The 57060-nt window shown below is 70.0% G+C and carries 50 protein-coding genes, 1 tRNA gene and 2 pseudogenes (2 of these 53 running past the window's edge); 23 read left to right on the forward strand and 30 right to left on the reverse strand.

Annotated elements, in window-relative coordinates; genetic code table 11:
* The 6 genes from M6I34_RS09395 to M6I34_RS09420 all read right to left on the reverse strand — a co-directional run.
* Window positions 1-248 carry the 5' end (the start) of a fumarylacetoacetate hydrolase family protein gene (locus M6I34_RS09395; RefSeq protein ID WP_272485430.1) on the reverse strand. Its footprint begins 601 nt before the window's first position, so 248 of the gene's 849 nt are visible here — the first part of the coding sequence; the start codon lies at window positions 246-248; its stop codon lies off the left edge, out of view.
* 88 nt (window positions 249-336) lie between these two features.
* Entirely contained in the window at window positions 337-1059 is a 723-nt protein-coding gene (locus M6I34_RS09400; RefSeq protein WP_272485431.1) for an SDR family oxidoreductase, read from the reverse strand.
* A gap of 92 nt (window positions 1060-1151) precedes the next feature.
* Window positions 1152-3110, reverse strand: a complete 1959-nt coding sequence (locus M6I34_RS09405) for an ABC transporter transmembrane domain-containing protein (RefSeq protein WP_418953506.1) — start codon at window positions 3108-3110, stop codon at window positions 1152-1154.
* A complete protein-coding gene (locus M6I34_RS09410; RefSeq protein WP_272485432.1) occupies window positions 3107-4528 on the reverse strand; it encodes a mannitol dehydrogenase family protein in 1422 nt (473 codons plus the stop codon). Before M6I34_RS09410 ends, M6I34_RS09405 begins: the two co-directional genes overlap by 4 nt.
* Complete coding sequence (locus tag M6I34_RS09415) at window positions 4525-5781, reverse strand: enolase C-terminal domain-like protein (protein ID WP_272485433.1); 1257 nt, start codon at window positions 5779-5781, stop codon at window positions 4525-4527. The genes M6I34_RS09410 and M6I34_RS09415 overlap by 4 nt, the downstream gene beginning before the upstream one ends.
* Complete coding sequence (locus M6I34_RS09420; protein WP_272485434.1) at window positions 5778-6536, reverse strand: GntR family transcriptional regulator; 759 nt, start codon at window positions 6534-6536, stop codon at window positions 5778-5780. Before M6I34_RS09420 ends, M6I34_RS09415 begins: the two co-directional genes overlap by 4 nt.
* Before the next feature lie 69 nt (window positions 6537-6605).
* Here M6I34_RS09420 and M6I34_RS09425 point away from each other — a divergent pair, with 69 nt between their 5' ends.
* The 8 genes from M6I34_RS09425 (at window position 6606) to M6I34_RS09460 (ending at window position 15480) form a co-directional block, all read left to right on the forward strand.
* On the forward strand, window positions 6606-7649 hold the full coding sequence (locus tag M6I34_RS09425; RefSeq protein ID WP_272485435.1) for an L-idonate 5-dehydrogenase: 1044 nt from the start codon (window positions 6606-6608) through the stop codon (window positions 7647-7649).
* An 83-nt stretch (window positions 7650-7732) separates the two neighbouring features.
* Window positions 7733-8701 (forward strand): sialic acid TRAP transporter substrate-binding protein SiaP, encoded by a 969-nt coding sequence (locus M6I34_RS09430; protein WP_272485436.1) that lies wholly within the window; start codon window positions 7733-7735, stop codon window positions 8699-8701.
* Window positions 8702-8775: 74 nt separating this feature from the next.
* Window positions 8776-9336, forward strand: a complete 561-nt coding sequence (locus tag M6I34_RS09435; protein ID WP_272485437.1) for a TRAP transporter small permease — start codon at window positions 8776-8778, stop codon at window positions 9334-9336.
* Between the two features lie 22 nt (window positions 9337-9358).
* On the forward strand, window positions 9359-10768 hold the full coding sequence (locus tag M6I34_RS09440; protein WP_272485438.1) for a TRAP transporter large permease: 1410 nt from the start codon (window positions 9359-9361) through the stop codon (window positions 10766-10768).
* Between the two features lie 22 nt (window positions 10769-10790).
* Entirely contained in the window at window positions 10791-11897 is a 1107-nt protein-coding gene (locus M6I34_RS09445) for a mandelate racemase/muconate lactonizing enzyme family protein (protein WP_272485439.1), read from the forward strand.
* Window positions 11898-11901: 4 nt separating this feature from the next.
* A complete protein-coding gene (locus tag M6I34_RS09450) occupies window positions 11902-12885 on the forward strand; it encodes a dihydrodipicolinate synthase family protein (RefSeq protein ID WP_272485440.1) in 984 nt (327 codons plus the stop codon).
* Between the two features lie 17 nt (window positions 12886-12902).
* Window positions 12903-14438 (forward strand): UxaA family hydrolase, encoded by a 1536-nt coding sequence (locus tag M6I34_RS09455; protein WP_272485441.1) that lies wholly within the window; start codon window positions 12903-12905, stop codon window positions 14436-14438.
* 1 nt (window position 14439) lies between these two features.
* Window positions 14440-15480 (forward strand): threonine aldolase family protein, encoded by a 1041-nt coding sequence (locus M6I34_RS09460; RefSeq protein ID WP_272485442.1) that lies wholly within the window; start codon window positions 14440-14442, stop codon window positions 15478-15480.
* 363 nt (window positions 15481-15843) lie between these two features.
* Here the strand turns inward: M6I34_RS09460 and fumC are convergent, their stop codons facing one another.
* Entirely contained in the window at window positions 15844-17241 is a 1398-nt protein-coding gene (gene fumC / locus M6I34_RS09465; RefSeq protein WP_272485443.1) for a class II fumarate hydratase, read from the reverse strand.
* A 217-nt stretch (window positions 17242-17458) separates the two neighbouring features.
* Here fumC and M6I34_RS09470 point away from each other — a divergent pair, with 217 nt between their 5' ends.
* Window positions 17459-18427 (forward strand): MBL fold metallo-hydrolase, encoded by a 969-nt coding sequence (locus M6I34_RS09470; protein WP_272485444.1) that lies wholly within the window; start codon window positions 17459-17461, stop codon window positions 18425-18427.
* 36 nt (window positions 18428-18463) lie between these two features.
* Window positions 18464-18850, forward strand: coding sequence for a DUF2784 domain-containing protein (locus M6I34_RS09475; RefSeq protein ID WP_272485445.1), 387 nt, complete (start codon window positions 18464-18466; stop codon window positions 18848-18850).
* A gap of 9 nt (window positions 18851-18859) precedes the next feature.
* On the opposite strand, the gene M6I34_RS09480 is transcribed toward M6I34_RS09475, so the two are convergent.
* From M6I34_RS09480 to rplU, 10 genes and pseudogenes are all read right to left on the reverse strand, one after another.
* Window positions 18860-19540, reverse strand: coding sequence for a DUF2848 domain-containing protein (locus M6I34_RS09480; RefSeq protein ID WP_272485446.1), 681 nt, complete (start codon window positions 19538-19540; stop codon window positions 18860-18862).
* A 61-nt stretch (window positions 19541-19601) separates the two neighbouring features.
* Window positions 19602-20885, reverse strand: coding sequence for a TRAP transporter large permease (locus M6I34_RS09485; protein ID WP_272485447.1), 1284 nt, complete (start codon window positions 20883-20885; stop codon window positions 19602-19604).
* 3 nt (window positions 20886-20888) lie between these two features.
* Window positions 20889-21506 (reverse strand): TRAP transporter small permease subunit, encoded by a 618-nt coding sequence (locus M6I34_RS09490; protein WP_272485448.1) that lies wholly within the window; start codon window positions 21504-21506, stop codon window positions 20889-20891.
* Between the two features lie 117 nt (window positions 21507-21623).
* Entirely contained in the window at window positions 21624-22688 is a 1065-nt protein-coding gene (locus M6I34_RS09495) for a TRAP transporter substrate-binding protein (protein WP_272485449.1), read from the reverse strand.
* Between the two features lie 38 nt (window positions 22689-22726).
* Window positions 22727-23539, reverse strand: a complete 813-nt coding sequence (locus M6I34_RS09500) for a putative hydro-lyase (protein WP_272485450.1) — start codon at window positions 23537-23539, stop codon at window positions 22727-22729.
* Window positions 23540-23754: 215 nt separating this feature from the next.
* Entirely contained in the window at window positions 23755-24723 is a 969-nt protein-coding gene (locus tag M6I34_RS09505; RefSeq protein ID WP_272485451.1) for a LysR family transcriptional regulator, read from the reverse strand.
* Window positions 24724-24861: 138 nt separating this feature from the next.
* Window positions 24862-25968 (reverse strand): glutamate 5-kinase, encoded by a 1107-nt coding sequence (proB, locus tag M6I34_RS09510; RefSeq protein WP_418953548.1) that lies wholly within the window; start codon window positions 25966-25968, stop codon window positions 24862-24864.
* 319 nt (window positions 25969-26287) lie between these two features.
* A pseudogene (gene obgE / locus M6I34_RS09515) lies at window positions 26288-27334 on the reverse strand (GTPase ObgE); the annotation flags it as partial.
* 61 nt (window positions 27335-27395) lie between these two features.
* Entirely contained in the window at window positions 27396-27659 is a 264-nt protein-coding gene (gene rpmA / locus M6I34_RS09520) for a 50S ribosomal protein L27 (protein ID WP_272485452.1), read from the reverse strand.
* Window positions 27660-27757: 98 nt separating this feature from the next.
* A pseudogene (gene rplU, locus M6I34_RS09525) lies at window positions 27758-28066 on the reverse strand (50S ribosomal protein L21); the annotation flags it as partial.
* A 169-nt stretch (window positions 28067-28235) separates the two neighbouring features.
* On the opposite strand from rplU, the gene M6I34_RS09530 reads away from it, so the two are divergent.
* The gene (locus M6I34_RS09530) at window positions 28236-29231 is read left to right on the forward strand and encodes a polyprenyl synthetase family protein (protein WP_272485453.1); all 996 of its coding nucleotides are present in this window, start codon (window positions 28236-28238) and stop codon (window positions 29229-29231) included.
* Between the two features lie 91 nt (window positions 29232-29322).
* Window positions 29323-29399, forward strand: a tRNA-Pro gene (locus M6I34_RS09535).
* A gap of 99 nt (window positions 29400-29498) precedes the next feature.
* On the opposite strand, the gene M6I34_RS09540 is transcribed toward M6I34_RS09535, so the two are convergent.
* Together M6I34_RS09540 and M6I34_RS09545 are read right to left on the reverse strand one after the other, a co-directional pair.
* On the reverse strand, window positions 29499-30527 hold the full coding sequence (locus tag M6I34_RS09540; protein ID WP_272485454.1) for a TerC family protein: 1029 nt from the start codon (window positions 30525-30527) through the stop codon (window positions 29499-29501).
* Between the two features lie 292 nt (window positions 30528-30819).
* Window positions 30820-31389 carry an NADPH-dependent FMN reductase gene (locus M6I34_RS09545; protein WP_272485455.1) on the reverse strand — a complete coding sequence of 190 codons (570 nt, stop codon included), beginning with the start codon at window positions 31387-31389 and terminating at the stop codon, window positions 30820-30822.
* A 257-nt stretch (window positions 31390-31646) separates the two neighbouring features.
* Here M6I34_RS09545 and M6I34_RS09550 point away from each other — a divergent pair, with 257 nt between their 5' ends.
* From M6I34_RS09550 to M6I34_RS09560, 3 genes are all read left to right on the forward strand, one after another.
* Window positions 31647-32822 (forward strand): LLM class flavin-dependent oxidoreductase, encoded by a 1176-nt coding sequence (locus tag M6I34_RS09550; protein ID WP_272485456.1) that lies wholly within the window; start codon window positions 31647-31649, stop codon window positions 32820-32822.
* Window positions 32823-32974: 152 nt separating this feature from the next.
* Window positions 32975-33922: a TAXI family TRAP transporter solute-binding subunit gene (locus M6I34_RS09555; RefSeq protein ID WP_272485457.1), complete on the forward strand. Its 948-nt coding sequence runs from the start codon at window positions 32975-32977 to the stop codon at window positions 33920-33922.
* 101 nt (window positions 33923-34023) lie between these two features.
* Window positions 34024-35895: a TRAP transporter permease gene (locus M6I34_RS09560; RefSeq protein WP_272485458.1), complete on the forward strand. Its 1872-nt coding sequence runs from the start codon at window positions 34024-34026 to the stop codon at window positions 35893-35895.
* Window positions 35896-35908: 13 nt separating this feature from the next.
* Here M6I34_RS09560 and M6I34_RS09565 read toward each other — a convergent pair whose 3' ends face one another.
* Complete coding sequence (locus tag M6I34_RS09565; protein ID WP_272485459.1) at window positions 35909-37378, reverse strand: TrkH family potassium uptake protein; 1470 nt, start codon at window positions 37376-37378, stop codon at window positions 35909-35911.
* Between the two features lie 147 nt (window positions 37379-37525).
* Window positions 37526-38614: a mandelate racemase/muconate lactonizing enzyme family protein gene (locus tag M6I34_RS09570; protein WP_272485460.1), complete on the reverse strand. Its 1089-nt coding sequence runs from the start codon at window positions 38612-38614 to the stop codon at window positions 37526-37528.
* A 115-nt stretch (window positions 38615-38729) separates the two neighbouring features.
* Between M6I34_RS09570 and M6I34_RS09575 the strand changes: the two genes are divergently transcribed.
* Complete coding sequence (locus tag M6I34_RS09575; RefSeq protein ID WP_272485461.1) at window positions 38730-40328, forward strand: aldehyde dehydrogenase family protein; 1599 nt, start codon at window positions 38730-38732, stop codon at window positions 40326-40328.
* 652 nt (window positions 40329-40980) lie between these two features.
* On the opposite strand, the gene M6I34_RS09580 is transcribed toward M6I34_RS09575, so the two are convergent.
* From M6I34_RS09580 to M6I34_RS09605, 6 genes are all read right to left on the reverse strand, one after another.
* Window positions 40981-41871: a branched-chain amino acid ABC transporter permease gene (locus M6I34_RS09580; RefSeq protein ID WP_272486647.1), complete on the reverse strand. Its 891-nt coding sequence runs from the start codon at window positions 41869-41871 to the stop codon at window positions 40981-40983.
* A gap of 79 nt (window positions 41872-41950) precedes the next feature.
* Window positions 41951-42835, reverse strand: a complete 885-nt coding sequence (locus tag M6I34_RS09585) for a branched-chain amino acid ABC transporter permease (protein WP_272485462.1) — start codon at window positions 42833-42835, stop codon at window positions 41951-41953.
* Window positions 42836-42926: 91 nt separating this feature from the next.
* Window positions 42927-44141, reverse strand: a complete 1215-nt coding sequence (locus M6I34_RS09590) for an ABC transporter substrate-binding protein (RefSeq protein WP_272485463.1) — start codon at window positions 44139-44141, stop codon at window positions 42927-42929.
* An 80-nt stretch (window positions 44142-44221) separates the two neighbouring features.
* Complete coding sequence (locus tag M6I34_RS09595; RefSeq protein WP_272485464.1) at window positions 44222-44935, reverse strand: ABC transporter ATP-binding protein; 714 nt, start codon at window positions 44933-44935, stop codon at window positions 44222-44224.
* Window positions 44928-45713 (reverse strand): ABC transporter ATP-binding protein, encoded by a 786-nt coding sequence (locus tag M6I34_RS09600; RefSeq protein ID WP_272485465.1) that lies wholly within the window; start codon window positions 45711-45713, stop codon window positions 44928-44930. Before M6I34_RS09600 ends, M6I34_RS09595 begins: the two co-directional genes overlap by 8 nt.
* 150 nt (window positions 45714-45863) lie before the next feature.
* Window positions 45864-47654 carry an IlvD/Edd family dehydratase gene (locus tag M6I34_RS09605; protein WP_272485466.1) on the reverse strand — a complete coding sequence of 597 codons (1791 nt, stop codon included), beginning with the start codon at window positions 47652-47654 and terminating at the stop codon, window positions 45864-45866.
* A 193-nt stretch (window positions 47655-47847) separates the two neighbouring features.
* Here M6I34_RS09605 and M6I34_RS09610 point away from each other — a divergent pair, with 193 nt between their 5' ends.
* The 7 genes from M6I34_RS09610 to M6I34_RS09640 all read left to right on the forward strand — a co-directional run bounded on the left by M6I34_RS09610 (window position 47848) and on the right by M6I34_RS09640 (window position 54982).
* Window positions 47848-49110: an HlyC/CorC family transporter gene (locus M6I34_RS09610; RefSeq protein WP_272485467.1), complete on the forward strand. Its 1263-nt coding sequence runs from the start codon at window positions 47848-47850 to the stop codon at window positions 49108-49110.
* Between the two features lie 200 nt (window positions 49111-49310).
* Window positions 49311-51038, forward strand: coding sequence for a type IV-A pilus assembly ATPase PilB (gene pilB / locus M6I34_RS09615; protein ID WP_272485468.1), 1728 nt, complete (start codon window positions 49311-49313; stop codon window positions 51036-51038).
* A 23-nt stretch (window positions 51039-51061) separates the two neighbouring features.
* Window positions 51062-52297: a type II secretion system F family protein gene (locus M6I34_RS09620; RefSeq protein WP_272485469.1), complete on the forward strand. Its 1236-nt coding sequence runs from the start codon at window positions 51062-51064 to the stop codon at window positions 52295-52297.
* A 36-nt stretch (window positions 52298-52333) separates the two neighbouring features.
* Window positions 52334-53185, forward strand: coding sequence for a prepilin peptidase (locus tag M6I34_RS09625; protein WP_272485470.1), 852 nt, complete (start codon window positions 52334-52336; stop codon window positions 53183-53185).
* A gap of 107 nt (window positions 53186-53292) precedes the next feature.
* Entirely contained in the window at window positions 53293-53910 is a 618-nt protein-coding gene (gene coaE, locus M6I34_RS09630; RefSeq protein ID WP_272485471.1) for a dephospho-CoA kinase, read from the forward strand.
* Between the two features lie 99 nt (window positions 53911-54009).
* On the forward strand, window positions 54010-54765 hold the full coding sequence (zapD, locus tag M6I34_RS09635) for a cell division protein ZapD (RefSeq protein WP_272485472.1): 756 nt from the start codon (window positions 54010-54012) through the stop codon (window positions 54763-54765).
* Window positions 54766-54769: 4 nt separating this feature from the next.
* Window positions 54770-54982, forward strand: coding sequence for a DNA gyrase inhibitor YacG (locus M6I34_RS09640; RefSeq protein ID WP_272485473.1), 213 nt, complete (start codon window positions 54770-54772; stop codon window positions 54980-54982).
* Here the strand turns inward: M6I34_RS09640 and M6I34_RS09645 are convergent.
* The 3 genes in view from M6I34_RS09645 to argJ are tightly spaced (each overlapping or abutting the next) and all read right to left on the reverse strand, a layout consistent with a single transcriptional unit that may run on beyond the window.
* The gene (locus tag M6I34_RS09645; RefSeq protein WP_272485474.1) at window positions 54960-55904 is read right to left on the reverse strand and encodes a Nudix family hydrolase; all 945 of its coding nucleotides are present in this window, start codon (window positions 55902-55904) and stop codon (window positions 54960-54962) included. The genes M6I34_RS09640 and M6I34_RS09645 overlap by 23 nt on opposite strands.
* Window positions 55901-56830, reverse strand: a complete 930-nt coding sequence (locus M6I34_RS09650) for an ATP-binding protein (protein ID WP_272485475.1) — start codon at window positions 56828-56830, stop codon at window positions 55901-55903. Before M6I34_RS09650 ends, M6I34_RS09645 begins: the two co-directional genes overlap by 4 nt.
* Window positions 56830-57060: the end of a bifunctional glutamate N-acetyltransferase/amino-acid acetyltransferase ArgJ gene (gene argJ / locus M6I34_RS09655; protein WP_272485476.1), read on the reverse strand. Its footprint extends 999 nt past the window's final position; 231 of the gene's 1230 nt are visible here — the last part of the coding sequence; the start codon falls outside the window, past its right edge; it ends in the stop codon at window positions 56830-56832. The genes M6I34_RS09650 and argJ overlap by 1 nt, the downstream gene beginning before the upstream one ends.

Genomic DNA, 57060 nt, shown 5'->3' on the forward strand with positions numbered 1-57060 from the left:
TGGTCCGAGTAGTTCAGGCCGATGGCCACGAACTTGGTCGTGCCGGTCAGCGGCACGCCGTAGCGCGGCTTGCCGCGCACCAGCGGCAGCTTGTCGGCCTTGACCTTGGCGAGCTTCGCCAGGCCCTTGGGCGAGAGCTGCTCGGGGCCGATGTCGGCGACGATGCCGGACAGGTCGCGCAGCTTGCCATCGGCGTCGATCAGGCCGGGCTTCTCCTTGCCGGGTTTTCCGTAGCGGACGAGTTTCATGGGGTCTCCAGTGGGGTCGTGTGTTGATCGGGGGGTGAACGAAAAAATGGGGCGGAAGGCGTTCTCGAGAATCGCCGCGTGGCCGGGGTCAGATCGTCATGCCGCCGTCGACGGCGACGCACTGGCCGGTCATGAAGGCGCTCTCGTCGCTCGCCAGGTAGACGACGATCGGGATGATCTCCTCGGCGGTCGCGATCCGGCCCATCGGCTGGCGCGCCACGAACATCTTTCGCGCTTCGTCGACGTCGCCGAGCTGGCGCATCCGGTCGTGAAGGCTGGGCGTTTCGACCGTGCCCGGGGCGATGCAGTTGCAGCGAACGCCCTTCGCGACGAAGTCGGCAGCGACCTGCTTGGTCAGGCCGACCACAGCGGCCTTCGAGGCGCCGTAGGCGAAGCGGTTCGGGAGGCCGCGCAGCGACGAGCAGACCGAGGCCATGTTGACGATCGACCCGCCGCCGTTCTCGAGCATCTTCGGCAGCGCCGCCTTGATCGTCTTGTACATCGCGCGCACGTTGATCGCGAAGCTGCGGTCCCAGTCGGCGTCCTCGCACTCGAAGATCGTGCCCTGGTGCACGTAGCCGGCGCAGTTGAACAGCACGTCGAGCGGCGGCAGCTCGCCGATCATTCGCGCGACCGCCGCGTCGTCGGTCACGTCGAGCCGGGCCACCACGATCGACAGGCCCTCGGCGCGCGCCTCGTCGGCCAGCGCCTTGAGCAGGTCCTCGCGCAGGTCGGTGGCCACCACCCGCGCGCCCTCGCGCGCCATCGCCAGCGCCGACGCGCGGCCCATGCCCTGCGCCGCCGCGGTCACGAATACATGCTTTCCTTCCAGCCGTCCGGCCACTTGCTTTCTCCCGTGGTTGTGTTCGTCGATGCCGCGAGCCGGCTAGCGTAGCGCAGCGCTCATCTCACCTCAAACTGCATCGCGGCAAGCCGCGCGTAGAGCCCGCCCGCCGCGGCCAGCGCGTCGTGCGTGCCGGTCTCGACGATCCGGCCCCGATCCAGGACGACGATCCGGTCGGCGTCGACGATCGTGGCGAGCCGGTGCGCGATCACCAGCGTCGTGCGCCCCTGCATCGCCGCCTCGAGCGCGGCCTGTACCGCGCGCTCGCTCTCGGCGTCGAGCGCGCTGGTGGCTTCGTCGAGCAGCAGCAGCGGCGGGTTGCGCAGCAGCGCCCGCGCGATCGCGATCCGCTGGCGCTGGCCGCCCGAGAGCCTCACGCCGCGCTCGCCGAGGAAGGTGCGCCAGCCCTGCGGCAGCCGCTCGACGAATTCGTCGACGCGGGCCGCGCGCGCGGCGGCGATCACCTCGTCGTCGTTCGCGTCGAGCCGGCCGTAGCGGATGTTCTCCATCGCGTCGGCCGAGAACACGACGCTGTCCTGCGAGACCAGCCCGATCGCCGCGCGCAGGTCGGCCGGGTCGAGATCGCGCAGGTCGACGCCGTCGAAGCGGATCGATCCGGACTGCGGATCGTGGAAGCGCAGCATCAGCTGGAACAGCGTGGTTTTGCCCGAACCGGACGGGCCGACGATCGCCACCGTCTCGCCGGGCGCGACCGACAGGCTCACCTCGTCGAGCGCGCGCTCGGCCGGGCGCGACGGATAGCTGAAGGACACGCGGTCGAACTCGACCGAGGCCGCGGCCACCGGTGTCGAGCCGGCGGGCTGCTCGCCGGCGCCGCCCGCCGACGGCGAAGCCACGGGCGCCCCGGAGCCGGCCGGCGTCGCGTGCCGGGCCAGCCTCACCGGGCGCGCCGGCGCGGCGATCGACGGCTGCGCCTCGATCAGCTCGAGCAGCCGCTCGGTGGCGCCAGCCGCGCGCTGCACGTCGCCGAACACCTCGGCGATCGCGCCCGCGGCGCCGCCGACGATCACCGCGTACAGGATGAACTGCGTCAGCAGGCCGGCGGTCATCCGGCCCTCGAGCACCGCGTGCGCGCCCATCCACAGCACGAACACGATCGCGCCGAAGACCAGCACGATGGCCAGCGCGGTCAGCGCCGAGCGCGCGCGGATCCGCCGGATCGCGCTGCCGAACGCGGTCTCGGTGGATGCGGCGAAGCGCCCCCCCTCGAAGGCCTCGCGCGCGTAGGCCTGCACGATCTGGATCGCGTTCAGCGTTTCGCCGGCCAGCGCGCTGGCATCGGCGATCCGGTCCTGGCTGTCGCGCGACAGCCGCCGCACCCGCCGCCCGAACACCAGGATCGGCAGCACCACGACGACCAGCAGCCCGACGATCGCCGCGGCCAGCTTCGGGCTGGTGATCACCAGCATCGTCAGCGCGCCGGCGAACAGCAGCGCGTTGCGCAGGCCCAGCGACACGCTGGTGCCGACCAGCGTCTGGATCAGCGTGGTGTCGGCGGTGAGCCGCGACAGCACCTCGCCGGTCTTCAGCGTCTCGAAGAAGCGCGGGTCCTGCCTGAGCACCTGCCGGTAGACCGCATTGCGGATGTCGGCGGTCACGCGTTCGCCGAGCCAGGACACGCAGTAGAAACGCAGCGCGGTGCCGAGCGCCAGCACCACCGCCACCAGGAACAGGGCCAGGAAGGCCCGGTTGACGCCGGCGCCCGAGGCCGCCTCGCCCGAGAAGCCGAGGTCGATCAGCTGGCGGAAGGCCAGCGGCATCGCCAGCGTCGCGCCGGCCGCGACCAGCAGCGCTGCGGCGGCGAGCGCAACCCGCATCCGGTAAGGCGCGAGGAAGGGCCACAACGCGCGCAGCACGGCGAGCGAGCCGCGCGAAGCCTGCGCGACGCCGCCGGCGCTTGCCGAAGCGGCGTCGGCGGTAGCTGCCGCGCTCGCGGTCGCTGCCGCGCTCGCGGCCGCCGCTCGGTCCGCGGCCGTATCGGCTTCGCCCCCGCTCACCGCAACGCGCCCCGCGTGCCCTCGGCCAGCAGCCGGCGGTGCCAGTGGCGGACCCGCCCGGCGAGTCGCGCGTTGCCTGCCAGGTCGCCGAACACCGGCTCGAAGCCGAGCACCGCGTCGACGGCATCGGCCCGCGCCAGCCGCTGCGCGAGCGCCTGCGCGTGCGGATCGTCGACCTCCCAGCCCTCGCCATGCTCGCCCCGGCCGCCGAGGAAACGGACCCAGCCGGCGATCGCCGCCGCCAGCGCGTCGGGAACCTCGCCCGCCGCGAGCCGCTCGCGCGCAGACGGCAGCCAGCGCATCGGGATCTTCTGCGAACTGTCGATCGCGATCTGGCGAAGCCGGTGGCCGAGCGCCGGGTTCGCGAAGCGCCCGAGCAGCGCTGCGCAGTAGCCGGGCGCCGCGTCGCGCACCTCGGCCGGCAGCGTGGGAATAAGGTCCTCGCGCCACATCCGCTCGACGAAGGCGCGCAGCACCGGATCGGCGATCGCCTGGTCGACCGTGTCGAGCCCGGCCGGCACGCCGAGGCAGGCCATCGCGGAGTGCGCGGCGTTCAGCAGGCGCAGCTTCATCGCCTCGAAGGGCGCCACGTCGCGCACGAACTGCACGCCGTCGCGCGCCCAGTCGGGGCGTCCCGCCGCGAACCTGTCCTCGATCACCCACTGGCTGAAGGGCTCGGTGGCCACCGGGCAGGCGTCGTCGAGGCGGGTCAGCGCGCGCGCCTCGCGAAGCTCGGCTTCGCCGGTGGCCGGCACGATCCGGTCGACCATCGTGTTCGGGCATTCGATCCGCTGGTCGACGAAGCCTGCCAGCGCGGCATCGCCGCGCCGGGCGACGGCCTCGCGCAGCACGCGGCGAAGCGTGTCGCCGTTCATCGACAGGTTGTCGCACGAGAGCAGCGTGAGCCCACCGGCGCCGGCCGCCATGCGAGCGGCCAGCCCGTCGAGCAGCAGCGCGATCGCGCCGCCCTCACCGTCGGCATAGCCCTTCTCGGTGATCGTCAGCGACACGATCCGCACCGCCGGATCGGCCAGCCGGGCGGCCGCGCGCGCCGGATCGTCCGGATACGCGATCGCCTCGCGCAGCGAGCCGACGATGCGCGCCTGCGTGCCGAGGTCGCCGCCCTTGGCAGCTCCGTCCGCCTCGTTCGCTCCGTCCGCGGCGCCGCGCACCAGCAGCGTGTACAGGCCGTCCTGCGCGTTCAGCCGGTCGACGATGCCGCGGCTGCGCAGGTTGATGCCGCAGATCGCCCAGCCGCGCTCGCCGGCGGCCAGCGCGTCGTCTGCGTACACGGCCTGGTGCGCGCGATGGAAGTTGCCGATGCCCAGGTGCACGATGCCGACCCGCGCGTCGCGCGGATCGTGGCGCGGCCTTTGCGCCGCCGGCAGGCCGGCCAGCGCGGCGAGCGACAGTTTCAACGCGGCACCCCGAGCTCCGGCACGATGCGCTGGGTCGGGTCGGCCCAGCGCGCGTTCGGCACCAGCGGATACCAGCCGGGGCGGCCGGGGTCGCGGTCGTACGGATAGCCGCCGAGTTCCAGGAACAGCTCGTGGTAGCGGCGCACCTTGTCCCGGTCGAGCTTCACGCCGAGCCCCGGGCCGTCGGGCACTGCGATCGCGCCGTTGCGATAGGGCATCGGCCCGCCGGCGATCACGTCGTCGGTCAGGTGGTGGTAGTGGGCATCGGCCGCGTACGACAGGTTGGGCACCACCGCCCCCATGTGCAGCATCGTGGCCAGCTGCACGCCGAGCTCGCCCGACGAGTGCACCGCCACGCCCAGCCCGAAGGTCTCGCAGATGCCAGCGGCCTTGATGCAGGGCCGGATGCCGCCCCAGAAGGTGGTGTCGAGCAGGATCACGTCCACCGCGCGCTGCGCGACGTTGGCGGCGAGCTGCTCGAAGTTGATCACCACCGTGTTGGTCGCGGTCGGGATGCGCACGAACTCGCGCAGCCGCGACAACTGCGGCATGCCCCAGACCGGGTCCTCGTAGTAGTCGTTGTTCAGCGGCTCGATCGCGCGGCCGAACTCGATCGCGTCGCCGAGCGACAGCGCGCTGTTCGGGTCGTAGCGCACGCGGTCGCCGCCCACGGCATCGGCCAGCGCCAGGTAGCACTCGAGCTCGTGGCGCGGCGGATAGACGCCGCCCTTGAGCTTGTGCGACGCGAAGCCGTGGCTGGCCTTCAGCGCGCGCGCCTGCGCGGCCAGCTGCTCGGGCGTGCGGACCTCGTGGCGGCCGTCGGCGTCGCCGTAGCGGAAGAACAGGTAGCTCGCGAACGGAATCTCGTCGCGGATCCGGCCGCCGAGCAGCTCGGACACCGGCACCCCGAGCTTCTGGCCCATGATGTCCAGGCAGGCGAACTCGAGCGCCGCGTGGATCTGCGTGCGGTTGTTGTACAGGCTCGCGGTCGGGTTGCAGATCGCGAAGCGCATCGCCTCGAGCCGGAAAGGATCGTGCCCCTTCAGGTAGCCGATCAGGCCCTCGACGGCCGCGGTCGCGCTCTCGCCGCCGCCGCCGAACTCGCCGAGGCCGACCAGCCCGTCGTCGGTCTCGACCTCGACCAGCGTGCGCACGAAGCGGCCCCAGTGCGCGCCGTTGCTGTGCAGCAGCGGCGCCTCGAGCGGCACGGTGACCGGGGTGGCGCGGATCGCGACGATGCGGCTGGGCTTCAAGCGGGGTCTCCTGCGCCGACAGCTTCCCGGACGGCGGGATCGGCGGGGTGTTCGATGCCGGCTTCGGCGAAGTAGTCGGCGTGCTTCTCGGCGATGTCGCCGAGCACGTCCATCACGGTGCCCAGGTGGGCGCGCATCGCCTCGACCGCGCCCTTCGCGTCGCCGGCGATCACCCGGTCGGCGATCGCGCGGTGCTCCAGCACGGTCTCGCGGGGCCGGCCCGGGCGGGTCAGGCCAAGGTGGCGGATCCGGTCGAGCTGGGCCTTGGCCTCCTGGATCACGTCCCAGGCGTGCTGGTGGCCGGCGATGCGGGCGAGCATCGCGTGCATCGCTTCGTCGGCGCGGAAATGCGCGTCGCGGTCGCCGCCGCGCTGGGCGATCTCCAGATCCCGGATGTTGCGCCTGAGCTCGGCGCGCTGGGCGTCGTCGATGCGCTCGGCGGCGAGCTCCACGATGCGGCACTCCAGCGTCTCGCGCACGAAGTGCGCATCGCGCACCGACTGCATGTCGATCCGCGCGACGAAGGTCCCGACCTGGGGCACGACCTCGAGGAAGCCGTCCTCGGCCAGCCGCTTGAAGGCCTCGCGGACCGGCGTGCGGCTGACGCCGTACTGCTCGGCGATGCGGGCCTCGGAGAGCCAGGCGCCCGGCTCGAGAGCGAGCGACACGATCTGCCCGCGCAGGTCGGAATAGATCTGCGGCACCGCGACGCGGCTGCGGCGCGGCGAGCTGGCGGGGCCCGGGCGGGAGGACATGGCGAACTAGTATACTAGTTGACAAGCCACGTGCTACGATCGGCAGGATTCCAGGGGGAGAAGACCGCGATGCTCGAGTGCAAAGTCCACGGCGCGAACGACCTGCGCATCATCGACTCGCCGATGCCGGTCCCGGCCGCCGGCGAGGTGCTGGTGAAGCTCGGCGCCGCCGGCATCTGCGGCTCGGACCTGCACTACTACCTTCACGGCCGGGTCGGCAATTTCGTGATCCGCGAGCCGCTCACGCCCGGCCACGAGGCCTCGGGCATCGTGGCCGCGGTCGGCGCCGGCGTCACCCGCGTGAAGGAAGGCGACCGTATTGCGATCAATCCTTCGAGCCCCTGCGGCAAGTGCCCGGCCTGCCGCGAAGGCCGCGAGAACCTCTGCCACAACGTGCGTTTCCTGGGCAGCGCCAGCGTGTTCCCGCACATGCAGGGCATGTTCCGCGAGTACTTCACGATGCCCGAGTCGCAGTGCGTGAAGGTTTCGAACGACGAGGTCTCGCTCGGCGAGATCGCGATGTCCGAGCCGCTGTCGGTGGCGCTGCACTCGGCCAACCGCGCCGGCAACCTGCTCGGCAAGTCGGTGCTGATCACGGGCAGCGGCACGATCGGCTGCATGCAGGTGATCGCCTGCCGGCTGGCCGGAGCCTCGCGCATCGCGATCACCGACGTCGTCGACCATCCGCTGTCGGTCGCGCGCCAGGTCGGCGCCGACCAGACGATCCGGGTCGACCGGCTGCCCGCCGGCACCACGGTGGCCGCGGCCGCCGGCGGCGAGTTCGACGTGGCCTTCGAGGTCTCGGGCGCGCCGCAGGCGCTCGGCGCCTGCCTCGAGTCGGTGCGGCGCGGGGGCATCGTCGTGCAGGTGGGCACGCTGCCCGCGGACGGCATCCATCTTCACGCCAACCTGGTCATGTCGCGCGAGATCGACCTGCGCGGCTCGTTCCGCTTCGGCAACGTCTTCGAGCTCGCCGTGGGCGCGATCACCAGCCGCCGCGTGGACGTGCGGCCGGTGATCAGCGGCGCGTGGCCGCTGCAGAAGGCGGCCGAGGCCATCCAGATCGCGCGCGACAAGACTCGCAGCATGAAAGTGCAGCTGGTCGCTGCATGAGGCGGGCCGCCCCGGCGGCCCGTCCCGGTTTGGCGGCGACCCCGCCGCTTCGTACGCATCAACCCGTTCCAACAGGAGGAGTCATGAAACTCATCGCATCCGTCGTCGCCGTCGCTGCCGCCTTCGGCATTGCCGGCCCCGCCGCCGCCCAGACCAAGCTCAAGTGGGCCCACGTCTACGAGACTTCCGAGCCGTACCACACCGAGTCGGTGTGGGCCGCCGAGGAGATCAAGAAGCGCACCAACGGCAAGTTCGAGATCCAGGTCTTCCCGGCCTCTTCGCTGGGCAAGGAGACCGACATCAACCAGGGCCTGCAGCTCGGCACGGTCGACATGATCATCTCGGGCCTGTCCTTCGCGGCGCGCAGCTTCCCGCGCATCGGCGTGGGCTACTACCCGTTCACCTTCCAGGACGCCGACCACCAGCTCAAGTGGTCGCAGAGCCCCGCCTTCCGCGAGCTGGCCGACGGCTACAAGGCCAAGACCGGCGTGCAGATCACCTCGCTCACCTACTACGGCGCGCGCCACACCACGTCGAACCGCGCGTTCAAGGACTGCGCCGGCATGAAGGGCCTGAAGATCCGCGTGCCCGACGTGCCTGCCTACATGGCGATGCCGAGGGCCTGCGGCGCCAATCCGACCCCGATCGCCTTCGCCGAGGTCTACCTGGCCCTGCAGAACGGCACGGTCGAGGCGCAGGAGAACCCGCTGCCCACGATCGAGGCCAAGAAGTTCTACGAGGTGCAGAAGCACATCATGCTGACCGGCCACATCATCGACGCCGTGGCCACGCAGATCGCCCCGCACGTCTGGAACAAGCTGAGCGACGAGGAGAAGAAGATCTTCACCGAGGTCACGCAGGAAGCCGCCCGCCGCGGCAGCGAGATCGTCAAGCAGCGTGAAGCCAAGCTGGCCGACGAGTTCCGCAAGCGCGGCCTGACGGTCACCGAGGTCGACCGCGCGGGCTTCCAGAAGGCGGTGCTCGAGAAGGTCCCGATGGAATCGATGGGCTACAGCAAGAAGGACTGGGACGCGATCCAGGCCCTGAAGTAATCGCCCATGCGGGCCGCGCCGGCGCATCGCCGGGCGCGGCCCTTTCTTTTCCCGAGAGACCGCGGACTTTCCCGATGAGCCAGACAGCAGCAAGGCCCGAGGCCCAGCAGTTCGACGATGCGGGCCTGCATGCCGAAGACACGCCGATCGACCTGTCAGTCTACAAATGGGAAGACTGGCTGACGCTGATCGTCTTCTGGCTGCTTGCGTTCACCGTCTTCTACCAGTTCTTCACCCGCTACGTGCTCGACGACTCGGCCGCCTGGACCGAGGAGATCGCGCGCTACCTGCTGATCGTGGTCACCTTCCTGGGCGGCTCGATGGCCGTTCGCAGGAACACGCACATCCACGTGGAATTCCTTTACCGGTACCTGCCGGCGCCGGTCGGCCGAGCGATGTCGACGATGGTCGACCTGGTCCGCCTGGCCTTTCTCGCCTACGCGACCTGGCTGTCGATCGACCTGGTCCCGCGCATGCACAACCTGGGCATGACGGTGGTCGACCTGCCGATGAGCTACGTCTACGGCTTCGTCGCCGCCGGCTTCGCGATGATGACCTTCCGCGCGGCGCAGGTCACCGTTCGCCACTGGAAACGCGGCTGGAGCTCGCTCGAGCGTCCGGGCGAAGCAGACTGAGCCCAGCAGGGATACAACAACGATGAACGGACTCTTCTTCGGAACCTTCCTGGCGGCGATGACCACCGGCGTGCCGATCGCGATCGCGATGGCGCTGGCCTCGCTCGTCTACATCTGGCTGTCCGGCTCGATCCCGCCGATCACGGTGGTGCACCGGATGGTCGGCGGCGTCGACAGCTTCCCGCTGCTGGCGGTGCCCTTCTTCATCTTCGCCGGCAACCTGATGAACTCGGCCGGCATCACGAACCGGATCTTCGGCTTCGCGCTGAAGCTGGTCGGCTGGCTCAAGGGCGGCCTGGGGCACGTGAACGTGGTCGGCTCGGTCGTGTTCTCGGGCATGTCGGGCACCGCGGTGGCCGACGCCGGCGGCCTGGGCACGATCGAGATCAAGGCGATGAAGGACCACGGCTATCCGGTCGAGTTCGCGGTCGGCGTGACCGCGGCCTCGGCCACGCTGGGCCCGATCATCCCGCCGTCGCTGCCGATGGTGATCTACGGCGTGCAGGCCAATGCCTCGATCGGCAAGCTGTTCGCCGGCGGCTTCATCCCGGGCGCGCTGCTCGCGCTGACCATGATGCTGATGGTCGCGTACTACGCGCACGTCCGGAAGTACGGCGCCGACTACCCGTTCAGCTGGCGCGGCATGGCCAGCGGCGTCAGCGAGCTGCTCGTCGTGGCGATCACCGCGGTCGTGCTGCTGAAGCTGTGGGGCAACGAGGAGCTCGGCGGCTTCATGAAGTTCGGCCTGCCGCTGGCCGCGCTGCTGGTCGTCGACAAGCTGTTCAAGTTCGACGCGCTGATGGCGCTGATGACCCCGGTCATCCTGATCGGCGGCATGGCCTCGGGCCTGTTCACGCCAACCGAGGCCGCGGTGGCCGCGGTGTTCTGGGCACTGTTCCTGGGCTTCGTCTGGTACCGCACGCTGAACTGGCGGATGCTGCTGAAGATCTCGATGGACACGATCGAGACGACGGCCACCGTGCTGTTCATCGTGGCCGCGGCGTCGATCTTCGCGTGGGTGCTCACCACCACGCAGGTCACCGAGGCGGTCGCGCAATGGGTTCTGTCGATCAGTTCCGAACCGTGGGTCTTCCTGCTGCTGGCGAACCTGTTCCTGCTGTTCGTCGGCTGCTTCATGGAGACGATCGCCGCGATCACGATCCTGGTGCCGGTGTTCATGCCGATCCTGGCCCAGCTCGGCATCGACCCGATCCACTTCGGGCTGGTGATGGTGCTGAACCTGATGATCGGCCTGATCACGCCGCCGGTGGGCATCGTGATCTTCGTGCTGTCGAAGATCTCGGAGCTGTCATTCGAGAAGACCGTGGCCGCGATCATGCCGTGGATGATCCCGCTGCTCACAACGCTGCTGCTGATCACCTACGTGCCCGACCTGGTGCTGTGGCTGCCCGGCCTCCTCTATCCGGACTGACCCGCTGAACGGGAGCGATCGCATGAGCAGGATCAGCCGCGTCGAGATCTGGCAGGTCAACCTTCCGCCGAAGGTGCCCCGCTCGGACGCGATCCAGTCCTTCGTCACGCAGGAGACGCCGATGCTGCGCGTCACCTGCGACGACGGCGCGCAAGGCACCGGCTACACGTACACGATCGGCACCGGCGGCTCGTCGGTCGTGTCGCTGCTGGCCGACCACCTTGCGCCGCGGCTGCTGGGCCGCGATCCCGACGACATCGAGGCGATCTGGAAGGACCTGTTCTTCCACACCCACGCCACCGCGGTCGGCGCGATCACCGCGCTGGCGCTCGCAGCTGTCGACACCGCGCTGTGGGACCTGCGCTGCCGCCGGCTCGGCCTGCCGCTGTGGAAGCTGGCCGGCGGCGCGCAGCCGCGGGTGCCGGTCTACAGCACCGAGGGCGGCTGGCTGCAGCTGCCGGTCGACACGCTGGTGGCCGAATCGGTCGCGGCCAAGCAGGCCGGCTTCCGGGGCGTCAAGATCAAGGTCGGCAAGCCCCACGTCAGCGAAGACGTCGCGCGGCTGCGCGCGGTCCGCGACGCGGTCGGCGCCGACTTCGAGCTGATGGTCGACGCCAACCAGGCCTTCACCGTGGGCGAGGCGATCCGCCGCGCGCACCACTTCGAGCCGCTCGACCTGGCCTGGTTCGAGGAGCCGCTGCCCGCCGAGGACCTCGGCGGCCACGCTCGGCTGGCCGCGTCGACCACGCTGCCGGTCGCGGTCGGCGAGTCGATCTACTCGCTGCAGCACTTCCGCGAGTACCTGCAGCGCGAGGCCTGCTCGATCGTGCAGGCCGACGTCGCCCGCATCGGCGGCATCACGCCGTGGCTGAAGACGGCGCACCTGGCCGAGAGCTTCAACGTGCCGATCTGCCCGCACTTCCTGATGGAGCTGCACGTGTCGCTGTGCGCGGCGGTGCCGAACGCGGCCTGGGTCGAGTACATCCCCCAGCTCGACGATGTGACCACTTCCCGAATCGCGATCCAGGACGGCTTCGCGATCCCGCCCGACTCGCCCGGCATCGGCATCGACTGGGACTGGCCCGCGATCGAGCGCAGCGCGGTCGCCCGCCACGACCTGCGGATCTGACGCGATGCGCGGCATCTGGCCGATCCTGTTCGCCTACTTCGACGCGAGCGGACGCCTCGACCGCGACGCAATGCGCCGGCAGGTCGAGTCGGCGATCGCCTGGGGCGCCCCCGGCATCGCCGTGCTCGGCGTGGCCACCGAAGTCGGCAAGCTGTCGGTCGACGAGCGCCGCAGCGTGATCCGCTGGGCCGCCGAGGACATCGCGGGCCGGGTGCCGCTGGCGGTCACGATCGCCGGCGAGACCGTGGCCGCGCAGCGCGAGCTGGCCGACTACGCGGTGGCGCAGGGGGCGGGCTTCCTGATCCTGCAGCCGCCGCCGGCCGCGGCGCGCGGCGAGATCGACGCGGCCGGCTGCGAGGCCTTCTTTTCCGACGTGATGCGCGGCCAGCCGGTGCCGGTGGGCATCCAGAACGCGCCCGAGTACCTCGGGTTCGGCCTTTCGCCCGAGGCGATCGTCCGCCTGGCCGATCGTCGCCCCGAGTTCCGCATCCTGAAGGGCGAGGCCTCGAGCGTGATCATCGAGCGAACGATCGCCGCCGTCGGCGACCGGCTCGCGGTGCTCAACGGCCGCGGCGGACTCGAGCTGCTCGAGAACCTCGAGGCCGGCTGTGCCGGGATGATCGTCGCGCCCGACAACGCCGACCACCAGCACGCGATCCACGCGGCGCTGGCGGCGGGCCGCGCCGACGAGGCGCTCGAGCGCTACCGGCAGGTCCTGCCTGCGATCGTGTTCGCGATGCAGTCGCTCGACACGCTGATCTGCTACGGCAAGCGGATCGCCGCCTGGCGCATGGGTTTCGAGGTCGAGCACGACCGCGCCCCGGCACTTGGCCCGACCGAATTCGGCCTTCGCATGGCCCGGGAGCACGCGCGCCGGCTCGGCCCGCTGCCCCCGACCGAGGCGACGCCGGCGACCCGCATGGCCGAGAGAGCCTCGGGAGCCGAAGGCGCCGCCCACGACCAATCCGGCGCGGATCGCGCCAGCTGAGTGTCCAGGAGTCAACCATGTCCAACGTCGTTTCCCTCGTTCGCCGGCCGACGCTTCGCCTGAGCCCCGCCGACGACGTCGTCATCGCCGCCAAGCCGCTGTCGGCCGGCACAGTCGTCGACGCCGAGGGTGTCGCCTGTACCGACGCGATCCCGGCCGGCCACAAGCTCGCGGTGCGCGCGGTCGCCAAGGGCCAGCCGGTGCGCCGCTACGGCCAGATCATCGGCTTCGCCACGCAGGACATCGCGCCCGGCCAGCACGTGCACTCGCACAACCTGGCCTTCGAGACCTTCGAGCGCGACTACGCGGTCGGCGTCGACGTGAAGCCGGTCGAGAAGCCGGCCGAGCAGGCGAGCTTCATGGGCATCGTGCGGCCCGACGGGCGCGTGGCCACCCGCAACTACATCGGCGTGATCTCCACGGTGAACTGCTCGGCCTCGGTGTCGAAGTTCGTCGCCGCCCACTTCACGCCCGAAGTGCTCGCCGAGTTCCCGAACGTGGACGGCGTGGTGCCGCTCACGCATTCCTCCGGCTGCGGCATGGACAGCGCGGGTGCCGGCATCGACATCCTGCGCCGCACGATCGCCGGCTACGGCCGCCACCCGAACTTCGCCGGCGTGGTCATCATCGGCCTGGGCTGCGAGGCCAACCAGATGGACGCGCTGTTCCAGGCCCAGCAGATGAAGGAGAACGCGCAGCTCAAGGCCTTCGTCATGCAGACGACCGGCGGCACCCGCAAGACCGTCGAGGCGGCGATCGCCGCGGTGAAGGAAATGCTGCCGAAGGCCAACGACATCAGGCGCGAGCGCGTGCCGGCCAGCCACATCACGATCGGCCTGCAGTGCGGCGGCTCCGACGGCTACTCGGGCATCACGGCGAACCCGGCGCTGGGCGCGGCCTGCGACATCCTGGTCGCGCACGGCGGCACGGTGATCCTCTCCGAGACCCCGGAGGTCTACGGCGCCGAGCACCTGCTGACCCGGCGCGCGGTCTCGCAGGAGGTCGCCGACAAGCTGATACGCCGCATCAAGTGGTGGGAGGACTACACCGCGCGCAACCACGGCAGCATGGACAACAACCCGTCGCCGGGCAACAAGGCGGGCGGCCTGACCACGATCCTCGAGAAGTCGCTGGGCGCGGTCGCCAAGGGCGGCACGACGAACCTGGTCGACGTCTACGAGTACGCCGAGCCGGTCACCGCCAAGGGCTTCGTCTTCATGGACACCCCGGGCTACGACCCGGTGTCGATCACCGGCCAGGTCGCCGGCGGCGCGAACATGGTGGTGTTCACCACCGGCCGCGGCTCCTGCTACGGCTGCAAGCCCTCGCCGTCGATCAAGCTCGCGACCAACACGCCGATGTACGAGCGGATGGTCGAGGACATGGACATCAACTGCGGCACGATCGTCGACGGCTCGACCAGCGTGCAGGAGAAGGGCCGCGAGATCTTCGAGATGGTGCTTCGCGTGGCCAGCGGCGAGCACAGCAAGAGCGAGGCGCTCGGCATCGGCAGCGAGGAGTTCATCCCGTGGTCGATCGGCGCGGTGATGTGACGTGATCCTGCTCACCAGCGACACCGAGACCAGGCCTACCGCCGCGATGCGCGCCGCGATCGCGGCGGCCGAAGTCGGCGACGAACAGAAGAACGAGGACCCGACGGTCCTGCGGCTGACCGAGCGGGTCGCGCAGCTGCTCGGCAAGGAAGCGGCGTTGTTCCTGCCGAGCGGCACGATGTGCAACGTGATCGCGGTGCGCGCCCACACCTCGCCCGGCGAGGTCGTGCTCGCCGAGCGCGACTCGCACGTGCTGCGCGCCGAGGGCGGCGGCGCGGGGATGATCTCGGGCGTGATGACCGAGCCGCTCGAGAGCGAGCGCGGCGTGTTCGGTCCTGGCGCGCTCGATGCCGCGCTCGACCGGATCGGCGCCCTGCCCTCGCCCTACGGCCCGCGCGCCCGGCTGCTTTGCCTGGAGAACACGCACAACTTCGGCGGCGGCACCGTGTGGCCCCAGGACAGGCTCGACGCGGTCTGCGACGCCGCCCGCGCGCGCGGCCTGAAAGTCCACCTCGACGGCGCCCGGCTGATGAACGCGGCGGTCGCGAACGGCCTGAGCCCGGCGCGCATCTGCGAGAAGGTCGACACCGCCTGGCTCGACTTCACCAAGGGGCTCGGCGCCCCGATCGGCGCGGTGCTCGTCGGCAGCCGCGAGTTCGTCGCCGAGGCTCGCCGCCTGCGCCAGATGGTCGGCGGCGCGATGCGCCAGGCCGGCATCGCCGCGGCCGCCTGCCTGCACGCGCTGGACCACCACGTCGAGCGCCTGGCCGAGGACCACGAAAACGCAAGGCGCCTGGCCGAAGGCCTGCAGGCGATCCCCGGCGTCCGGCTGGTCCACGGCCTGCCCGAGACCAACATCGTGTTCTTCGACCCGCGCGCCGCCGGCTGGACCGCGACCGACTTCGCGAAGGCCGCGGCCGCCAACGGCGTGAAGCTGGTGCCGGTCGCCGGGATGATCCGCGCGGTCACCCACCTCGACGTGACGCGCGAGCAGATCGACGAGGCGCTGGCCGTCATTCGCCGGATGATGGGCGTCGAATAGATTCTCTTCGTTCGCCCGGTCCGGCGGTGGCCTGGACGTGGTGACGTGAGACACCCAACGCCGATAGCCCGCCGCCGCCTGCCGGTCCAGCCGGCCCCCGATCGTGATCGTGACCGTGAATGGGCTCGGCGAGCGGGCCGGCCCTGCCTGGCGGACATTTCGGGCAAGCCGCGTGCTGACGAAGGAGCCGGCGAAAAGGGAGGAGCTCTGTCTGAGCGAGCCCGCAGGGCTCGCGAGTTGAGCTCCGACCCGCCGGCGACGAGGCAGACGCGGGAACCCCTCGCCGAAGGCGAGGGGCGCAGCCCGTGTCCGCCAGGCAGGGCCGGCCCGCTCGCCGAGCCCCGCGCCAACGACCCCAGCGGCTCAATCGACCGCAGGCCCGATCATCCTCTCCGGCCGGACCCACTCGTCGAACTGCGCCGCGCTCACGTACCCGAGCGCCAGAGCCGCCTCGCGCAGCGAGCTGGCCTCGCGGTGCGCCTTCTTCGCGATCTCGGCGGCGCGGTCGTAGCCGATGTGCGGGGCCAGCGCGGTCACCAGCATCAGCGAACGCTCGACCAGGGCGGCGATGCGCTCGCGATCGGGCTCGATGCCGCGGGCGCAGTGGCGATCGAACGAGTCCATCGCGTCGGCGAGCAGGCGCAGGCTCTGCAGCAGGCCGTGCGCGATCAGCGGCTGGTAGACGTTCAGCTCGAACTGGCCAGACGCGGCGCCGATGCCGATCGCCACGTCGTTGCCGATCACCTGCGCGCAGGCCATCGTCATCGCCTCGCACTGCGTCGGGTTCACCTTGCCGGGCATGATCGAGCTGCCGGGCTCGTTCTCCGGGATCCGGATCTCGCCGAGCCCCGCCCTCGGGCCGCTCGCCAGCCAGCGCACGTCGTTGGCGATCTTGGTCAGCGCGAGCGCGAGCACCCGCAACGCGCCGTGCAGCGCCGCCGCCGGCTCGTGGCCCGCCAGCGCGGCGAAGCGGTTGGGCGCCGGCTCGAACGCAAGGCCGAGCCGCTCCGCCAGCAGCGCGCACACCCGCTCGCCGAAGCGGGGGTGCGTATTCATGCCGGTGCCGACCGCGGTGCCGCCGATCGCCAGCCGTGCGATCGCCGGACGGGCCGCCTCGATCGCGGCGCGGGCCCGGTCGAGCTGGCCGACCCAGCCCGAGATCTCCTGGCCGAGGGTGAGCGGCGTCGCGTCCTGCAGATGGGTGCGGCCGATCTTGACCAGGACCGCGAATTCGCGCGCCTTGCCGTCGAGCGTGGCCCGCAGCGCGTCCAGCGCGGGCAGCAGCCGGCCGGCCACCGCCACCGCCGCGGCGACGTGGATCGCGGTCGGCATCACGTCGTTCGACGACTGCCCGCGGTTGACCTCGTCGTTCGGGTGCACCCGCCGGCGCTCGCCCCGCTCCCCGCCCAGCAGCTCCGACCCGCGGTTGGCCAGCACCTCGTTCATGTTCATGTTGGTCTGGGTGCCAGAGCCGGTCTGCCAGACCGACAGCGGGAACTCGCCGTCGTGCGCGCCGGCGAGCACCTCTTCGGCGGCGGCGGCGATCGCGCCGGCCTTCGCGGCCTCGAGCAGCCCCAGCTCGCGGTTGACCTGCGCGGCCGCCCGCTTGACCTCGGCCAGCGCGTGCAGCAGTTCGCGGGGCCATTTCTCGGTCGAGATCGCGAAGTGATGAAGGGAGCGCTGCGTCTGCGCCCCCCAGAGCCTGCCGGCGGGCACCTCGATCGGCCCGAATGCGTCGCGCTCGGTTCTGGTGTCGCTCATGTCGGCCTCCCGATCGTGTGAGGGCCCGACCAAGCCTACGCCACACGCCTCGCGAAACACCAGCACGGCGCCAAGGAATAGCGCCTGGCCGCCCGGCGCTTTGCTACGCTGCCGGGCGGCGTCGCGGCGCCCGCTCCGCTCGCGGGCGGACTGCCGCGAAGTGCATCGCGCCGATCCTTCCCCCGCATCGAACACGACCTACAACGGAGTTCCTCGAATGAGCTTTCCCCGTCGCCAGTTCCTCCGCGCCGGCCTCGGCCTGACCGCGGCCAGCGCCCTGCCCTTCGCCGCCGGCTGCGCGGCGCTTCCCGGTGCCGGCCCCTCGGGCACCCGCGTTTCCGAGGGCGTGTATCGCGCCCGCGTGGGCAGCGCCACGATCACCGCGATCGCCGACGGCGTCGCGGTGCGGCCGCTGGCCGACGGCTTCGTGCGCAACGCGTCGCTGGCGCAGGTCCAGCAGGCGCTGAGCGATGCCGGGCTGCCGACCGACAAGCTCACGATCCCCTTCACCGCCTTCGTCGTCGAGAACGAGGGCAAGCGGATCCTGATCGACGCCGGCAACGGCGAGTTCGGCGCCCCGACCAGCGGCCAGGTCGTGAACAACCTGAAGGCGGCCGGATTCGCGCCGGAGTCGTTCGACCACGTCCTGATCTCGCACTTCCACGGCGACCACATCAACGGCCTGCGCAACAAGGCCGGGCAGCTCGTCTACCCGAAGGCGCGGATCCACGTGCCGGCGCCCGAATGGGACTTCTGGATGAGCGACGCGAACATGGCCAAGGCGCCCGACGCGATGAAGGGCGCCTTCCAGGCGCCGCGCCGGGTGTTCGGGCCGATCGCCGGCCAGGTCGAGCGCTTCAAGCCCGGCGCCGAGGTCGCCCCGGGCATCGTGTCGATGGACGCCTTCGGCCACACCCCGGGCCACACCGCCTACGCGGTCATGTCCGGCGGCCAGACCTGGGTCTTCCTCGCCGACTTCGCGAACGTCGCGCAGCTGTTCGTGCGCAACCCCGACTGGGCGGTGATGTTCGACATGAACGCCGAGATGGCCCGCCAGACCCGCCGCCGCCTGCTCGAGCAGGCGATCGCGCAGGACTGGCTGGTCTCCGGCTATCACATGCCGTTCCCGGCGATCGGGCGCATCGCGCGCCGGGGCGCCGGCTACGACTTCCTGCCGATGGGCTGAAGCTTCCGGGCCCGGGCGGCCGGCTCCCGCGCCCCGATGGCCGCCCGCCTGGCCGCCGACGCGCTGGTGCTGCTGCACCTGGCGTTCATCCTGTTCGTGGTGCTGGGCGGCCTGCTGGTCGCCTGGCGGCCACGGCTGGCGTGGCTGCACCTGCCGGCCGCTGCCTGGGGCGCCTGGATCGAAGCCGCCGGCGCGATCTGCCCTCTCACCCCCTGGGAGAACCGGCTCCGGGCAATGGCCGGCGATGCCGGCTACCCGGGCGGCTTCATCGAGCACTACCTGATCCCGCTGGTCTACCCCGGCGACCTCACGGCCCAGCACCAGCGTTGGCTGGCGCTGGGCGTCGTGCTGCTGAACCTGGCGATCTACGCGAGCGCGGTGCTGCCGGCGCTCCAGCGGCGCCGGCGCAACCGGATCGGTTGACCCGCCGACTCAACTGACGACCGGCAGCGCCTCGACGTCGTAGGCGTGGACCAGCTTGCGGCCGAGCACCGGGTCCTCGAGCTCCATCTCGAAGCGGCTGCCGGGCCGCACGCCGCCGATCGAGTTCAGCGTGCCGCAGAACATCAGCGTGCCGGGTGGCAGGCCGGCCTGGCCGGTGCAGCGCGTCATCAGGTCCTGCGGGCTGCGGATCGCCGCGGCGGCGCCTTCCTGGTAGAGCACCCGCTTGCCGTCGATCGTGGCCCAGGCGCGCAGCACCATCCGGTCCCAGTGCGGCGCGACCTCGTCGAAGCGCCACAGCTGCGTGCCGAGCACCTTCGAACACAGCTGCTTGGACAGCGCCACGCCCATCGCCTCGGCCTTGCGATCGGTGTGGTCCGAGCCCAGCGTGACCCACAGGCCGTCGGCCATCGACACCAGCACCGGCTCGACCTCGCCCGAGGTGTCGGGGCCCAGCACCTGCAGGTGCTCGACCTGCGTGAGCTGCGTGACGCCGAGCCGATAGAACAGCGGATAGGTGGACGGGCCCGGGATCCCCAGGGCGCCCAGCTCCTCGATGTGATGCTGGACCGCGGCGTCGTCGCGCGCGGTCCAGCCCGCCACGATCAGCTGGTCGATCTGGACCGCGATGCGGTCGCGGCGGTCCTGCCAGATGCGTTCGAAGGTCAGCAAGGTCTCTACTCCGGATTGAAAGAAGGGACGGCGGCCGGCGCGCAGGCCCGAGGGCGTGTCCTCAGCCCACCGCGCCCGGCAGCCACAGCGCGATGCCCGGGAAGAAGCCGAGCAGCGCGATCATCACGAGCATCGCCACCACGAAAGGCAGCGAGCCGGCCATCACGTCGTTCAGCGTGCCGTGCGTGCGCAGCGACTGCACGACGAACAGGTTCAGCCCGACCGGCGGCGTGATCAGCGCGGTCTCGATCAGGATCACCAGCACGACGCCGAACCACAGCGGGTCGAAGCCGAGCCCGACCATGACCGGCGCGACGATCGGGATCGTCGTGATCATCATCGACAGCGTTTCCATGAAGCAGCCGAGGATCAGGTAGAACACGACGACCGCGAGCAGCATCTCGAACTTCGAAAGGCCCAGGCCCGAGATGAAGTCGGTCAGCATCGCGGTCAGGCCGATCGCCGAGATGACGAAGTTCAGGAAGTAGGCGGCGACGATGATCAGCATGACCATCGCGGTCGTGCGCATCGAGTTCTCCAGCACCTCCTTGAGCATCGCCAGCGAGAGCCTGCCGTAGGCCCAGGCGAGCCCGAGCGCGGCGACGACGCCGAGCGAGGCGGCCTCGGTGGGGGTTGCGATGCCTGCGTAGATCGAGCCGACGACGACCAGGAAGATGCCCAGCGGCGGCAGCAGGTGCGGCAGGCTCGCGATGCGCTCGGCCCAGCTCGCCGAAAGCCTGCGCCCGCCCCAGGCGGGCCGCACCAGGCACACGGCCACGATCATCGCCATGAAGACCAGCGCCAGGCCGATGCCAGGAACGATCCCCGCCAGGTAGAGCTTCGGGATCGAGGTGTCGGTCAGCACCGCGTAGATGATCAGGTTGATCGACGGCGGGATCAGGATGCCGAGCGTGCCGCCGGCCGCCAGCGTGCCCAGGAAGAGCCGTTCGTTGTAGCCGTACTTCTTCACCAGCGGCAGCGCCACGGTTCCGACGGTGGCCGCGGTGGCCACCGACGATCCGGAAGTGGCCGCGAACACGGTGCAGGCGCCGATGTTCGAGTGCATCAGGCCGCCCGGCAGCCAGGACATCCACTTGACCATCGCGTCGTACATCCGCTCGGCCACGCCCGCGCGCAGCAGGATCTCGCCGAGCAGGATGAACATCGGGATCGCGACCAGCAGGAAGTCCTTCGACGAGGACCAGGCGACCTCGCCCAGCGCCAGCGTCAGCGGCATCTGCGAGTAGATCTGGTCGAGCAGCACGCCGAGCGTGCCGAGCGCGCCGGCCACTGGCAGAGCCAGCGCCAGCAGCGCGAGGAGCAGGAAGAGCGTCGTGGCGAGCATCGTTCAGCCTCCTGCCGCGGAGTCTGCGCCGCGGGCGCGCAGGTGCGCGGTGTGGGAGGCCTCGGCGGCCGCGTCCTCCTCGATCGTGCGCGCGCCGGCCAGCCGCCTGACGGTGGCCAGGTCGCCCGACAGCAGCGCGAGCAGCGCGCGCAAGAGCAGGGGCACCCAGGTGAAGGCGAACAGGACGAGGCCGGCGACCCACAGCGTCTGCGGCATCCACAGCGGCGTCTGCAGCGGCGTCGTGGCGCGCGCGTCGAAGGCGAGCGAGGTCTGCAGCACCGCCCAGGCCTGCCAGGTGAGCAGGCCGATGAAGAAGCCGAGCGCGAGCAGGGCAAGGATGTCGAGCACCGCGCAGAGCGCGGCCGGCAGCCGGATGTACAGCGCGTCGACCCGCACGTTCGCGCGCTGCAGCAGCGTGAAGGCCAGCGCCCAGGTGGTGCCGATCGCGAAGGCGTAGCCCGAGAGCTCGTCGGCGCCGCCGACGGTGATCACGAACAGCTTGCGCACGATCACGTCGAACGCCACCAGGAAGGCCGATGCGAGCACCAGCAGGCCGCCGAACCACACGCCCACGCGTGCGAGCCGGGCCGACAGTTCGAGCCAGCGATCGAGGATCTTCACGAGAGGTCTCCGGGGAATCCGGGCGGCCTCGGGCCGCGCGCCGGGGGAAACGGTGGCCCGCTCCCCCGGCAGGAAGGCGCAGGCGGCTGGCCTGCGCTCGCTGCGAGTGGCCCGCGCTTACTTCTTGGCGGTCAGGTCGACGACCTTGCCGATCGTCTCGTTCCAGTTCGCCACGCAGTCGCCCTGGCAGCGCGCGGCCCACTTGGGCAGCACCACCTCGTTGAGCGCCTTCGCGAGCAGCGCCTTGTCGGCTTCGGACACCGGCACCACGGTCATCTTCGCCTTGGTGCCCATCGTGCACTCGGGCTTGCCGGCGTTGCACAGGTAGCCCTGCTCGGTCTCCTCGGCGGCCGCCTTCCAGATCCGGTCCTCTAGGCCAGCGATCTCCTTCTCGAGGAAGGCGCGCACCTTCGGATCGAGGCTGTTCCAGCGCTTCAGGTTGACCGCGTGCATCACGTGGCTCCAGCCCAGCGGCAGCGCGTAGATGTGGGTGGCGACCTCGTACCACTTGGCCGAGTTGCCCGACAGCGTTCCGGTGATCGCGCAGTCGACGACCTTGTTCTGCAGCGCCGGCACCACCTCGCTGAACGACAGCGTGACGCCGGTGCCGCCGAAGGCTTCGACGAACTCGGCCAGCGTGCGGTTGCCGGTGCGGACCTTCTTGCCCTTCAGGTCGGAGAGACTCTTGATCTCGCCGTTGCAGAACAGCACCTGCGCCGAGTACGGCCAGATGCCGAGCACCTTGATCCCGAAGCGCTCGCCGTAGAACTTGTCGTAGATCGGCTTGTACGCGTCGGACACCTTGCGCGCGGTGGCCACGTCCGGCGACAGGCCGGCGAGATCGACCGCCTCGTTGCGCGCGTCGTCGGCCGCCACGTAGCCGAGCACGGTGGAGCCGAAGTCGATGACGCCCAGCCGCATCAGGCGGAAGATCTCGGCGCCCTTCAGGCCCATCTCGTTGAAGGGCGTGATCTCGGCGGTCACCGCGCCGCCGGACTTCTCGGCGAGCTCCTTGGTCCAGAAGGGCTGCTCGAAGTTCTTGTACTGGGTGAGCTGGCCCCAGGCGCCGACGACCTTCAGCGAGGTCTTCGGCATGTCCTGGGCGACGGCGGTGCCGGCCAGGCCGGCCGCCACTGCGCCGGCCACTGCCCAGAGTCGGGCGCGTCTTGCGAGGCTCTTCATCGTCTGTCTCCTTGGGATGGAAGTCGGAAGCGCGGGTATCAGAACACCGACAGGCGGCTGTTCTTCAGGTCGGTGACCAGCATGTAGCCGGGCGCGTGCGTGATGCTGAACTCGGGCTTCGCCGCCGCGATCACCGACTGCGGCGTGACGCCGCAGGCCCAGAACACCGGCAGCTCGTCGTCCTTCACCTCGACCGCGTCGCCGTAGTCGGGCCTGGACAGGTCGGAGATGCCGATCATCTCCGGCTTGCCCACGTGCACCGGCGCGCCGTGAACCGCCGGGAAGCGCGAGGTGATCTGGATCGCGCGGATCGCGTCGGCCGGCCGCAGCGGACGCATCGACACCACCAGCGGACCATGGAACGGCCCGGCGGGCCGGGTCTCGATGCTGGTGCGCCACATCGGCACGTTGGTGCCTTGCTCGATGTGCCTCAGCCGGATGCCGTCCTCGACCAGCGCCTCCTCGAACGAGAACGAGCAACCGATCACGAAGGCGACCAGGTCGTCGCGCCACACGCCCATCAGGTCGGGCACTTCGTCGACCAGCTCGCCCTTGCGCCAGATGCGGTACCTGGGGATGTCGGTGCGGATGTCGAGGTCCTCGCCGAGCGCGGGCAGGCGCGGATCGCCCGGCTCGGAGGCCGCGAGCAGCGGACAGGGCTTGGGGTTGAACTGGCAGAAGCGGAAGAAGTCGTCGGCGAGCGACTTGGGAAGGATCGCCAGGTTGCCCTGCACGAAGCCCGGCGCGATGCCGGCGGTCGGCGCGCGATGCTCGCCGCGGCGCACCGCCTGGCGCGCCTGCAGCCCGCTCGCGTACACCCGCGGCATGGCCTTCTCGTTGACTGCGTTCATCTCCTGTCCCGCTCGTCGTGATGTCGGATGCCGCAATGGCATCACGGCTGGGGCCGGGTGTCCAATCAGGAGTTCGGATCGATCGACATAAGAAAAATCGATCGGCCAAGCGGTCGGCCATGCGCGGCGTCGATGAAGCGGGCGCAGCGGCCCCTGCCCGCAGCCCGGCATGCGCCTCCCGGGCGCGGCCCCGCCGGGCGCGGGGCAACCGCCGCTCAGGCGCGGGATGCGCGTCGCTTCGCGGCAGGCTTCGCCGCACTGCCCGATTGCCCGGATGCTCGCCCGGCCGCCCCGGGGCGGCGCTCGGCCTGTGCCAGCTCCTGGGCGATCGCCACGACCCGCTCGGCCATGTGGCTGTCGGGCTTCACCGGGAAGCTGGCGTTGAAGTCGAGATCGGGAAGGTCCCGCTCGGCCCTGACGATGCGCAGGCGCTTTTCGGCGAGTTCCCGTTCGATGACGACCGGCGGAATCGCGCTGACCCCGATCCCGTCGAGCGTCATCCGGACGATCGTGCTCAGTGAAGCGTTGCCGTAGATCCTCAGGTCGTGCACGCCGACGCCGGCCATCATCTCCCGCACCGCCACGTGCGGGCGCGTGCTGCGCGGATAGGTGATGATCGGCCAGCGCGCGAGGGTCGCGAGCGCCACCGGCTCGGAACCGAGGTCCAGCCGCGCATTGGCGACCCACGCCATCGGGTAGCTGGACAGCCGGACGTTGCGCACCCGCGGCTCGCCGACCGGCCCGAGCAGGAAGGCGATGTCCAGCTGGTGGGCGAGCAGGCGGTCTCGCAACTGCGGCGACGTGTCGACCTCGATCTCGAGCGTCAGGGCCGGGTACTCGCCGTGCACCCGCTCGATCAGCCGCGACAGCCAGGTGTGGACCAGCGTCTCGGCCACCCCGAGCCGCACGAGCCCGCGCATCGACTTCTTCTCGCGCGCGGCCTCGAGCATGTCGGCGCGCAGCTGCAGCATGCGTTCCGCGTACGGAAGCAGCTCCAGGCCCTTGGTGGTCAGCGCCACGCCGCGTGGCTCGCGGTCGAACAGCCGCACGCCGAGCTCCTCCTCGAGCATCGCGATGCGCTGCGAGATCGCCGGCTGGGTCGCGTTCAGCTTGTCGGCTGCCGCGCGGAAGCTGCCGAGGTGGGCGATCCAGACGAAGGTTTCGAGGTTGCGAAGGTCGGCCATGCGGCGAGGATATCGCCTTCGCCCCGACCCGGTGCCGCGCTTTCAGCGCCTTTTGGGGGTTGTGGCTGCGGCCGCCCGCTGCGCGGGCTTGACTTGCCTGCGGCAAGTCAGCCTTCGCCGCAATCTGGTTCTGCGCTTTCAGCGCAGAACCAGATTGTCCCTGTGAATCAGCTCGGGCTCTTCGATGAAGCCGAGGATCGCCTCGATCTCCGAGCTCGGGCGGCGCATGATCCGGCGGGCGTCGGAGCTCGAATAGTTGATCAGTCCACGGGCGATCTCGCGGCCCTCGGGATCGCGGATCGCGACCGCTTCGCCGCGCTCGAACTCGCCATTGACCTCGGTCACCCCGATCGGCAGCAGGCTGCGGCCGCCGGCGACCAACGCGCGGGCCGCCCCCTCGTCGAGCCGCACCGAGCCGCGCAACTGCAGATGGTCGGCCAGCCACTTCTTGCGCGCGGCGAGCCGCGGCGTCTGCGCGATGAACTGCGTGCCGATCGACTCGCCACGGGCCAGGCGCACCAGCACCTCGGGCTGGCGACCCGACGCGACGACCGTGTGGGCGCCGCCGCTGGCGGCCCGCCTGGCGGCCAGCACCTTGGTGATCATCCCGCCCTTGCCGATCGAGGAGCCGGCGCCGCCGGCCATCGTCTCCAGGACCGGGTCGCCGGCCACCACCCGCTCGAGCAGGCGGGCCTGCGGATCGCGGCGCGGGTCGGCGGTGAACAGGCCGGACTGGTCGGTCAGGATGACCAGCGCGTCGGCCTCGATCAGGTTGGTGACCAGCGCGCCGAGCGTATCGTTGTCGCCGAACTTGATCTCGTCGGTGACGACCGTGTCGTTCTCGTTGATGATCGGCACGACGCCGAGCTCGAGCAGCGCGAGCAGCGTGGAGCGCGCGTTCAGGTAGCGCTTGCGGTCGGCGAGGTCGTCGTGCGTGAGCAGCACCTGCGCAGTGGCCAGGCCGTGCGCGCGGAAGCGGGTCTCGTAGACCTGGGCGAGCCCCATCTGCCCGACCGCGGCCGCGGCCTGCAGCTCGTGCATCGCCTTGGGCCGTTTCGCCCAGCCGAGGCGCTTCATGCCCTCGGCCACCGCGCCCGAGGAGACCATGACGACCTCCTTGCCCATCGCGCGCAGTTCGGCGATCTGCCCGCCCCAGCGGGAGATCGCGTCTTCGTCGAGGCCGCGGCCCTCGTTGGTGACCAGCGTGGAGCCGACCTTGACGACGATCCGGCGCGCGTCGCGCACGACGGCCTCGGGCGCCCCCCTGGCCGGCGCCGCGGCGGGCACGGCCGGCGTTCCCACCACCGACGCCGGAGGCGCGGACGATTGCTCAGCCACGCTCGACGTCCTCCGACGGCTCGCCGCCCCGGTCGGGCGATTCCCCGGCGCGCGCCTCCGACGGATCGATGGCCCGCTCGATGTCGCGGTTGTCGCGCTCCGGCGCGCCGCCGGCCCGCTGCATGTCGCGATTCTCGCGGCGCCTGCCCTGGTCGAGCGGCGCGCCGCGGGGCTGGCCGCCGCCGCCCGCCGTGCCGGCTTCGCGGTCGAAGCGCACGTCGTCGTCGGCCGGCTCGGCCGGCCGGATCGAGTCGAGGTATTCGCCGATCGCCTGGCAGAGCCCCGCGCAACCCTCCCGGGTGAGGCCCGAGATCGCGAACACCTTCTCGACCGGGATCGCATTGCGCCCGCGGCCCCGGTAGCGCTTCACGAAATCCGCGACCCGCGCCTCGCGCTCCTTGGGCGGGATCATGTCGATCTTGTTGAGCACCAGCCAGCGTGGCCGCGCGGCCAGCTCCGGGTCGTACTTGCGCAGTTCCTTCAGGATGGCGCGCGCGTCGCGAGCCGGGTCGGCGTCGGGATCGAAGGGCGCCATGTCGACCAGGTGCAGCAGCAGCCGCGTGCGCTGCAGGTGCCGCAGGAACCGGTGCCCGAGGCCGGCACCCTCGGCGGCACCCTCGATCAGGCCCGGAATGTCGGCCACCACGAAGCTGCTCTCGGGCCCGACGCGGACGACGCCGAGATTCGGGTGCAGCGTGGTGAACGGGTAATCGGCGATCTTCGGCCGTGCGTTGCTGATTGCGGCGATCAGCGTGGACTTGCCCGCGTTCGGCATGCCGAGCAGGCCCACGTCGGCCAGCACCTTCAGCTCGAGCTTGAGCCGGCGCTGCTCGCCCGGCGTGCCCGGCGTGCACTGCCTGGGCGCCCGGTTGGTGCTCGACTTGAAGTGGATGTTGCCGAGACCGCCCTCGCCGCCCTTCGCGACCAGCACGCGCTCGCCGTGGCGGGTCAGGTCGAACAGCAGCTCGCCGCTGTCCTCGTCGATGATCTGGGTGCCGACCGGCACCCTGAGCTCGATGTCGTCGGCCGCCGCGCCGTACTGGTCGGAGCCGCGCCCGCGCTCGCCGTTGCGCGCCTGGAACTTGCGCTGGTAGCGGTAATCGACCAGCGTGTTGATGTTGCGGTCGGCGGTCGCCCAGATGCTGCCGCCACGACCGCCGTCTCCGCCGTCGGGCCCGCCTTTCGGGATGAACTTCTCGCGACGGAACGACACGATCCCGTTGCCGCCGTCGCCGGCGATGACCTCGATGTGCGCTTCGTCGATGAACTTCATTCCTGCCCCCAAGACGACAAAAGCCCCGCGCTGCGGGGCTTTTGTCCCAAGCGCCGCGAGCTTACTGCTGCAGCGGCTCGATGCTCACCGTGCTGCGCTGCTTTTCGCCCTTGACGGCGAAACGCACCTGCCCGTCGATCAGCGCGAACAGCGTGTGGTCCTTGCCCCGACCGACGTTCTCGCCAGCGTGGAACTTGGTGCCGCGCTGACGGACGATGATCGAGCCCGCGCTCACCGTCTGGCCGCCGTAGGCCTTGACGCCGAGCATCTTCGGCTGGGAGTCGCGGCCGTTCCGGGTGGAACCGCCGCCCTTTTTCTGTGCCATGGTGTGTTGCTCCTGACTTGATTCGGGACGGCTTATTCGCCGGCGGGCTGGGCAGCCGCGGCGGCGACCGGCAGGTCGGCCTTCACCGAGCCGGCCGGCGAAGCGATGCCGCTGATGAACAGCTCGGTGTAGTTCTGGCGATGGCCTTGCTGCTTGCGATAGTGCTTGCGCCGGCGCATCTTGAAGATGCGAACCTTGTCGTGCCGACCGTGGGAAAGCACCGTCGCCGAAACCGTCGCCCCTGCCACCAGCGGCGTGCCGACCGAGATCTGGTCGCCAGCGCCGACCGCCAGCACCTGGTCGATCGTGATTTCAGCTCCGATGTCCGCCGGTATCTGTTCTACCTTGAGTTTTTCGCCGGCAGCGACTTTGTACTGCTTGCCGCCGGTTTTTATGACCGCGTACATGGGAACCTCTTGCTGAAAAGAACACCCTTCCGCCGCACCGGTCCACCCGTATGGGCGAACGCGAACCCGGCAGCCGGGAACCGAAAACCCTACATTATCCCTTAAGGAAAGCCGAGAGTCAAAGACCATCAGGGGGCGTCTATAATCGCCCGGTTCCGACGGCACGACAATGAAACCCGCCGACCTCTTCCCAGCCCTCGCGCCCGACCTGGCCCAGACCGACCGAGTGATCCGCGAGCGGCTCGGCTCCGAGGTCGCGCTGATCAACACCGTGGCCGACTACATCATCGGCGCCGGCGGCAAGCGGCTGCGTCCGGTGCTGCTGCTGCTCGTGGCCAGGGCGCTCGGCTACAGGGGCCCCGGCCACCACTGGCTGCTCGCGGCGGTCGTCGAGTTCATCCACACCGCCACGCTGCTGCACGACGACGTCGTCGACGAATCCGAGCTGCGCCGCGGCCGCCAGACTGCCAACGCCGCCTTCGGCAACGCGGCTTCGGTGCTGGTCGGCGACTTCCTCTACTCGCGCGCCTTCCAGATGATGGTCGAGGTCGACGACATGCGGATCATGCGCGTGCTCGCCGACGCGACCAACACGATCGCCGAAGGCGAGGTGCTGCAGCTGATCAACTGCAACGACCCGGACACCGACGAGGCCCGCTACCTGCAGGTGATCCGCTACAAGACCGCCCGGCTCTTCGAAGCGGCCGCCCAGATCGGGGCGATCCTGTGCGGCGCGTCCCCCGAGGCCGAGGCCGCCGCGGCCGAGTACGGCCGCAGGCTCGGCACCGCCTTCCAGCTGATCGACGACGTGCTCGACTACTCGGGCGTGACCGCCGACATCGGCAAGACGGTCGGCGACGACCTGCGCGAGGGCAAGCCCACCCTGCCGCTGATCCACGTGATGGCCCACGGCAACGCCGGCGAGCGCACGCTGGTGCGCACGGCGATCGAGCAGGGACACACCGAGGCCTTCGACCCGATCCTCGCGGCGATCCGCCGTACCGGCGCGCTCGACTATGCGCGGGAGCGGGCGCGCCAGGAGTCCGACGCGGCGCTGGCCGCGCTGGGAACCCTGCTGTCGGGAAGCCCGGTCGAAGAGTCCGCTTCCGCCTGTCGCGAAGCCCTGCTATACTTGCCGACTTACTCGATCTCGCGGGATCGCTGAAGGCGCCTCAGGCGCCGTTTTTCAGCCCCTGCGGCAACGGCCGGTTCTCCCGACATTCGCGGCCCAAGCAGTCGGATCGACGCACCTTCCTCGGGGTGTAGCTTAGCCTGGTAGAGCGCTACGTTCGGGACGTAGAGGCCGGAGGTTCGAATCCTCTCACCCCGACCAGAATGCTCGCGAAACGGCTGCCTAAGGCGGCCGTTTCGTTTTTCCCTCCGCGCACTGCCCCGATCGCCGCCCAGGCGGGCGGCGATCGGCCCGCTCGCTTCAGTTCGACGGCTGCGACGACTGGGGCTCGCGCTTCTTCGCGCGGAACGGGAAGGCGCTGCCCGCCTCGCCCGGCCGCGCCGGGATGCGCAGCGACAGCAGCATCGTGACCGCCAGCACCGTCACGGTGAAGCCGAGCGACCAGACGATCGGGATCTTGTAGACGTCGATCAGCAGCATCTTCGTGCCGATGAACACCAGCACCACGGCCAGGCCGTAGGACAGCAGGTGGAAGCGCTCGTGCATGCCGGCCAGCAGGAAGTACATCGCGCGCAGGCCCAGGATCGCGAAAACGTTCGAGGTCAGCACGATGAACGGGTCGGTGGTGATCGCGAAGATCGCCGGGATCGAGTCGACCGCGAACACGACGTCGACGATGCCGATCAGCATGATCACCACGAACAGCGGCGTGGCCATCCGCACGCCGTTCTCCATCGTGAAGAAGCGCTCGCCGTCGTAGCGCGGCGAGATCTTCATGTGCCGGTTGATCCAGCGCAGCGCCGGGTTCGAGTCGAGGTCGGGCTCCTGGCCGGCGGCCCACCACATCTTGATGCCGGTGAAGACCAGGAAGGCGCCGAACACGTACATGACCCAGTGGAACTGCGAGATCAGCCAGGCGCCGATCAGGATCATCACCGCGCGCAGCACCAGCGCGCCGAGGATGCCGATCATCAGCACCCGCTTCTGGAACTCCGGCGGCACCGCGAAGTAGGTGAACAGCATCAGGAACACGAAGATGTTGTCGACCGCGAGCGCCTTCTCGACCAGGTAGCCGGTCACGAACTCGAGCGCCTTGGCGTCCGCCACTTCGCGCGCGGCCGCATCGCCCGAGGTGCCCCCCAGGTACCACCAGAGCCAGCCGACGAACACGAAGGAGACGGCCACCCAGATCACCGACCAGATCCCGGCCTCGCGCATGCTGACGGCATGCGCGCCCTGGCGGTTCATCGCGAGAAAGTCGATCGCCAGCGCGACCAGGACGAAGGCCGCGAACAGCGACCACAGCAACGGCGTGCCGATGGAGATCATCGGGAAGACCTTTTCCCCGGCCTGGCAGGGGCCGGACGACGGTTTTGTCGAAGGTCCTCGCTGGTCTTGCCGACCGCGGCGCGCAGGCGCTGCGGATCGCGACACCGGGCGACCGGTCGGTTGCCAGCCCGACCGGCACCGTAATGACGATGCCGCGGCACCGCGATCGCGAGATCCGGTGCCGGCTACTCCCCTGGAGAGGAGCGCGGATTGGAACAGCCCCGCCAGGGGGCCGTCAACGAAACCCGGCGACGCGTGGGGGAATTCCCGGGGATCGGGCGCGTGCCGCTCGTCAGCGGCGCCCGATCATCCGCGCGAACGCGACGACCTCTTCGGCGACCATCTCGCAGGCGCGGATCGCGGCCGGGTCGGCCTCGACCCCCTCGCCGCCGAACGGGCGGGCGCGGGAATTGAGCGCCGCGCCGTAGGGCGTGGGCCATCCGCGCAGCGCGTGGACGATGCCGCGCAGCGAGGCCATCGTGGAACCCATGGCCTGCGGCCCGTCCGCGCAGACGATGCAGCCGACCGCCCGCCCCTCGAAGTAGACGCGCGCGTCGTCGCGCATGTCCTCGACGAAGTCGATCGCGTTCTTCACCAGCCCGGAGATTCCGCCGTGGTAGGCGGGGGTGGCGATGATCACGCCGTCGGCGCGCCGGAGCGCGGCGACCAGCGCCGCCGCCTGCTCGCTGCGCTCGGGGCGCGACGGGTCGTAGGGCTCGACAGGCATCGCCCCGGCGCCGAAGGCCATCGTGGCGCAGCCCATCGCCTCGGCCCGCTTCAGCGCGGTCGCGAGCGCGCGCTCGGACGTGGATCCGACCCGAGTGGTTCCGCCGATGCCGACGATGAGGGGTGAGTCCGCCATGCCGATTCCCTTCCCGATCGAGTTCGCCCTGCAAGCCAAGATATACGCGCGAGGCCGGAGCATGCCGCCAAACGCGCGGCGAACGAAACGCTCGCCACCCGGTCCGCAAGGATACTGTGGACACCGCGAATCGCAGCGCGTTATAAGCGACTCGCCAGAATCGAAGAAACATTCGGCATGGCGTTTCCGGTTCCGGCGGCTCGCCTGGGCGGCCGGGACCGGTCTGCGAGACCACACCCACGACGGAGGAGCACACGATGAGTCACCGCATGCGCTTCGGGATCTTCCTGGCGCCTTTCCACAAGCCCGGCATCAACCCGACGCTCGCGCTCGAGCAGGACCTGGAGCTGATCCAGTGGCTCGATCGATGCGGCTACGACGAGGCCTGGTGCGGCGAGCACCACTCCGCCGGCACCGAGATCAGCGCCTCGCCCGAGATCTTCATGGCAGTGGCCTCGCAGCGCACGCGGCACATCCGGCTCGGCACCGGCGTGGTCAGCGTGTCCTATCACAACCCGCTTTGGGTCGCCGAGCGCATCGTGCAGCTCGACCACCTGACCCGCGGCCGGGTGATGCTCGGTGTGGGGCCGGGCTCGCTGCCGAGCGACGGCATCATGATCGGGCTGTCGCAGTCGCAGACCCGCGGCCTGCTGGAGGACGGCCTCGGCGTCATCATGAAGCTGCTGCGCTCGGAGGAGCCGGTCACCTTCAAGAACGACCGCTGGGACCTGCGCGACGCTCGCCTGCACCTGCGCCCCTACTCGAATCCGCTGTTCGACGTGGCGGTGGCGGCCGTGGCGTCGCCGACCGGCCCCAAGCTCGCAGGCATGCACGGCGTGGGGCTGCTGTCGATCGGCGCGACCACCGCTGCCGGCTTCGACGCGCTGGCGCTGCACTGGAACGTGATGGAGCAGCAGGCCGCCCACTACGGCACGCAGGTCGACCGCAGCAAGTGGCGGCTGGTGGGCCTGGTGCACTGCGCCGAGACGATGGAGCAGGCCTATCGCGACGTCGAGTACGGCATCGAGCAGTGGTTCGACTACTTCCAGGCGGTCGCCGCGTTCCCGCAGATGGCCGTGCCGGGCAACAACGTGAAGGAGATGATCTCCTTCATCAACGACTCGGGCTTCGGCGCGATCGGCACGCCCGACATGGTCAAGGCGCAGATCGACCGGCTCTGGCAGCAGTCGAACGGCGGCTTCGGCGCCTACCTGATGCTCGCGCACAACTGGGCGAACTTCGACGCCACGCGCCGCAGCTACGACCTGATCGCGCGCCACGTGTTCCCGCACTTCCAGGGGCACCACGAGCCCACCATGGCCGCGTCCGCGCGGGCGCGCGCGGCTCGTCCCGAGCTGGCCGCGGTCCACTCGAAGGCGGTCGAGGACGCCACGCAGCGCTTCCAGGCCGAAACCGCGTCGCGCGGCGGCTGAGCGACCGTGCGGCCCGGAGCCCGGGCCGTACTGAGGCCGAGCGCCGCGAGGGGGCCGGCGGGACGCGGCCCGCCGACCTGTAATACCATGCGCTTCACGGGGGCCGCGCCCGCGCGGCCCCCAATCCGCTCTCATCGCCAGGAGGAGAAAAAATGAACTTCAAACCGAAGCAGATCGCGATCGCCGCCGCCATCGGCGCTGCACTCGCCGGGGCCGGCGCGGCCCAGGCCCAGCAGGTCCGCCTGATGACCGGCCCGCAGGGCGGCTCGTGGTATCCGCTGGGCGGCGCGATCGCCAACATCGCGGACAAGACCGCAGGCATCAAGGTCCAGGTGCTGCCCGGCGCGGGCATCGCCAACGTGAAGGCAGTCGAGGCCGGCAAGGCCGACATGGGCTTCGGCAACTCGATCTCCACGGTCGACGGCGTCGCCGGCCGCGCACCCTTCGACACCCCGGCCAAGAACGTCTGCAACGTCGCGACGCTCTATCCGCAGTATTTCCAGATCGTCGTCAACGCCGACTCGGGCATCAACTCGCTGGCCGACATCAAGGGCAAGCCGATCGCGGTCCAGCCGAAGGGCAACACGGCCGAGTTCATCACGGTCCAGGCCCTGCAGGTCTACGGCCTGAAGTACAGCGATGCCGCGCGCGTGAGCCACGTGTCCTACACCGACGCCGTGTCGCTGATGAAGGACAACAACGCGCAACTGTTCACGCTCGGCACCACGGTGCCGGCTTCGTCGATCATGGACCTCGCCTCGGCGCGCGACATCCGCCTGCTGTCGATGCCCGACGACAAGTTCGCCGACATGCGCAAGCTGAACCCGGGCTACACGAAGCTGACGATCCCTGCCGGCAGCTATCCGAAGCAGGACAAGGACGTCCAGGCCGTCGGCTACGCGACGCACCTGATCGCGCGCTGCGACCTCGACGAAAACGTCGTCTACAACGTGCTCAAGGGCATGGTCGCCAACAACGCCGACCTGACCGCGATCGCCAAGGTGATGGGCAAGACCACGCCCAAGATCATGGCCGAGGACATCGGCGTGCCGCTCCACAAGGGCGCGGCCAAGTTCTACAAGGAACAGGGCGTGATGTAAGCGCCGGGCCGCTTTCGCGGCCTTCGCGGCCCGCCGTCGGCAAACCGGCCTGACGGCGGGCCGTTGTCGTTGTGCCTTCCGGAACCGCCGAGGAACCCCCGATGTTCGCGCTGCCCGCCTCCCTGACTCGCTGGCTGCTGACGCTGATCGGCGTCGGCATGTCGGCCTTCCATCTGTACGTGGCCTTCGTCGGCCCTCCCGACGCCTACGTGATGCGTGGCCTGCACCTGGCCTTCGCGCTGATGCTGGCCTTCCTGATGTTCCCGGGTTTCGGCAGGCGCGAGCCGGGCGTGTTCGACCTGCTGCTGCTGATCGCCGCGGCGGCCTCGGCGCTGTACCCGACCGCGGTGCTCGAATACATCCAGAACCGGATGTACTACGTCGACGACCCGGTGATCCTCGATTACGTGTTCGGCGGCGGGCTGATCCTGCTGCTGCTCGAGGCCACCCGGCGAGCCACCGGCTGGGCGCTGCCGATCACGGCGATCGCCTTCCTGGTGTACGGCCTGACCGTGGGCGGCCAGTCGGTCGGCATCATGCTCGATCAGCTGTACCTGACGACCGAGGGCATCTTCGGCATCCCGCTGTACGTGTCGGCCACCTACGTGATGCTGTTCATCCTGTTCGGCGCCTTCGTCGAGCGCAGCGGCGCCGGGCAGCTCTTCATGGACTTCGCGCTGGCCCTGGCCGGCCACACCTCGGGCGGACCGGCCAAGGTGGCGATCATCACCAGCAGCCTGTTCGGCACCGTGTCGGGCAGCGCGGTGGCCAACGTGATGACCACCGGCACCTTCACGATCCCGCTGATGGCCCGCACCGGCTACCGGCCCGCGTTCTCGGGCGCGGTCGAGGCGGTGGCGTCGACCGGCGGCCAGCTGATGCCGCCGATCATGGGCGCGGCTGCCTTCGTGATGGCCGAGTTCCTCGGCGTGTCCTACCTGAACGTGGCGGCGTTCGCGATCCTGCCGGCCATCCTGTACTACCTCGCGGTGTTCATGGCGGTGCACTTCGAGGCGCGCCGCATGGGCCTGGTCGGCCTGCCCAAGCCCGACCTGCCGCGCGTGGGGCAAGTGCTGCGCGAGCGCGGCCACCTGTTCCTGCCGCTGGCGATCATCATCGGCGTGCTGCTGGTGGGCTTCAGCGCGGCCTTCGCGGCGCTGTGCGGGATCCTGTCCGTGGTGCCCACCACCTGGCTGCGCGCGAACACCCGCAAGACCTTCACGATCCCGGTGATCTTCGAGGCGCTCGAGGCCGGCGCGAAGAACACCGTGGTGGTCGCGCTGGCCTGCGCCTGCGCGGGCATCGTGATCGGCACGATCACGCTGACCGGCCTGGGCCTCACCTTCACCGGCGTGGTGCTGGCGATCTCGCAGAACTCGCTGATCCTGGCACTGGTCCTGACCATGGCCGCCGGCATCGTGCTGGGCATGGGCCTGCCCACCACGCCGGCCTACATCGTGCAGGTCGCGCTGCTGGTTCCGGCGCTGGTCAAGCTCGGCGTGCAGGTCGAGGCGGCGCACCTGTTCGTGCTGTACTTCGCGGTGCTGTCGGCGATCACCCCCCCGGTCGCGATGGCGGTGTACGCGGCCAACGGCATCTCTCGCGCGGGGCTCATGGAGAGCAGCTGGGCGGCGGTCAAGCTGGGGCTCACCGGGTACATCATCCCGTTCATGTTCGTCTACGGGCCGTCGCTGCTGCTGATCGGCGAAACGACCACGATCCTGCAGACGATCGTGACCGCCACGGTGGGCGTGATCTGCCTGGCCGGCGGCCTGCACAACTACTTCTTCTTCGGGGCCACCCGGATCTGGGAGCGCGCGATGCTGGTCGCTGCGGCCTTCGTGCTCATCAAGCCGGGGCTGTTCACCGACCTGATCGGGCTCGGCCTGATCGCGGCCACGGTGGCCAGCCAGTTCCTGGTGTCGCGCCCGGCCACGCCGGCCACCGCGGGCAAGGCCGGGCAGGCGGGCTGAGCCCGTCGCCGGCTCAGCGGCGCCAGAAACCGGGCGTGAGCAGCACCAGCAGGCTGAACATCTCCAGCCTGCCGAGCAGCATCGCGACAGTACAGACCCAGGTCTCGAAGTCGGTCAGCACGGCGTAGTTGCCGGCCGGGCCTACCGGCCCGAGGCCGGGACCCATGTTGTTCACGCAGGCCAGGATGGCCGTGAACGCGGTCACCGGCTCCAGGCCCGAGAAGATCAGCAGCAGCGTGGTCACGATCACGGTGGTGCCGTACATCAGCATGAATGCGAGCACCGAGAAGACCACCTTGTTCTCGACCGTGCCTCCCTCCACCCGCAGCGGCAGCGTCGCCTTCGGATGGTGGATCCTCGCGAGCTCCCGAACCGCCTGCTGGGCCAGGATGATCGCGCGGATCATCTTGATGCCGGCGCCGGTCGATCCGGCCGAGGTCGCGAAGCTGGACAGCAGGATCATCAGGATCGGAGCGAAGACTGGCCAGGTCGCGTAGTCCGTCGAGGCGAAACCGGTCGTGGAAGCGACCGATACCAGGTTGAAGGTCGCGTAGCGCAGCGCCTCGAGCGGATCGTCGTATATGCCGTGGGCGAACAGGTAGACGGCGACCAGAAGGCTCGCGCTCAGCATCGTGGCCAGCGTCATCCGGGTCTCGAGGCTGCGCAGGATCGGCGCCAGGGAGCGCCGGTACGCCGCGATGAAGTAGACCGCGAAGTTGCAGCTCGCCACCAGCATGAAGAACACGGCGATCCACTCCAGCAGAGGCGACTGGAAGTAGCCGAAGCTCGCGTCGTGGCTCGACAGGCCGCCCAGGCTCATCGTCGTGAACATGTGCATCCAGGCGTCGGGCCAGGTCATGCCGCCCGCGCGGTAGGCGAGCAGGCAGGCGAGCGAGATGCCGCAATACACGGTCCACAGGCCCTTGGCTGTCTCGGTGATCCGGGGCGTGAGCTTGGTGTCCTTCAGCGGCCCGGCGCTCTCGGCGCGGAACAGGTTCATGCCGCCGCTGCCCACCAGCGGCAGGATCGCCACCGCCAGCACCAGGATGCCCATGCCGCCCAGCCACTGCATCAGGCAACGCCAGAAATTGATCGATGGCGGAAGCGCGTCGAGGCCGCTGAGCGTAGTGGCCCCGGTCGTGGTCATCGCCGACACCGTCTCGAAGTAGGCGTCGGTGAACGACAGCGGCGTGCCGGCGGCCGAGAAATGGAGCATCAGCGGCAGCGTGGCGAAGGCAGGCAGCCCGACCCAGACCATCGACACCAGCAGGAAGGCGTCGCGCGCGTGCAGCTCGCGGCGGTGGCGCCAGCTGAGGCCCGCCAGAAGCGCGCCGCCGGCCAGCGTAATCGCGATCGACTCGAGATAGACGCCGGCCACGCCGTCGGACTGCGACAGCGAGTCGATCAGCGGCACCAGCATCGTCAGGGCGAAGACGATGGACAGCAGGCCGAAGACGTTCGCAACGGGAAGGATATGCCGCACGCCGCTCGCGGGATCCGGGACAAGGCGCGATTATGCGCCCGCGCCTGCCGATCCGCCATGCCGCTTCGCCTCGCGCGGCCCTGCTCCGGCCCTGCTCCGGCCCTGCTCCGGCCCGCGCCGCCCGTGCCACCGGCGGCGCGCGACGCCTCAGGCGCGGCAGGCCTCGAGCGCGCGCCAGTCCAGTTCGATGCCGTGCCCGGGCCGGTCGGGCGCCACCGCCTTGCCGTCGACGATTCGCAGCGGCTCGGCCACGAAGCGCTCCAGACCGAATCCGTGCGCCTCGAGCCAGCTCCGGTTCGGGCAGGCCGCCAGCAGGTGCACGGTCAGCTCGTGCGCGCCGTGCGAGGTGACCGGCAGGTTGAAGGCCTCGGCCAGGTGCGCGATCTTCATGAATGCGGTGACGCCGCCGCAATTCGTGACGTCGGGCTCCGGATAGCTGACGCCGCCCGCCGCGATCAGTTGCCGGAACTCCCAGACGCTGCGCAAGTTCTCGCCGGCCGCGATCGGCAGGCCGCCCTCGCGCAGCACGCGCGCGTGGCCCGCCGGATCGTCAGGAACGATCGGCTCCTCGAGCCAGAGCGGCTCCCAGCGCGCCAGCGCGCGCGCGGCGCGGATCGCCTCGTCGATGCCCCACTTCATGTTGGCGTCGACCATCAGCGGAAAACCGTCGCCGAGGTGCTCGCGCATCGCCCGCAGGCGTTCGACATCCTCCGACAGCCGGGGCCGGCCGACCTTCATCTTGATCGCGCGAAAGCCCCGGGCGAGGTTGCGCTCGGTCTGCGCGAGCAGCGCGTCCACGTCGAGCTTAAGGTCGATGCCGCCTGCGTAGCAGGGCACGGCCGGGTCGAAGCCGCCGAGCAGGTTCCATAACGGCAGGCCTGCGCGCCTGGCCTTCAGGTCCCAGAGCGCGATGTCGGCGGCCGACAGGGCCAGCACCGCGGCGCCGCCCCGCCCGCCGTAGTGCATGCCCCACCACAGGCGGTGCCAGAGCCTCGCGATGTCGTCGGCAGGCTCGCCCCGCAGCAGCTCGGCGACCTCGATCCTCAGCGTGGCGTCGATCGCCGCGCCGTTGCGGCCGACGGTGAAGGTGTAGCCCATGCCCTCGGCGCCGTCGGCATCGCGGATCCGTACCGTGTTCAGCTCGAAGGCGAGGATGTCGCCGTGCGTGCTGTCGGCGATCGCCGACTCCGGCGCGATCCGGTAGTGCCCCGCCTCGACGGATTCGATCCTTGCCATGTTCCAGGTCTCCCTTCGCCTTGCATGGAAACGCCCGGCCGCGCACCGCCGCTGCCGGCCCGCACGCCCCTGCGCTGCTAACATCGTCCCACTGACCGTAGTGGAGAGCTTACCGATGACCGAGCAGAAGAACAGCGGCGGCGCCGACACGGGCTACCGCCTGACCTACTCGACGATGTTCGATCCGCCGCAATCGCTGCACGAGCGCTTCGAGGCCGCCCTCGCCGAGGCGCGGGCGGCGATGGGCGACGAGCACGCGATGCGGATCGGCGCCCACGACGTGAGCGCCGACGAGCGCTTCGAGCTGCGATCGCCGATCGATCGCGACCTGCTGCTGGGTCGCTTCCAGAACGGCACCGCCGCCCACGCCGGGCAGGCCGTCCGGGCGGCGCGCGACGCCTTCCCGGCCTGGTCGCGCATGCCGTGGCGCGACCGGGTCGCGATCCTGCGCGGCGCGGCCGCGCTGATCGAGGAGCGGGTCTGGACGATGTCGGCCTGCCTGGCGATCGAGGTCGGCAAGAACCGCATGGAGTCGCTCGGCGAGGTCCAGGAGACTGCCGACCTGATCAGCTGGTACTGCGACCGGATGGAGGAGAACGAGGGCTTCGACCGCAGGCTGCCCAACGATCCGCTGGCAGGCTTCACCAGCCGCAACCGCACGCTGCTGCGCCCCTACGGAGTCTGGGCGGTGATCGCACCGTTCAACTTCCCGTTCGCGCTGGCAGGCGGCCCGGTGGGCGCGGCGCTGGTCACCGGCAACACCGTCGTCTTCAAGACCGCATCCGACACCGCCTGGAGCGGCACCCTGCTGATGCAGGCCTTCCGCGACGCCGGGCTTCCCGACGGCGTGCTGAACCACGTGACCGGCCCGGGCAGCACGATCGGCGAGGCCCTGGCCAGTCATCCCGAGGTGGCGGGGATCACGTTCACCGGCTCGGCCCAGGTCGGGATGGCGATCGCGCGCGAGTTCGCCGGCGGCCGCTGGCCCCGGCCCTGCATCGCCGAGATGGGCGGCAAGAACGCGGCGATCGTCAGCGACCGCGCCGACCTGGAGCGCGCTGCCGCGGGCATCGTCCGCTCGGCCTTCGGCCTGCAGGGCCAGAAGTGCTCGGCCTGCTCGCGGATCTACGTGCAGCGTGGCGCGGCCGGCGAGCTGCGCGAGCGCCTGGTCGCGCTGACCGAGGCGATCAAGGTCGGCGACCCGACCGTGCGCGAGAACTGGATGGGCCCGGTGATCAACCGCTCGGCGCGCGAGCGTTATCGGCGGGCGGTCGACGCGATCGCCGAGGCCGGCAGCATCCTGACCGGCGGCCGTGTGCTCACCGAGAAGGGGCTCGATCGCGGCTGGTTCGTGGCGCCCACCGTGGCCGCCGCGCCGCGCGACCACTACGTCTGGCGCGAGGAGCAGTTCGCGCCGCTGGTGCTGGTCGACGAGGTGGACTCGGTCGACGAGGCGATCGCGCTGGCCAACGCGTCCGACTACGGCCTGACCGCCGGCTTCTACGGCGGCGTCGACGAGATCCCGCACTTCCTGGAGCGGATCGAGGCCGGCGTCGTCTACGTCAACCGGCCGCAGGGCGCCACGACCGGCGCCTGGCCCGGCTACCAGCCCTTCGGCGGCTGGAAGGCCAGCGGCAGCACCGGCAAGGCGATCGGCTCGTTCTGGTACCTGCCGCTGTACATGCGGGAGCAGTCGCAGACGGTGGTGGACTGACTCTCTCGGGCTCGGGCTCGGGCTCGGCTCCGGCTTCGACGCTTGGGGCGGCCCAGGCGGGCGCCCCGTGCTTCGCGCCTGTCGTGGCGGCGACCCGGCCCTGAGGGCCGGACTGCCCTCGCTGCTCGGAGTCGCGGCCTGGCGCGCAACTCACTGCGCTCACTTCGTTCGCTTCGTTCGGACAGGGCGCGCCAAGTCAGAAGTGGATGCGCGCTGCGCGCGCTGGCCGCGGCTCCTGCGCGGCTCGGCGCCGTCAAGGCAGGCGCGAAGCGCGGGACGCCCGCCTGGGCTGGATACCGATTGCGGTCCGCGATCCGATTCGACTCGAGGCGACCCGAGCGGAGCGCACCCCGTCCCTAACTGTCAACAAGTCCACAGCCGACAAAGAGGCCGGTGGCGGGGGCGCGTGCTTCGGTCCGGGCGCGTAAGAACCCGCGTCGAGCCGCACAGCGCTTGCGGCCCGCGCGCGCAGCGCGCTTCGTGAAATCTGACTTGGCGCGCCCTGTCCGAGCGTAGCGAACGCAGTGAGCGAAGCGAGTTGCGCGCCTAGGCCGCAAGCGCGAGCAGCGCAGAGAAGTCCGGCCGAACGGCCGGACCGCGGGTTCCGCCCGGACCGAAGCAGGCGCCCCCGCCGCCGGCCGGGCAACAACGCTCAGAGCGGCTTCTTGATGATGTTGGCGATCTCGCCGACGATGCCGCGCCGGAAGGCCAGCACGCAGATCACGAAGATGACGCCCTGCACGATCGTGACCCAGGCGCCGAGTTGCGCCAGGTAGTTCTGCATCGACACGATCACCGCCGCGCCGACGACCGGCCCGAACAGCGTGCCGAGGCCGCCCAGCAGCGTCATCAGCACCACCTCGCCCGACATCGACCAGTGGACGTCGGTCAAGGAAGCCAGCTGGAAGACCAGCGCCTTCGTGCCCCCCGCCAGGCCGGCCAGCGTGGCCGACAACACGAAGGCCACGTGCTTGTAGCGGTCGGTGTCGTAGCCGAGCGACAGCGCGCGCGGCTCGTTCTCGCGGATCGCCTTCAGGATCTGGCCGAAGGGCGAGTTGACGATACGCCAGATCATCAGGAAGCCGCCCAGGAAGATCACCAGCACGACCGGGTACATGCCGGCGGCCGTGCTCAGGTCGAAGATGCCGAACAGGTTTCCGCGCGGCACGCCCTGGATGCCGTCCTCGCCGCCGGTGAACGGCGCCTGAAGCGCGAAGAAGAAGACCATCTGGGCGAGCGCCAGCGTGATCATCGCGAAGTAGATGCCCTGCCGCTTGATCGCGAGGTAGCCCGCGACCCAGCCGAGCACCGCCGAGCAGAACGTGCCGAGCAGGATCGCGAGCTCGGGCGTGACGCCCCAGACCTTGGCCGCATGCGCCGACACGTAACCGGCCATGCCGAAGAACATCGCGTGGCCGAAGGACAGCAGGCCTACGTAACCGATCAGCAGGTTGAAGGCGCACGCGAACAGCGCGAAGCACATCACCTTCATCAGAAAGACCGGATAGACGAACAGCGGGGCGATCGCGAAGAACGCCGCCATCGCGATGAAGGCGATGCGCTGGTGGCGGTTGTCGCCGGCCCCGGCCGGCGCTAGGGATTGCGTCTGAGCCATGACAGCCTTATTTCTGGGTGCCGAACAGACCGGCAGGCCTGAGCAGGAGGACGATCGCCATGATCACGAAGATCACCGTGTTCGAGGCCTCGGGGTAGAAGACCTTGGTCAGGCCCTCGATCAGTCCCAGGCCGAAGCCGGTGACGATCGAGCCCATGATCGAGCCCATGCCGCCGATGACGACGACCGCGAACACGACGATGATCAGGTCGGAACCCATCTGGGGGCTGACCTGGTAGATCGGGGCGGCCATCACGCCGGCCAGCGCGGCGAGCCCGACGCCGAAGCCGTAGGTGAGGGTGATCATGCGCGGCACGTTGATGCCGAAGGCCTGGACCAGCGAGGGGTTCTCGGTGGCCGCGCGCAGGTAGGCGCCGAGCTTGGTGCGCTCGATCACGAACCAGGTCGCCAGGCACACGATCAGCGAGGCGACGACGACCCAGGCGCGGTAGTTCGGCAGGAACATGAAGCCCAGGTTGGTGCCGCCGGTGAGTTCGGCCGGGACCCGGTAGGGCTGGCCCGACGAGCCGTATTCGTTGCGGAACAGGCCCTGGATGATCAGCGCGATGCCGAAGGTGAGCAGCAGGCCGTACAGGTGGTCGAGCTTGTACAGGCGCTGCAGCATCGTGCGCTCGATGATCACGCCGGTGGCACCCACGATGATCGGCGCGATCAGCAGCGACCACCAGTAGCCGATGCCGAGCTTGTTCAGCAGCAGATAGGCCACGAACGCGCCCATCATGTACTGCGCGCCGTGGGTGAAATTGATGATGTTCAGCAGGCCGAAGATGACGGCCAGGCCGAGCGACAGAAGTGCGTAGAACGACCCGTTGATCAGGCCGATCAGCAGCTGTCCGAACAGCACCTGCGTCGGTACGCCGAAGATCTCCATCCGCGAAGCCCGTTGAGAGTTGCCAGGGGGTACAGCGAACCGCCGGGCGCCAAAGGCACCCGGCGGTCGGGACTACGTCAGCCTTGCCAGATCACTTGACCAGCGGGCAGCCGCCGTCGGCCAGCGGACGGAAGGCCTGGTCGGCGGGGATCGTGGTGCGGATCTTCAGCAGGTCCCACGGGCCCTTCGACTCGGCCGGCTTCTTGACCTCGACCAGGTAGGCCGGGTGGATCTTGCGGCCGTCGGCCCGGACCGTGCCCTTGCCGAACAGCGGGTCGTCGGTCGGCAGCTCCTTCATCTTCGCGACGACCTTGGTGCCGTCGTCGGTGTTGGCCGCCTCGACCGCCTTCAGGTAGTGCAGCACCGCCCCGTAGACGCCGGCCTGGACCATCGTCGGCGGCTTGCCGCCGTGCTGGTCCATGAAGCGCTTGGACCAGGCGCGGCTGGCGTCGTCGCGGTCCCAGTAGAAGCTGGTCGTGAAGATCAGGCCCTGCGAGGTCTGCAGGCCCAGCGCCTTGACGTCGGTCAGGAACATCAGCATGCCGGCCAGGTTCTGGCCGCCCGCGACGATGCCGAACTCGGCCGCCTGCTTGATCGAGTTGATCGTGTCGCCGCCGGCGTTGGCCAGGCCGATGATCTTGGCCTTCGAGGCCTGCGCCTGCAGCAGGAAGGACGAGAAGTCCTGGCCCGGGAACGGATGGCGGACCTTGCCGAGCACCTTGCCGCCGTTCTTCAGCACGACCGCCTCGGTGTCGCGCTCGAGCGCGTGACCGAACGCGTAGTCGGCGGTCAGGAAGAACCAGCTGTCGCCGCCGGTCTTGACGATCGCCGCACCGGTGCCGTTGGCCAGCATCCAGGTGTCGTAGGTCCAGTGCACCGTGTTCGGCGAGCAGGCCTTGCCGGTCAGGTCGGAGGTGGCCGCGCCCGAGTTCAGGAAGGCCTTGCCCTTGTCGCGGGTGACCTGGCTGATCGCCAGCGCGACCGACGAGGTCGGCACGTCGGCGATCGCGTCGACCTGCTGGGTGTCGTACCACTGGCGCGCGACCGTCGAGCCGACGTCGGGCTTGTTCTGGTGGTCGGCCGAGACGATCTCGATCTTGAGGCCAGCTTTCGAGGTCTTCTGGAAATCCTCGACCGCGAGCTTGGCGGCAACGACCGAGCCCGGGCCCGCGATGTCGGCGTACAGGCCCGACATGTCGTTCAGGACGCCGATCTTGACGACGCCGTCCGAGATCTGCGCCGAGGCGGCACCCGCCATCGCGGCCAGCGCCGCACCGACCAGGACCGACGTGAGTTTGCGTTTCATTGTCTTACTCCTCCAACTGACTAAGCGGTCTCCAGACCGGTTCAAGCGCCCAGACGGTGCGCCATTCGAGCTCGCACGCCTCAGACCCCGAGGTACTCGTGCAGCATGTCCATTTTCTGTTCGAGCTCGGCGGCCTCGAAGCCTTCGACGATCTGGCCGTGCTCCATCACGTAGAAACGATCCGCCAGCGGCGCCGCGAAGCGGAAGTTCTGCTCGACCATGATGATCGTGAAGCCCTTCTCGCGAAGCATCTTGATCATGCGCGCCAGCGTCTGCACGATGACCGGCGCCAGGCCCTCGGAGATCTCGTCGAGCAGCAGCAGCTTCGCGCCGGTGCGAAGGATGCGGGCGACCGCCAGCATCTGCTGCTCGCCGCCGGACAGGCGGGTGCCGGGGCTGTTGCGACGTTCCTTCAGGTTCGGGAACATCTCGTAGATCTCGTCCAGGCCCATGCCGCCCGAGGCAACCGCCGGGGGCAGCATCAGGTTCTCCTCGCAGCTCAGGCTGGCGAAGATGCCGCGCTCCTCCGGGCAGTAGCCGAGGCCGAGCCGGGCGATCGCGTGCGGCGGCAGGTTCACCGCCTCGGTGCCGTTGATCATGATCGAGCCGGTGCGCCTGCCCACCAGCCCCATGATCGATTTCATCGTGGTGGTGCGGCCCGCGCCGTTGCGCCCGAGCAGCGTGACCACCTCGCCACGGTTCACGACGAGATCGACGCCGTGAAGGATGTGCGACTCGCCGTAGAAGGCGTGCAGGTCGGTGATGCGTAGGAATTCGGTCGGCTTGTCAGCCATGGTGCGCCCCCGCCAGAGCCTCGTCGGCGCTGCCCATGTAGGCCTCGAGCACCTGCGGGTCCTTCGACACGGTGTCGTACGGGCCTTCGGCGATCACCTGCCCGCGCTGAAGCACGCTGATCGTGTCGGCGATGCTCGAGACCACGTTCATGTTGTGCTCGACCATCAGGATGGTGCGGTTCTCGGACACCTTCTTGATCAGCTGCGTGACGCGATCGACGTCCTCGTGGCCCATGCCCTGGGTCGGCTCGTCGAGCAGCATCAGCTCGGGATTGGTCGCCAGCGTGGTCGCGATCTCGAGCGCCCGCTTGCGGCCGTAGGGCAGCTCGACGGTCACGTAGTCGGCGAACTCGCGCAGGCCCACGGTGTCGAGCAGCTCGAGCGCGCGGTCGTTCAGCGCGTCGAGCATGCTGGCCGGCCGCCAGAAGTGGAAGGAGGTTCCCTGCGCCCGCTGCAGGCCGATCCGGACGTTCTCGAGCACCGACAGGTGCGGGAACGTGGCCGAGATCTGGAACGAACGGACGATGCCGCGCCGCGCGACCTGCGCGGGCTTCTCGAACGTGATGTCCTGGCCGTTGAAGAGGATCTTCCCCGAGGTGGGGATCAGGAACTTGGTCAGGAGGTTGAAGACCGTCGTCTTGCCCGCGCCGTTCGGACCGATCAGGGCGTGGATCTGCCCGCGCTTGACGCGCAGGTTCACGTCGTTGACCGCCACGAAGCCGCGGAACTCCTTGACGAGGTTCCTTGTCTCCAGGATGTAATCGTTGTCGCCTGCCATCTTGTCCGAGGTTCTTTGCCTGTCGGGCGTTGCGCAGAGCGGCGATTATTGCGGGAATCCGGAACGGGCGCAAACGAGCACCGACGCGCCCCGGGGAAATCCCGGGGAGCGCCGGCGCGGCCGGGGCGCCCGCCGGCCGCCTCCCGGTGGTCAGTGGTTGTCGCGCGGAACGCCGTGCGTCTGGTCGATGCGCTGGTAGCTGACCGCGAAGTCCAGGCAGCCGCCGTCCTGCAACTGGCCCACGGTCCGGCGGTGCAGCTCCTGCCAGGGCGTCTGGCTGACCAGCTCGGGCGGGCGCCAGGCCGCCTTGCGCCGCGCGTACTCCTCGTCGCTGATCAGGATGTTCGCCGTGCGCGCGTTCAGGTCGATGCGCACGCGGTCGCCGGTCTGCAGCAGCGCCAGCCCGCCGCCCACCGCCGACTCGGGCGAGGCGTTCAGGATGGACGGGCTTCCGGAGGTGCCGGACTGCCGGCCGTCGCCGATGCAGGGCAGCATCGTGATGCCCTGCCTGACCAGCGCGTCGGGCGGCAGCATGTTGACCACCTCGGCGGCCCCCGGGTAGCCGACCGGTCCGACGCCGCGGATGAACAGCATGCAGTCGGCGTCGATGTTCAGCGACGGGTCGTTGATCCGGTGGTGGTAGTCCTCGGGGCCCTCGAACACGATCGCCCGGCCCTCGAAGGCGTTCGGGTCGGCAGGGTTCTCGAGGTAGCGCTGGCGGAACTCGGGCGAGATCACCGAGGTCTTCATGACTGCCGACTCGAACAGGTTGCCCGACAGCACGGCGAAGCCGGCCTCGTGGAGCATCGGCTCCTCGTAGGACCGGATCACGTCGCGGTTGGACGAGGGCGAGTCCGCGTAGAGCTCGCCGATCGGGCGGCCGGTCACGGTGATCGCCCCGGCGCGCAGCTTGCCGGCCTTCAGCAGCTCGTGCATGACCGCCGGCACGCCGCCCGCCCGGTGGAAGTCCTCGCCGAGGTACTGGCCTGCCGGCATGCAGTTGACCAGCAGCGGGATGTCGTAGCCGATCCGGTCCCAGTCGCGCACCTCTAGCGGCACGCCGGCGTGCCGCGCGATCGCGTTGACGTGCGGCGGGCAGTTGGTCGACGCGCCGAGCGCGCTGGCCGCGACGATCGCGTTCTCGAAGGCCTCGCGGGTCAGGATCTTCGACGGCCGCAGGTCCTCGTGGACCATCTCGACGATGCGCCGGCCGGTGTGGTAGGCCATCTGGCCGCGCTCGCGGTAGGGCCCGGGAATCGCCGCGCAGCCGGGCAGCGACATGCCGAGCGCCTCGGCCATCGAGTTCATCGAAAGCGCGGTGCCCATCGTGTTGCAGTGGCCGACCGAGGGCGCCGAGGCGGCGACCATCTCGAGGAACTGGTCGTAGTCGATGCGGCCGGCGGCAAGTTCCTGGCGCGCGAACCACACCACGGTGCCCGAGCCGGCCAGGCCGCCGTTGTAGTAGCCGTTCAGCATCGGCCCGCCCGACAGCACGATCGCCGGGATGTCGACGGTGGCCGCGCCCATGATCATCGCCGGGGTGGTCTTGTCGCAGCCGGTGGTCAGCACGACGCCGTCGAACATGTAGCCGTACAGGCACTCGACCAGGCCAAGGTAGGCCAGGTTGCGGTCGAGCGCCGCCGTGGGCCGCTTGGTCGTCTCCTGGATCGGGTGGACCGGGAACTCGATCGGGATGCCGCCCGCGTCGCGAATGCCGTCGCGGACCCGGCTGGCCAGGTCGAGGTGGTGCCGGTTGCAGGGCGACAGATCGCTGCCGGTCTGGGCGATGCCGATGATCGGCTTGCCGCTCTTCTGCAGCTCCTCCAGCGTGAGGCCGAAGTTCATCATGCGCTCGAGGTAGAGCGCGGTCATCCCCGGATTGTCGGGATTGTCGAACCATGCGCGCGAGCGCAGCTTGGGAGTCTTGCCGTGGGTGCTCATCGGGGGGGTCCTGTCTCTCTCGTCGGTCTTCGCGCCGCAAGCGCGCCAATCGCTCAGTGTAGCGCCGCGCCGCCGGCCGGGCAGCCCCCCGGCGCCCGCCCTGCAGGCCCATGCGCGAGGAACCGGAATCCGGTAGTCTGACGCGGCTCCCGCCCCGGCCGCCGCGCGGCCGCTCGAACAGGGTCTGTCGCGCTTGGAATCGTTTCCGCTCTGGTTGCAGCTGCTGCTGCTGATCCTGCTGCTGCTCGCGTCCGCCTTCTTCTCGATCGCCGAGACCAGCATGATGGCGCTGAGCCGCTTCAGGCTCGGTCACCTGGTGCGCCAGGGCCGCCGCAGCGCGCGGATCACCGCCGGCCTGCTCGGCCAGACCGACCGGCTGCTCGGCACGATCCTGCTCGGCAACAACGTCGCGAACACGGCGCTGACCGCGATCGTGACCGCGCTTGCGATCCGCTACTTCGGCGACGACGACCGGGTGATCCTGATCGCAACGACCGTGGTGGCGGTGATGCTGATCGTCTTCTGCGAGATCACGCCGAAGGTGATCGGCGCGACGCACCCGGAGCGAGTCGCGCTGCCTGCCAGCTACGTGCTGCGCGGACTGATGCCGCTGTTCTCGCCGGTCGTCTGGACGATCAACCTGTTCGTCGGCCGCCTGCTCGCGCTGGCCGGCGTGCGGCCGTCCGAGCCGCGCGAACAGACGCTGTCGCTCGACGAGCTGCGGACCATCGTCCTGGAATCCGGCCGGTTCATGCCGCACAAGCACCGCTCGATCCTGCTCAACCTGTTCGACCTGGAGCGGATCAGCGTCGACGACGTCATGGTGCCGCGCCACCGGGTCGAGGCGCTCGACCTGGCCACCGAGGAGCGCGGCATCCGGGAGCAGCTGTCGACCTGCTACCACAACAAGATCCCGGTCTACGAAGGCGAGATCAACCGGGTGGTCGGCATCCTGCACGTGCGCCGGGCGCTGGGCCTGCTGCAGCGCGAGGCCTTCGACGCCGACGACGTCCGCGAGCTCCTGTCCCCGCCCTACTTCGTCCCGAGCGGGACCCCGGTCTTTCGACAGCTGCAGTTCTTCCAGGAGAACCGCCAGCGGCTCGGGCTGGTGGTCGACGAGTACGGCGAGGTGCTGGGCCTGGTAACCCTCGAGGACATCGTCGAGGAGGTCATCGGCGAGTTCACGACGACGGCGCCGGGCGGGGAGACCGGCCAGGCCTGGACCGACGACGAGGTCGTGGTCGAAGGCACTGCCTCGCTGCGCGACCTGAACCGGCGACTCGGCACGCAGTTCCCGGTCGACGGCCCCCGGACCCTGAACGGGCTGCTGCTGGACGTCCTGCAGGAGCTGCCCGAGGCGCCAGTGAGCGTTCGCTTCGGAAACCTGGCGGTCGAGATCCAGCAGATCGAGGACCGGGTGATCCGCAGCGCCCGACTGCGTCGCCTGCCGCACTAGCCGTCGTTCGCCGGGCCCGGCGGCACCCGGGCGCCCGGGCCGCGGCGAACCGTCGGCCGCGCGCCGTTGCCCGCGCACGGCATCCCGAACCGTTCGTCCGACCGTGCGCTGCCGCTCGTCCAGCACCCGCCCGCGCCGGCCGCGGCGCGGCGCAATATGCGGGCACGAGCAAGCCCCCCAGCACAGGACGACCAGCAACGATGGCAGTCGCCACGACCCCGCAACGCCCCCAGTCCCGGCAGACGACGCTGGCGGGCATCGCGCGAGCGCTCGTCCAGCACGAGAAGCTGCGTCTCGACCAGGCCACGCAGCTGCAGCAGGCCGCCGACGAAGCCGGCACCGGCTTCGTCGACGCGCTGCTCGATGGCGGCGCGATGAGCCCCCGCCAGCTCGCGGCCTTCGCCGCCGAGGTCTTCGGCCACCCGCTGCTGGACCTGTCCGCCGTCGACCCGGCCTCGCTGCCGGCCGATGCGCTGGACCGCAAGTTCGCGACCGACGCCGGCGTCGTCGCGCTCGGGAAGCGGGGCGGCAGGATCTCCGTGGCGGTCTCGGACCCGACCGACACGAAGCTGCTCGACCGGATCCGGTTCTCCGCGCAGGCGAGCGTGGAGGCGATCGTCGTCGAGCACGACAAGCTGAAGCGGCTGGTGGACAAGCTGGGCCGCAGCGCCGCCGAGCAGCTCGACGACATCGCCGGCGAGGTCGAGGGCGTCGACGTCACCGGCGACGATCAGGCCTCGCAGGTCGACAGCAGCGACATCGACGACGCGCCGGTCGTGCGCTTCCTGCAGAAGATCCTCGTCGACGCGATCCAGGCCGGCGCCTCGGACCTGCACTTCGAGCCCTTCGAGAAGTTCTACCGGATCCGCTTCCGGGTCGACGGGGAGCTGCGCGAGATCGCGCAGCCGCCGCTGGCGATCAAGGAAAAGCTCGCCTCCCGCATCAAGGTCATCTCGAAGTTGGACATCTCCGAGAAGCGGGTGCCGCAGGACGGTCGGATGAAGCTGGTGCTGTCGGGCAACCGGGCGATCGACTTCCGGGTGTCGACGCTGCCGACGCTGTTCGGCGAGAAGATCGTGATGCGGATCCTCGATCCGTCGCAGGCCAAGATGGGCATCGACGCGCTCGGTTACGAGCCCGACCAGAAGGCCGCCCTGGTCGAGGCGATCAGGCGCCCCTACGGCATGGTGCTGGTCACCGGCCCGACCGGCTCGGGCAAGACGGTGTCGCTCTACACCTGCCTGAACATCCTGAACGAGCCCGGCATCAACATCTCCACCGCCGAGGACCCGGCCGAGATCAACCTGCCCGGCGTGAACCAGGTCAACGTCAACGAGAAGGCGGGGCTGACCTTCGCCGCCGCGCTGCGCGCCTTCCTGCGCCAGGACCCGGACGTGATCATGGTCGGCGAGATCCGCGACCTGGAAACCGCCGACATCGCGATCAAGGCGGCCCAGACCGGCCACCTGGTGATGTCGACGCTGCACACGAACGACGCGCCGACGACGCTGACCCGGCTGGCGAACATGGGCGTGCCGGCCTTCAACATCGCCTCGTCGGTCAGCCTGATCACCGCCCAGCGCCTCGCGCGCCGCCTGTGCGGCTGCAAGCAGCCGCTCGACGTCGACGAAGGCGGCCTGCTGACCGCCGGCTTCCTGGAATCCGACCTCGACGGCAGCTGGGTGCCCTACCGCCCGGTCGGCTGCGAGCGCTGCAACGGCAGCGGCTACAAGGGCCGCGTCGGCATCTACCAGGTGATGCCGATCACCGAGGAGATGCAGAAGCTGATCCTTGCCGGCGGCAACGCGCTGCAGATCGCCGCGCAGGCCGAGGCCGAGGGCGTGCGAGACCTGCGCCGCTCGGGCCTGATGAAGGTGATGCAGGGGCTGACCAGCATCGAGGAAGTCCTCGGTGTGACCAACGAATGACACGCGACACGGGAACCTGACCGATGGCAACCAGAGCAGCAACCGCCGCCCCGGGGCGCGCGCAGCCGCGCGAGCAGACCTTCCAGTGGGAAGGCCGCGACCGCAACGGCAAGACCGTGCGCGGCGAGGTCCGCGCCAGCAGCCAGGCGATCCTGCAGTCGTCGCTGCGCCGGCAAGGCATCGTCGTCACGAAGGTCAAGCGCCGGCGCTACGCGCGCGGCCGCAGGATCAAGGAAAAGGACATCGCGCTGTTCACGCGCCAGCTGGCCACGATGATGAAGGCCGGCGTGCCGCTGCTGCAGTCCTTCGACATCGTGGCGCGCGGCTCGAGCAATGCGGCGGTGTCCAAGCTGTTCACCGACATCCGCGCCGACGTCGAGACCGGCACCTCGCTGTCGCAGGCCTTCCGCAAGTACCCGCTGTATTTCGACAGCCTGTTCTGCAACCTGGTGAACGCCGGCGAGCAGGCGGGCATTCTCGACGACCTGCTCGACCGGCTCGCAACCTACAAGGAAAAGATGCTGGCGATCAAGGGCAAGATCAAGTCGGCGCTGTTCTACCCGACCGCGGTCATCGCGGTGGCCATCATCGTGGTGGCCGTGATCATGCTGTTCGTGGTGCCTGCCTTCAAGGAGGTGTTCTCGAACTTCGGCGCCGACCTGCCGGCGCCGACGCTGATGGTCATCGGGGCGTCGGACTTCTTCGTCGAATACTGGTACCTGATCTTCGGCGCACTGGGGGGAACGCTCTACTTCCTGATGCAGGCCTGGAGGCGCTCGACCAAGGTGCAGATGTTCATGGACCGGCTGCTGCTCAAGCTGCCGGTGTTCGGGCCGGTGGTCGAGAAGGCCACGATCGCGCGCTGGCTGCGCACGCTGTCCACGATGTTCGCCGCCGGCGTGCCGCTGGTCGAGGCGCTCGACTCGGTGGGCGGCGCGGCCGGCAACCACGTGTACCTGGTCGCCACGAAGAAGATCCAGCAGGAAGTGGCCACCGGCACCAGCCTGACCGTGTCGATGCAGAACGCGCAGACCTTCCCGAACATGGTGGTGCAGATGGCCTCGATCGGCGAGGAGTCGGGCTCGCTCGACTCGATGCTGTCCAAGGCGGCCGACATCTTCGAGCGCGAGGTCGACGAGGCGGTCGAGAGCCTGTCGAGCCTGATGGAGCCGATGATCATGGTCGTGCTCGGCGTGGTCATCGGTGGCCTGGTGATCGCGATGTACCTGCCGATCTTCAAGCTGGGCCAGGTGGTATAAGGCGGATCTCGCGACTCCACCCTCCCCCTTCCCTCCATGATCGAAGCGCTCCAGCAGTCCCCCGCCCTGGCCGTCGCCACCGCGCTGGTGCTCGGCCTGATGATCGGCAGCTTCCTGAACGTCGTCATCTACCGGCTGCCGAAGATGATGGAGATGGAGTGGGAGGCGCAGGCGGCCGAGCTGCGCGGCGAGGACCCGCCGGCCGCCGAGCGCTTCGACCTGCTGTTCCCGCGCTCGCGCTGCCCGTCCTGCGGACACCAGCTCGGCGTGCTGGAGAACGTCCCGCTGCTCAGCTGGCTGCTGCAGCACGGGCGCTGCAAGGCCTGCGGCGCGAAGATCGCGGCCCGCTACCCGCTGGTCGAACTGGCCACCGGCCTGCTCTCCGCGCTGGCGATCTGGCGCTTCGGCGCGACCTGGGCGGGGCTTGGCGCAGTGCTGCTCGGCTTCGTGCTGATCGCGCTGACCTTCATCGACCTGGACACCCAGCTCCTGCCCGACAGCATGACGATGCCGCTGCTGTGGCTGGGCCTGCTGTTCAACCTGTGGGGCACCTACGTGCCGCTGCAGGAGGCGGTGATCGGCGCGATGGCCGGATACCTGAGCCTGTGGAGCGTCTACTGGCTGTTCCGCATCGTCACCGGCAAGGAGGGAATGGGCTTCGGCGACTTCAAGCTGCTGGCCGCGCTGGGCGCCTGGTTCGGATGGACGGCGCTGCCGGCGATCATCCTGCTCGCCTCGGTCGTGGGCTCGGCGGTCGGAATCGCGCTGATCCTGTTCGCAAGGCACAAGCGGGAGGTGCCGATTCCCTTCGGACCCTACCTGGCGGGCGCCGGCTTGCTCGCGCTCTACCTGCGCGACCCGCTGGGCGCGCTGATCGGCATGCGTTGATCGGCGCGCCGGCTCGCCCGCCGCGCCGACCGACTCTGACGCCGCTGCCAGAGGGCTGCCCGCCCCCTGCCCCGGACCTGCCTGCACGGGCTGCTAGACTCGATCGAATGGACAGAGGACGATTCCTGGTCGGCCTGACCGGCGGCATCGGCAGCGGCAAGAGCACCGTGGCGGACATGTTCGCCGCTCACGGCGTGCCGATCGTCGACACCGACGCGGTCGCCCACGCGCTGACCGCGCCCGGCGGCGCGGCGATCCCGGCGATCCGCGAGGCCTTCGGCGAAGCGGTGATCGCCGAGGACGGCGCGCTGGACCGCGCGGCGATGCGCACGATCGTCTTCGGCGACGCGGCCGCGCGGCGCAAGCTCGAGGCGATCCTGCACCCGATGATCGGCCACTGCTGCGAACTGATGATCGAGGAGGCCACCGGGCCCTACACGATCGTGGTCGTGCCCCTGCTCGTCGAGTCGGGCCGCTGGCGCGAGCGCGTCGACAGGCTGCTGGTCGTCGACTGCCCGGTCGAGACGCAGATCGCCCGGGTCATGCAGCGCAACCGCTTCGAGCGCGCGCAGGTCGAGGCGATCATCGCGACCCAGGCCACTCGCGAGGCGCGGCTCGCCGCAGCCGACGACGTGGTCGACAACGGCGGCGATGCCGAGTCGCTCGCGCCGCAGGTCGACGCGCTGCATCGTCGCTACCTCGAACTCGCCGGCCAGCGCGCATGAAGCCGCCGAGCCGCACAAGCGCGGGCCGGCGGTTTGTCAAGCACGGGCCTTTGCGCCAGAATTCGCCGAACCGCGCCAACGAACGGCCCAGGACGAGCCTTGATCCTGTACGAGTACCCGCTTAACGAACGCGTCCGGACCCTGCTGCGGCTCGAGGATCTCTTCGAACGCCTCGACACGTTCGCGCGGCGAGAGCATCCGCTGGACCATCACGTCGCGCTGATCACGCTGTTCGAGATCCTCGACGTCTCGGCGCGCGCCGACCTGAAGTCGGACCTGCTGCAGGAACTGGAGCGCCAGCGCCAGGCCCTGGTCGCCTTCCGGTCCAGCCCCGACGTGGCGGTCGACATGCTCGACCGGGTGCTTTCGCAGATCGACGCCGCGGGCGCCGGGCTGGGCGCGATCACCGGTCGCACCGGACAGCACCTGCGCGACAACGAATGGCTGATGAGCATCCGCAGCCGGGTGATCATCGCCGGCGGCGCCTGCGAATTCGACCTGCCCTCGTACCACGCCTGGCAGCACCGGCCGGCGGACGTCCGCCAGCGCGACATCGCCGGCTGGGCGGCGCCGTTCAGGGCCTTGCACGACAGCCTCGCGATCGTGCTGAACCTGCTGCGCGAGAGCGCGCAGCGCTCGCGGCTGACCGCCCGGCAGGGCAGCTTCCAGCAATCTCTCGGCGGGCGCACCTGGCAGATGGTGCAGGTCAGGCTCGACGAGTCGCTCGGCGCGATACCCGAGATCAGCGCCAACAAGTACCTGCTGTGGATCCGCTTCACCAGCCAGGACGGCGACCTGCGCCCCAGGCCCTTCGAGGCCGACGTGGACTTCGAGCTGGCGCTCTGCAACCTGTAGCCCGATGACCGTCACGGTCGATTGCCCCACCTGCGGCCGCAAGGCCGACTTCTCGCCGGCCAATCGCTGGCGTCCGTTCTGCTCGGAACGCTGCAAGACCGCGGACCTGGGCGCCTGGGCCTCCGAGGCCTACCGGATCTCCGGCGACGCCCGCGACGACGCTGCCTCGTCCGACGAGGGCGAGGCGGCCGCCTTCAACGCCAGGCCGCGCTCCTGAGCGCGACTCCGTGCGCGCCGGCACGGCGCGCCGCCGGCGCGTCGGCCCAGTCGAGGCCGCCGAGAGCGAAGACCGGGATCGCCGTGGGCGCCCCGACCCGCGCGAATCCCTCCCAGCCGATCCCCGGCGTGCCGGGGTGCGACGCGGTGGGCAGCACCGGGCCGAGCAGCGCGTAGTCGAGCTCCAGCGCGCAGGCCCGGGCGAGCTCGGCCTCGTCGTGGCACGACGCGCCGACCCAGCGCAGGTCGGGCCGACGCTCGAGCCGCATCAGGTCGGCCGCGCGCAGGTGCACGCCGCCGGCGGCCCGCCAGTACGAGGCCGGGTGGGCGCTGTTCACGACGAGGCGCGCGCCGCGGCGCTCGCAGCGTGCCCTCGCCTCCCGGAACAGCGCGTCGAAGCGCGCGGCCGCCATGCCCGGTTCGCGCAACTGGAGCACGCAAGGCGCGGCGTCCAGGCGCGCGTCCAGGGCGCGCAGGAAGGCTTCGTCGCCGAGATCGGACGCCGCCGAGATCGCCAGGGCCTGCGGCAGCCTCAGCCAGCCGACGACGCGGATCGCCGCCGGCAGCAGCGGCGCGACCTCGATCGAGTCGGGCCGCTGCCAGCGCAGCGCCTGCCCCTCGCGCGAGCGCGGCTCGCCCCGCCAGCGCTCGACGCGATGGAAGTGCAGCCTGACGTGCGCGTGCGGGTAGACGTGCTCGCGCACCACCCAGGGCGAGGAACCCTCGATGTCGATGCCGAGCTCCTCGTGAAGCTCCCGGGCCAGCGCCTCGGTGACCGTTTCGCCGGCCTCGAGCTTGCCCCCGGGAAACTCCCACCAGCCGGCGTAGGGCTTGCCGGCGAGGCGCTGGCCGAAGAGCACCGCCCCGTCGGCACGGATCACCACGCCGACCGCGACGTCGACCGGCGACCGGCCGGCCGTCATGCCGCGCGCGGCTTGGCCCGGGACTTGGCGCGTCGCGCGGTGCGGCCGTGCTGGCCGGCCCAGTCCTTCGCGAACTGCCAGGCGACCCGGCCGGAGCGCGAGCCGCGCTCGAGCGCGAAACGCAGCGCATCGGCGCGGGCCGCGGCGATCTCGCGCTGCCCGCAGCCGAAGCTTGCGAGCCAGTGGCCGACGATCGCCAGGTACTCCTCCTGGCGGAACGGATAGAAGGAAACCCACAGGCCGAAGCGCTCGGACAGCGAGATCTTCTCCTCGGTGCGCTCGCCGGGGTGGATCTCCCCGTCTTCCTGGTACTTGGCCTCGAGGTTCTCGGCCATGTACTCGGGCATCAGGTGCCGGCGGTTGGAGGTGGCGTAGATCAGCAGGTTGTCGGACTGCGCCGCCACCGAGCCGTCGAGCGCCACCTTGAGCGCCTTGTAGCCCGCCTCGCCCTCCTCGAAGGACAGGTCGTCGCAGAACACGATGAAGCGCTCGGGGCGCCCGGACACCAGGCCGATGATGTCCGGCAGGTCGACCAGGTCGTCCTTGTCGACCTCGATCAGCCGCAGGCCGCCAGGCGCCCACTCGTTCAGGCAGGCCTTGATCAGCGACGACTTGCCGGTGCCGCGCGAGCCGGTCAGCAGCACGTTGTTCGCCGGCAGGCCCTCGACGAACTGCCGGGTGTTGCGCGCGATCGCCTCCTTCTGGTCGTCGATGTTCTGCAGGTCGTCGAGCTGGATCGTGGCGACCTGCCCGACCGGCTGCAGGAAGGACTGCACGCCCAGCGCGGTCTGGCGCCGGCGCCAGCGGAAGGCGATCGCCGCGTCCCAGTCGGGCTCGGCGGCGGCGGGGATCATCGACTCGAGGCGGTCGAGCAGAGCGGTGGCCCGATCGACGAGCCGATCGAGCGGGGAGGCGGAGGCGGACATCAGGAACGGTAGTCGGCGTTGATCGAAACGTAGTCGTGCGAGAGGTCGCAGGTCCAGACGGTGGTGGCGTGCTCGCCGCGGGCGAGCAGCACCCGGACCCGGATCTCGGACTGCTTCATCACCCGCTGGCCGTCTTCCTCGCGATAGTCCGGATGACGGCCGCCGCGGGTCGCCACGTGGACCTCGTCGAGGAAGACCTCGATCCGGTCGACGTCGAGGTCGGCGACGCC

This window comes from Zeimonas sediminis, from assembly GCF_023721795.1.
Classification (GTDB): Bacteria; Pseudomonadota; Gammaproteobacteria; order Burkholderiales; family Burkholderiaceae_E; genus Zeimonas; species Zeimonas sediminis.

Bases quoted from the DNA above. Each gene is read 5' to 3' on its own strand.
- M6I34_RS09470 (WP_272485444.1), top strand. From the start codon at position 17,459: ATGAGCTTTCCCCGTCGCCAGTTCCTCCGCGCCGGCCTCGGCCTGACC.
- M6I34_RS09445 (WP_272485439.1), top strand. From the start codon at position 10,791: ATGAGCAGGATCAGCCGCGTCGAGATCTGGCAGGTCAACCTTCCGCCG.
- M6I34_RS09585 (WP_272485462.1), bottom strand. From the start codon at position 42,835: ATGGAGATCTTCGGCGTACCGACGCAGGTGCTGTTCGGACAGCTGCTG.
- M6I34_RS09570 (WP_272485460.1), bottom strand. From the start codon at position 38,614: ATGGCAAGGATCGAATCCGTCGAGGCGGGGCACTACCGGATCGCGCCG.
- M6I34_RS09450 (WP_272485440.1), top strand. From the start codon at position 11,902: ATGCGCGGCATCTGGCCGATCCTGTTCGCCTACTTCGACGCGAGCGGA.
- M6I34_RS09425 (WP_272485435.1), top strand. From the start codon at position 6,606: ATGCTCGAGTGCAAAGTCCACGGCGCGAACGACCTGCGCATCATCGAC.
- M6I34_RS09555 (WP_272485457.1), top strand. From the start codon at position 32,975: ATGAACTTCAAACCGAAGCAGATCGCGATCGCCGCCGCCATCGGCGCT.
- M6I34_RS09540 (WP_272485454.1), bottom strand. From the start codon at position 30,527: ATGATCTCCATCGGCACGCCGTTGCTGTGGTCGCTGTTCGCGGCCTTC.
- M6I34_RS09620 (WP_272485469.1), top strand. From the start codon at position 51,062: ATGGCAACCAGAGCAGCAACCGCCGCCCCGGGGCGCGCGCAGCCGCGC.
- M6I34_RS09560 (WP_272485458.1), top strand. From the start codon at position 34,024: ATGTTCGCGCTGCCCGCCTCCCTGACTCGCTGGCTGCTGACGCTGATC.
- M6I34_RS09530 (WP_272485453.1), top strand. From the start codon at position 28,236: ATGAAACCCGCCGACCTCTTCCCAGCCCTCGCGCCCGACCTGGCCCAG.
- M6I34_RS09575 (WP_272485461.1), top strand. From the start codon at position 38,730: ATGACCGAGCAGAAGAACAGCGGCGGCGCCGACACGGGCTACCGCCTG.
- rpmA (WP_272485452.1), bottom strand. From the start codon at position 27,659: ATGGCACAGAAAAAGGGCGGCGGTTCCACCCGGAACGGCCGCGACTCC.
- M6I34_RS09500 (WP_272485450.1), bottom strand. From the start codon at position 23,539: ATGAACGCAGTCAACGAGAAGGCCATGCCGCGGGTGTACGCGAGCGGG.
- M6I34_RS09550 (WP_272485456.1), top strand. From the start codon at position 31,647: ATGAGTCACCGCATGCGCTTCGGGATCTTCCTGGCGCCTTTCCACAAG.
- M6I34_RS09605 (WP_272485466.1), bottom strand. From the start codon at position 47,654: ATGAGCACCCACGGCAAGACTCCCAAGCTGCGCTCGCGCGCATGGTTC.
- M6I34_RS09475 (WP_272485445.1), top strand. From the start codon at position 18,464: ATGGCCGCCCGCCTGGCCGCCGACGCGCTGGTGCTGCTGCACCTGGCG.
- M6I34_RS09600 (WP_272485465.1), bottom strand. From the start codon at position 45,713: ATGGCAGGCGACAACGATTACATCCTGGAGACAAGGAACCTCGTCAAG.
- M6I34_RS09645 (WP_272485474.1), bottom strand. From the start codon at position 55,904: ATGACGGCCGGCCGGTCGCCGGTCGACGTCGCGGTCGGCGTGGTGATC.
- M6I34_RS09650 (WP_272485475.1), bottom strand. From the start codon at position 56,830: ATGTCCGCCTCCGCCTCCCCGCTCGATCGGCTCGTCGATCGGGCCACC.
- M6I34_RS09495 (WP_272485449.1), bottom strand. From the start codon at position 22,688: ATGAAGAGCCTCGCAAGACGCGCCCGACTCTGGGCAGTGGCCGGCGCA.
- M6I34_RS09430 (WP_272485436.1), top strand. From the start codon at position 7,733: ATGAAACTCATCGCATCCGTCGTCGCCGTCGCTGCCGCCTTCGGCATT.
- M6I34_RS09440 (WP_272485438.1), top strand. From the start codon at position 9,359: ATGAACGGACTCTTCTTCGGAACCTTCCTGGCGGCGATGACCACCGGC.
- M6I34_RS09580 (WP_272486647.1), bottom strand. From the start codon at position 41,871: ATGGCGGCGTTCTTCGCGATCGCCCCGCTGTTCGTCTATCCGGTCTTT.
- M6I34_RS09640 (WP_272485473.1), top strand. From the start codon at position 54,770: ATGACCGTCACGGTCGATTGCCCCACCTGCGGCCGCAAGGCCGACTTC.
- M6I34_RS09455 (WP_272485441.1), top strand. From the start codon at position 12,903: ATGTCCAACGTCGTTTCCCTCGTTCGCCGGCCGACGCTTCGCCTGAGC.
- fumC (WP_272485443.1), bottom strand. From the start codon at position 17,241: ATGAGCGACACCAGAACCGAGCGCGACGCATTCGGGCCGATCGAGGTG.
- M6I34_RS09590 (WP_272485463.1), bottom strand. From the start codon at position 44,141: ATGAAACGCAAACTCACGTCGGTCCTGGTCGGTGCGGCGCTGGCCGCG.
- coaE (WP_272485471.1), top strand. From the start codon at position 53,293: ATGGACAGAGGACGATTCCTGGTCGGCCTGACCGGCGGCATCGGCAGC.
- pilB (WP_272485468.1), top strand. From the start codon at position 49,311: ATGGCAGTCGCCACGACCCCGCAACGCCCCCAGTCCCGGCAGACGACG.
- M6I34_RS09625 (WP_272485470.1), top strand. From the start codon at position 52,334: ATGATCGAAGCGCTCCAGCAGTCCCCCGCCCTGGCCGTCGCCACCGCG.
- M6I34_RS09435 (WP_272485437.1), top strand. From the start codon at position 8,776: ATGAGCCAGACAGCAGCAAGGCCCGAGGCCCAGCAGTTCGACGATGCG.
- M6I34_RS09485 (WP_272485447.1), bottom strand. From the start codon at position 20,885: ATGCTCGCCACGACGCTCTTCCTGCTCCTCGCGCTGCTGGCGCTGGCT.
- M6I34_RS09545 (WP_272485455.1), bottom strand. From the start codon at position 31,389: ATGGCGGACTCACCCCTCATCGTCGGCATCGGCGGAACCACTCGGGTC.
- M6I34_RS09505 (WP_272485451.1), bottom strand. From the start codon at position 24,723: ATGGCCGACCTTCGCAACCTCGAAACCTTCGTCTGGATCGCCCACCTC.
- M6I34_RS09595 (WP_272485464.1), bottom strand. From the start codon at position 44,935: ATGGCTGACAAGCCGACCGAATTCCTACGCATCACCGACCTGCACGCC.
- M6I34_RS09420 (WP_272485434.1), bottom strand. From the start codon at position 6,536: ATGTCCTCCCGCCCGGGCCCCGCCAGCTCGCCGCGCCGCAGCCGCGTC.